Source organism: Pseudomonas spartinae (genome assembly GCF_965197125.1).
Taxonomy (GTDB): Bacteria; Pseudomonadota; Gammaproteobacteria; order Pseudomonadales; family Pseudomonadaceae; genus Aquipseudomonas; species Aquipseudomonas composti_A.
This window is the reverse complement of sequence record NZ_CBDAMB010000020.1, coordinates 1-48,134: the sequence shown is the minus strand read 5'-3', so window position 1 is coordinate 48,134 and position 48,134 is coordinate 1. Positions and strand designations below refer to the sequence as shown.

Genomic DNA, 48,134 nt, shown 5'->3' with positions numbered 1-48,134 from the left:
CCGGAAGTGCCCATACAATCAGAATCACCGATTGCGCCTGATTGAGCCTCCCACGGCCTCCTGGGACTAAGAAAATCACTCAGCAGTTGATCGCCATCGCTTGCTGCGTTTTTACACGGTCTGGGCCGACTCCAGCCAGTTCGCACTCAGTTTTCGCCGCCGCCCAGCCATTCGATCCAAAAAAATCTCAACAACACATTACAGCAATGACATCAGCACCAAGGAGGATCTTCCCATGTCATTGCAGTGTCCCCGCTGTCACTCCCCCAAAGTCGCTTCTTTCCATCACGCCATGAAAGCCGGCGCGACCATCGGCGCTGTCGGAGGCCTCGCACGTGGCGTTAGTGCTGCCCTGGCAGGCGGCAAGGCCGGCGCAGCGCTTGGCGTAATCGCCGGCCCTGTCGGTATAACACTCGGTTCTGTATCTGGCGCCATCCTCGGCGGGCTGGCCGGAGGCGTCGGTGGCTGTGCGCTCGGCGCACAGCTCGGCGAGTCGCTCGACCGTCACGTCCTGGCTCACAACCTCTGCCTGCTCTGCGGTCACCGCTTCAATCTGCCGGCCTGATCCGGCCACCGCTCTCCTCTTCCTTATCTCTAATTGATTGCCGGTGCTGCGCTCTGCGCGGCGCTTTATGCCGGCCTGCATCCAAAGGAAATTCGTCATGGCTCATCAAATCGAACAAATGGCCTACGTTGGCGCTACTCCGTGGCACGGCTTGGGCAACAACCTGCCGCAGAAGCAGCCCATCGAAGTCTGGCAACGCGAAGCAGGCATGGACTGGCAGATCCAGGAAAGCCCTGTGCACTTTAAGTCGGACGCCATAGGCCACTTGGGCGCGATTCATTCGTTCCCGGAACAGAAGGTGCTCTATCGCTCGGACACCAAGGCACCGCTGTCGGTGGTCTCGCAGCGTTATCACACCGTGCAGCCTCGCGAGGTTCTGGAGTTCTACCGGGACCTGACCGAGGTCTCCGGCTACGAGTTGGAAACAGCTGGCGTGCTCAAGGGTGGTCGCAAGTTCTGGGCGCTTGCACGCACCGGCCAGGGCGCTGCGCTCAAGGGCAACGACCAAGTGAATGGCTACCTGCTGTTGGCCACTTCCTGCGACGGCACCCTGGCCACCACGGCAACGCCCACCACCATTCGCGTGGTCTGCAACAACACCCTCACCATCGCCCTGGACGGCACCAGCCGTGCGATCAAGGTGCCGCACAGCACCCGCTTCGATGGTGAGCTGGTGAAGAAGCAGCTCGGCATCGCCGTCTCGCAATGGGACGACTTCATGTACCGCATGCGCCACCTGGCTGAACGCAAGGTGCAGTGGCATGAGGCACTGGGCTTCTTCATGAACGTGATGTGCGAGACAAGCCCAACCGGGGCACTACCGGAGCAACTGCCTAACGAGCGCGCTCTGCGCAAGGTGCAGGAGCTTTACGAAGGTCGTGGCCGTGGCAGCCAGCTGGACTCAGCACGCGGCACCGCCTGGGGCTTGCTCAATGCCGTGACCGAGTACGTCGATCACGAGCGCCGGGCACGCAGCACGGAATACCGTCTCGACTCCGCTTGGTTCGGCCAAGGCGCCCATATCAAGCAACGCGCCCTGGATACAGCCCTGCAATTGGTCGCCTGACCTTTTACCCACTCCAACCCATAACGCCCGACCCGCTTCGTTGCAGGTCGGGCGTTTCTATTTCTGCAAGGTGAACGCTATGAAAGCCACTTCATTGAATCGCAGCACCAGCAAATCCCGCCCCGCCCTGCGTCTGGTCAGCACCAAGGAGCTGCCGCGCGAAGACTGGCTGCAGATCCGCAAGCAAGGCATCGGCAGTTCGGATGCTGCCGCAGCCGTAGGACTCAACCCCTACAAGTCGCAGCTGGAACTCTGGATCGAGAAGACCGGTCGCGATGCTGGCATGCCCAAGGCTGATCCTCAGGATGAGGAAAGCCCGATGTACTGGGGCAACGTCCTGGAGCCCATCGTGGCCTGGCACTACAGCAAGCGTACGAAGAACAAGGTACGTCGCATCAATGCCGTGCTGCAGCATCCGGATCCGGAATTGCCCTGGATGCTGGCCAACATCGACCGCGAGGTGATCGGGGCCGACGATGTGCAGATTCTCGAGTGCAAGACAGCCGGCATAAACGGGGCACGCCTCTGGAAAGAGGGCGTGCCTGAGTATGTGCAGCTGCAGGTGATGCACCAGCTCGCCGTCACGGGCAAGCAGGCGGCGGATGTGGCGGTACTGCTGGGTGGCCAGATGCTGGAGATTCATCGCATCGAGCGAGATGAGCAGATGATCGCTCGGCTGATCGAGCTGGAGCGAAAGTTCTGGCAGTACGTGGAAACCGACACCCCACCGCCGGCCGATGGCACCGCCTCCGCTGAATCAGCCCTGCGTTGCCTCTACCCGGAGGACAACGGCCAGGTCATCGACCTCAGCCAGCATGCTGGTCTGTCAGCGGCTTACATCGAGCTGAAAGCCGTGCGTCAGTCGATTGCCGACAAGGAGAAGCGCGAGGCCGAGCTCAAGCAGATGCTGCAGCAGGCCATGGGAGATGCCAGTCGGGCGGAATTCTCCAGCGGCTACGTCAGCTGGCGCAAGGCCAAGGACAGCATCGGCTTCGATGTCGCACAGCTGCTCAAAGACAAGCCGCACCTGCAGGCCAAGTACCCACTGCTGAAGCCGGGTGCACGGCGCTTCCTGGTCGGCTGAAACCAACCTCATTCATCCCTTCCCTCCCCTTGGCCAGTCCATGCAGTTCGCGCTGCGTGGCTGGCCTTTTTTCATTTCCAGGAGAATTACCATGCTCAAAGGTCTGGCTATCACTCCACCGGTACTCGGGCGGATTTCCATCGGTAAGGTCATCGAGAAGAACGGCAAACGGCTGCCGGAGAAGGATGACCAATTCACCATCACCTCCCAGGTGCAGGGTAAGGACGGCTGGCTGCTGCACCCGCTCAATGACGAGCTACGTCAGGGCAAGGACGACAAGCTGCGTAGCATTCCGGTACGCCTGTTGTTTAACGAACCGGAGCTCAATTTCCGAGCAGACTACACGCTGTTCGACCGACAATCCGGACGCCCGGTCTGCGTCGGCAATGGCGAGACCTGCAAGCGGGTCACTCAGGACGGTATGCAGTCGTTGCCCTGCCCTTCGCCGGATGCCTGTCCGCTGGCCAAAGGCGGTGCCTGCAAGCCCTACGGCCGACTGAACGTGGTCATTGGCGATGAGGATCCGCTGGGCAGCTTCGTGTTCCGCACCACCGGCTTCAACAGCATCCGCACCCTCGCCGCTCGCCTGCATTACTTCCAGGCCATCTCGGGCAACCGCCTGGCCTGCCTGCCACTGGAACTACGTCTACGTGGTAAGTCGACTCGCCAGAGCCATGGCACGCCGATCTTCTACGCCGATCTGACGGTACGTGGTGGCATGGACATGTCTGAAGCACTGGTGTCCGCCAGTGAACTCGATTCGCGGCGGCAAGCTGCCGGCTTCAATCAAGCAGCGTTGGATGAGGCTGCACGACGCGGCTTCGGCAACGGAGCCTTCGAGGACAGCGAGGAGGATGCCAGCGCCATCGTGGAAGAGTTCTACCCCGAGGGTGAAGCTCCTGCTGCAGCAACAATTTCCCAACTCAACCCCACCAAACCCAGCCTGGCTGAAAAGCTCGATGCACAGGCTGCTCGTCACACCCCACCCACAGACCAAGACCAAGGAGGCCGCCATGCACCTGCACAAGCTGAAAGCCAGTGACACGGCCGGCACCTACTTAGTCGAGTCCCCGGTGACGGAAAACGACATCCTGCTGATGGCCAGGCAACTGGCCAGCCTGCGTCTGCGCAAGGGACGTGCCCTGACGTCGCCTAAGGAGGTGTTCAGTCACCTACAGGCGCTGCTGGCTGACTATGAGCACGAGGTGTTCGCCCTGCTCATGCTCGATAGCAGGCACCGGGTGATTGCGTTCGAGGAGCTGTTCAGGGGGACTCTTGATGGAGCCAGCGTGTATCCCAGGGAGGTCGTGAAGCTCGCCCTGGAGCACAACGCCGCCGCCCTGATCCTGGTGCACAACCACCCTTCGGGTGACCCAGAACCCAGCATGGCGGATCGAAACCTCACCACGAAACTGCAGGACGCGCTCAACCTGGTCGGAGTCAGAACGCTCGATCACGTTGTGGTAGGCCAGGAGGATTGTGTGTCGTTGGCTGAGCGCGGCTACCTGTAAGGAGATGCCAATGAAACTGCTGTTACGGACTGTTGCCTCGGCATTCATGTTTGCCGGGATCTTGGCCGGTTGTCTGGCGATATTGCTGCTGGTGATTCTGATGGTGCGCTTTCCACCATTGCTGATTGCCGTGGTGTTGGCGTGCTGGATCTACCGGAAGCAGAAAGTAAGAATGAACCCTTGAACGGTGAGCCAGCGTAGGTAGTCGAAAGACTGCCTGCAATGGCTCTCACTTTTTCTTTTGCCCTGGTAGCTAACGCTTACCTGCTGCCTTGTAAGCTGCACTTCGTTCACGCTTGCCCACTGCGACCACCATCACAACCACACGATCATCTTCGACCCGATAGACCAATCGATAGCCTGCTGTTCGGAGCTTGATCTTGTAGTGCCCAGGCAGATCCCTGAGGGCATCAGCCTGTACCTTTGGTGCTTCCAGCCGCTCACGCAGTTTTTTCTTTGCCTGCTCACGCACTGTATGACCCAGCTTCTCCCATTCCTTCAGCGCTGAGGGCAGGAACTCGAGCTTATAGGTCATCCAGGTTCACCGGCACACCCTTCTCACCGGAGCGTGCATTAACGACATCGATCAGATCCAGATCGTCCAGACGGTCCAGCATCTGCTCGTACAGCTCGGCTGGCACCATGTACCCCATCACGCGGTTATGATTGAGAACGGCGACCGGCATGCCACCAGCACCAGCCATAACACCGGTGGGGTTTTTCTTCAGCTCAGAAACGCTCACTGCAACGTCAGCCAAAACACTCTGCATACCATAGCTCCTTTTTTAGGTCTTTATTTTGGTCTTAAGGTGCATAGCATAGCAAGGCATCCCCATGGGCAATCTTCCAAATGGCACGAGGCGTCCAATTTTGAACCGCCGCCATCTTGGAGAACTGATTGCCCTGAAGCCTCCCATTCAGCTGTGAGCCCATGCGGCTTGCGCGGACTGCTCCCTACCCCCGACTGGTCTCGAAACTCCGCTGGCGATCCCCGTAGTGCTTGGTCGCTTTCTTACACAGGTAACTGGCTCGGCAGAACAGCTCAGGCAGCTCATCGAACTCGTCTCGACGAATTTCTCGATTGATAAAGTACTCAGGATTCTTTGGCCTATGGACCAGCCCCCTAACCTGATCAGCTGATAATCCAAGTACACTGGCCCAAGACTCTTCAATCCGTCTGAACATGTTAATCCGTTCAGAACCTATCCGGCCTAGCCTGTAATAGGCATCACGGTTCAAAAGAATCAGTAGGTGGTAATGGCGACGACCTCTCTGACCGATCTCTTTCGACCAGACGTATCGTACTTTGCAACCACGCGAGTAACCACGCTCAGCCACTCGCTCCTGGTGGTACTGAATCCTCTTCGTAAACGATTCGAAGAACTTGCTTATGACCTTGTTCGTATAGGCGTACTCGGGTAGCTCGATACCATTAGGCACATAAAGATCTACTCTGAAGGCAAGTACTCTAGGGTACTCAGCCATGGCTAAGTCGATGGTATGTTTGAGTTCATAAAGGTATTCCAGAGCAAAGGGGCCTACTTCTGCCTGGATAGGAAAACCTTCAAAGGTCTCCCCGTAGTGCAAATGAAGATTGGTATTATCGGGATGACGTAGTGGGGAGTGCTGGGTTGTAGCGATATCGTTGACCATGGTTATGACTCCAGTTAATTTGACTCATAACACATATGCCATTATTAAATATTTAATACACCCTCCACCCCTAACACCCGCACCATGCTAGATAAGTTTAATAGTTATCAATAAAATAATAATACTCCCGCCGCAAAATAAATAAGCAGAAAGCCCAGCAAACACGAAGGGCGCTATAGATAAAACAAAGCAATTACAGAGCCTTTAACAATCAATACAATTTCGGAATTAAATTATCCAAATTATCCAAAAATAATACGCTGATCCATGTAGTTAATTATAGAGTGATTATAGAATCCTCTTTGGCCTGAACTCTATCGCTTGCTCGATTGAAATCTCACCCGCTACAAAATCAGCTCGCCCTGTGAGACTAGACACTCTATTTGATCCAAATCAACGAAGTGCTGTTATCGTCAAAAGGAGCATTCATGGCTCGGGGGCAATCTGCTATCGTCGGCCTATTGCCCCGCCTGGTGAATTGCTGTGCGTCGGATTGGATTGATCCTGCTAATGATTGCTAGCCTCGTGCTGCCGACCTTCGGCGGTGTGGCTTTCAGCATGCCGGCACAACCTTGCCCGATGCAGAGCGCCGATCATCAGGGCCATGCAATGGTCGATGCTCCGTGCTGCGAGCAAATGGACACGTCTGATGGGGTGGCCAATAAGTCCCCCTGCAAATCCGGCCAGGAATGCAAGACCGGAGGACTTCTCCAGACCACCGTGATCAAGAGCATATCCCCTCTCCCCTCACGCCCCGAGATATTGCTGACCCAGTCGGTGATTAAGCGAGAGCCCGCAGGACTCTGGCGCCCTCCTCGTTTCGTCTAATGCCGTGATCATCCCGCGCCTTACAGTCAGGCGCATCGTCGCGACCACGTTTCGTAGCTGCGACCTCGATCAATCGCATTGGAGGCGAAAGCATGTCCGCTTTCCTTTTTCCACGCCGTGGCTATCTCGGCGTGTTGGCTGCCGCATTCTGGGCAGCTCCCTGGCTTGCCGCGCAGGCACAGCCCCTAACCTTCGAACGAGCCCAAACTCTGGCCGAACAGAGTGCCCCTGAGAACCTCGCGCGCCAGGCGCAGGTGGCATCGGCACAGCAGGCTGTAGGGCCCGCAGACGCCTTGCCCGATCCCAAGCTGATTATAGGCATCGACAACCTGCCGATCGAAGGCCCTGACCGTTACACACTTAATCGTGACTCCATGACCATGCGCCGCATTGGACTCATGCAGGAGGTACCAAACGGCGACAAGCGTCTGGCCCGTCGCCAACTGGCCGAAGCCTCCATGACGCGGGCCGAGGCCGAGCAGCGTGCCATGCAGTTGGAAATCAAGCGCCAGACGGCAGTGAGCTGGCTGGACGTGTACTACGCCGAACGCAGTGTTGGCCTCTTCGATCAACTGGACCGTCAGATCGAGATGCTCCGCTCGACCGTGCAATCGCTAATTGCCGGCGGTAGTGCTCAGCCTGGCGAGCTGTTGCAGGCCGACCAGGAAGCTTTGGCGTTACAAGATCGGCGAGATGAACTGAATCGCGATGTGGCAGTAGCTCGTGCCAAGCTGCGCCGCTGGATAGGCAACGAGGCTGACCAGCCTTTGCAAGGAGGTGTTCCCAATCTGAACCTGGTGGCACCGCACCTGCAGCAACGCATTGCCTCACACCCTGAGTTGCGCGCTGCCTCCGCCCGAGTCGGCGAGGCTAGCGCCGAGCTGAACGAGGCCATCGCCGAGAAGACCCCCGACTGGGGTGTTGAGTTTGCCTACAACAATCGCGACAACCAGTTCGGCGATATGGTGATGGTGCAATTCACGTTCGACCTGCCGTTGTTCGTAGGCACACGTCAGGGGCCCAAGATCAACGCCAGACAACAAAGCGTGTCGCAGATGGAAGCCGAGCAGGAAGCATTACTGCGCGCCCATCAGGCTGAGCTGGAAGGCGGTATTGCCGAGCTTGAGCAACTGCGCAGGACCTTGTCACGCACCGAAAAAACCTTGATCCCGCTTGCAAGCAAACGGGCCGATCTCGAACTGGCCGCCTACCAAGCCGGTAACAGCCAGCTCACATCCGTTATTACTGCCCAGCGCGACCTGATTGAGGCGCAGCTGCGGCAGATTGAACAGCAGCGCAAGTTGAGCCAGCTCTCCGCAAGCCTGTACTACGCCTATGTGGAGGGCCTGAAATGAAGATATCGACATTTGGTTTTGCGGTCGCCGTGCTGACCGTGGGCATTGGCGCGGCGGGCGGTGGCTACTGGCTGGCCCAGCGGCAAGCCAAACACGAGCTACTGCCTAGCTCCGCACCGACGGAAGAGCGCAAGGTGCTCTATTGGTACGACCCTATGCAGCCTGAGCAGCGCTTCGATAAACCGGGCAAGTCACCTTTCATGGATATGGAACTTGTCCCTAAATACGCAGGATCCGAGCAGGATCCGTCTGTCCTGAGCATCCCCGCTCAAGCCGTGCAGAACCTCGGAATGCGAACCTCGATGGTGATCCGAGGTGTACTGCCCTCGGATATCGAGGCGGTGGGTTCCCTGGCCTATAACCAGCGAGAAGTGGCGAACCTCCAGGCCCGCGCCGGCGGATTCGTCGAGCGGGTTTACGGTCGCGCCCCGGGCGATGTGCTGCCTGCCGGAGCCCCCCTGGTCGACCTGCTGATTCCCGAATGGTCCGCCGCGCAGTTGGAGTTCCTGGCGGTACTGCGTACCGCTGACACTCGCTTGATAAGTGCGGCCCAAGAGCGCCTGCGCCTGCTTGGCATGCCTCAAACGTTGATCGAGCAGGTCCGCCGCAGCGGCAAACCACGGGCGGTGCAAACCCTCACCACACCTATCAGCGGCGAGCTCCAAGCCTTGCAGGTACGCGCCGGGATGACCGTCGAAGCCGGGCAGGATCTGGCGTTGATTAACGGGCTATCCAGTGTCTGGCTCGATGCGGCGATACCCGAGGCCATGGCCGGAAGTATCCAGGTCGGGGACGAGATCCGCGCCAACCTGACGGCCTTTCCTGATCGACCGCTGCTGGGCCGCGTCATAGCCTTGCTGCCGAGTGCCGATCCGCAAACACGCACGCTCACGGTACGCAGCGAGCTACCCAACCCTGCCGGTAAGTTGCGCCCCGGCATGTTCGCCGCCGTACGCCTGAACAGTGCCGTCGAACAATCCACGCTTCTTGTGCCGAGTGAAGCCGTGATTCGCACCGGGAAGCGTGCGTTGGTGATGCTGGTAGAAGGCGATGGGCGCTACCGCCCCCTGGAAATAACCTTGGGCCGCGAGGCTGATGGGCGTCTGGAGGTGTTGTCCGGTCTTGAGGAGGGTCAGGCGGTCGTTACCTCCGGCCAGTTCCTCATCGATTCGGAGGCCAGCCTACAGGGTGTCATGGCCAGCCATGCCGAGCAGGACAATAAGAAGGAACTACATGAGGCCCATGGTGTGATTCGTGCTCTGGACGCGGAGTCAGTCACCCTGGAGCACGGGCCCTTCGAGAGCCTGAATATGCCAGGTATGACCATGGCTTTTCCATTGGTCAGCTCAGAAGTAGCTGTGGGACTTAAGCCAGGAGATCACGTACGTATCGGCGCCCGCCAGAAAAACTCCGGCCTGATGATCGAGCAGCTCAGCAAGGAAGGAGACCAGCCATGATCGCACGTCTGATCCACTGGTCTATCGGCAATCGCTTCCTGGTACTGCTGGCCACCCTGTTCATCACCGCCCTGGGCATCTGGTCACTGCGCAACACGCCGTTGGATGCACTGCCGGATCTGTCCGACACCCAGGTCATCATCCGCACCAGCTTCCCCGGCCAGGCACCGCAGATTGTCGAGAACCAGGTGACCTACCCGCTGGCCACCACCATGCTCTCGGTGCCGGGGGCGAAGACAGTGCGCGGCTACTCGTTCTTCGGCGACTCCTTCGTTTATGTGCTGTTCGAGGACGATACCGACCTCTACTGGGCGCGCTCGCGGGTGCTGGAGTACCTCAACCAGGCGCAGGAACGCCTGCCCGAGGGTGTTACCACCACCCTTGGGCCGGATGCCACCGGCGTGGGCTGGATCTATCAGTACGCCTTGGTCGACCGCAGCGGCCAGCATGATCTTGCCCAGCTGCGGGCACTGCAGGACTGGTTCCTTAAGTACGAACTCAAGAGCCTGCCCAACGTAGCCGAAGTGGCCACCCTCGGCGGCATGGTCAAGCAATACCAAGTGCTGCTCGATCCGCAGAAGCTGGTGGCTTATGGGGTAACTCAGCAGGAGGTCGAAGCGGCGCTGAAGAGCGCCAATCAGGAAACCGGCGGCGCCATCCTGGAGCTGGCAGAGCGCGAGTACATGGTGCGGGCGTCAGGCTATCTGGAGAGCTTGGAGGATTTCCGCAATGTGCCACTTCGGGCTTCGGCAGGCGGAATTCCGGTGCTTCTTGGGCAGGTGGCCACCATTCAACTGGGACCAGAGATGCGGCGTGGCATTGCCGAGTTGGATGGTCAGGGGGAAGTGGTAGGCGGCGTAGTCATCCTTCGCTCCGGCAAAAATGCCCGCGATACCATCGCCGCGGTGAAGACCAAGCTGGACAGCCTGAAGGGCAGCCTGCCGGCCGGCGTCGAGGTGGTCGCCACCTACGACCGTTCGCAACTGATCGACCGCGCCATCGACAACCTCAGCTATAAGCTACTGGAAGAGTTCGCGGTGGTTGCCCTGGTTTGCCTGATCTTCCTCTGGCACCTGCGCTCGTCGCTGGTCGCGATCATCACCCTGCCCCTGGGCATCCTGATGGCCTTCATTGTCATGCGCTACCAGGGCGTCAATGCAAACATCATGTCGCTTGGCGGGATCGCTATCGCCATCGGTGCCATGGTCGACGCAGCCGTGGTGATGATCGAGAACGCGCACAAGCACATCGAGGCCTGGAAGGCTCAACACCCCGGTGAGCCGCTCCAGGGTGAGGCGCACTGGCGGGTGATCGGCGAAGCCGCGGCCGAGGTCGGGCCGGCGCTCTTCTTCAGCCTGCTGATCATCACTCTGTCGTTCCTCCCGGTCTTCACCCTGGAGGCCCAGGAGGGGCGACTGTTCGGTCCACTGGCCTTTACCAAGACCTATGCCATGGCCGCCGCCGCTGGCCTCTCGATCACCTTGGTACCGGTGCTGATGGGCTACTGGATTCGTGGGCATATCCCCAGCGAACAGCAGAATCCGCTAAACCGTTGGCTGATCGGAGCATACCGGCCGGTGCTGGAGTGGGTGCTGGCTTGGCCCAAGGTGACCCTGGCGCTGGCTGTACTGGTCTTTTTGTCCAGTCTCTGGCCACTCAGCAGACTCGGAGGAGAGTTTCTACCGCCCATGGACGAGGGCGATCTGCTGTACATGCCTTCGGCTCTGCCCGGCTTGCCGGCCAGCAAAGCAACCCAGTTACTGCAGCAAACCAACCGCATGATCCTTACCGTACCCGAAGTGGCTCGTGTGTTCGGCAAGGCCGGGCGAGCGGAGACCGCCACCGATCCGGCACCACTGGAAATGTTCGAGACCACGGTGCAGTTCAAGCCGCGTGATCAATGGCGCGCGGGGATGACCCCCGAAAAGCTGATCGATGAACTGGACCGCGCGGTGAAAGTTCCGGGGCTATCCAATATCTGGGTGCCACCAATCCGCAACCGCATTGACATGCTAGCCACGGGGATCAAGAGCCCCATTGGGGTGAAGGTATCCGGAACCTCATTGGTCGATATCGAGCGTATTACGCGCGATATCGAGGCGGTGGCCAAAGAGGTGCCTGGGGTAAGTTCGGCATTGGCAGAACGCCTTACCGGGGGGCGCTATGTGGATATCGAGATCGATCGACTATCCGCTGCACGCTATGGCTTGAGCATCGCCGACGTGCAGGCGGTGGTATCGGGCGCAATCGGCGGCAGCAATATCGGCGAGACGGTCGAGGGGCTGGCCCGCTTCCCGATCAACCTGCGCTATCCCAAGGAGTGGCGGGACAGCCCGGAAGCGCTGCGGCGCCTGCCGATTCTCACCGCAAGCGGCCAGCAAATCACGTTGGGAACCGTCGCCCAAATCAGCCTGACAGAGGGGCCGCCGATGCTGCGTAGCGAAAACGGGCGTCTGTCCGGTTGGGTCTATGTCGATGTCCGTGGGCGCGACCTGGCATCGACCGTGCGCGAGCTGCAGCAACGCGTAGCTGAGCGGGTACAACTCGACGCGGGCATGACCGTCTCCTACTCCGGTCAGTTCGAATTCCTCGAGCGCGCCAATGCGCGGCTGGCCTGGGTGGTGCCGGCGACTCTGTTGATTATCTTCGTGCTGCTCTACCTGACTTTCAGCCGCTTCGGCGAGGCCCTGCTGATCATGGCCACCCTGCCCTTTGCCCTGTCGGGCGGCATCTGGCTGCTCTACTGGTTCGGCTTCAACCTGTCGGTGGCCACCGGCGTGGGCTTCATCGCCCTGGCCGGCGTCTCGGCAGAGTTCGGGGTAATCATGCTGCTGTACCTGAAGAATGCCTGGCATGCACGTATGGATGCAGGGCGCAGCGACGATCCGGCCCTACTGGAGGCAATTCGCGAAGGCGCGGTGCTGCGTGTGCGGCCCAAGGTGATGACGGTGGCCGTGATCATCGCCGGCCTGTTGCCCATTCTCTGGGGCGGCGGAGCGGGTTCAGAGGTCATGAAACGCATTGCCGCACCTATGGTTGGCGGCATGATCACAGCCCCGCTGCTGTCCATGCTGGTGTTGCCTGCCGCCTATTGGTTGATGCGTCGACGGGGTAAACGAAAGAGTTACTAACCACAGGAGCTATAGCTCTGAATGTTCAGGTGAGCCCCTCCGCCATATGACGAAGGGGCTTATCTGTCTTAAATCACGCGTTTAACGCTCAGGTAATCGCCCTTGGTCTTCAGCGTGATGGTCACGTCGCGGTTGCTGCGGTTGCGCCAGAACCAGCCGTGTGTACCGTCGAAGATGGCGGTGAATTCACCCTTGTCGCCCTTGATCTGCTTACCCTTGCTATAGCTGTGGTAGTAGCCCTTTGGGCCGTTGTAGGGTTCGCCATGGGTGTCGTGGTTGACCGGAACACCATTGGTCGTCCACTCGTAGCTGACCGTGGCCTTGTTCAGCATCTCCAGCTTGATTTCACTGGCCTCACCTGGCTTCAGGGTGACGGTTATCTCGTCAGACTTCAGGGCTGGCTGCGGCTCAGCTACTGGTTCGGCCACAGATGCTGCTGCAACAGGCTCTTGAACTACTGGCTGAACAGGTACAGGAGCTTGAGCTACGGGAGCCGCCGCTGGCTGAACCGATGCATCCGCTGCCGCTTCTTCGGCCAGGGTTATCTTCATTTCGCCCATCTGGGTCAGGCCGAGTACGCGACCAACGCCCGTCGGGTCGATGGCGTACTCCGAAGGCATCACCACGGTGACCAGTAAGGCAGCGGCAACACCCACGGCGATCACAGTGGAGCGCAGCAGTTGGCGGCTGGTCGGCAATTCGCTTTGGGTCGGGAGTTTGGTATTGAACATGCTGAGAATTCCTTACTGAGAGACGATCAGGCCGGTGAGCTGGTAACCCATCAAGAGGAAACCGGCGCTCATCATGGCGACGTTGGCGGTGTAGGCATGACGCCAGAAGCTGGCGGTACGTCGCCAGTAGCCCATGACAATCAAAATTGCGCCCAGGGCCAGGAGCTGACCGATTTCGACGCCGACGTTGAAGGCGATCAGGTTGGTGATCAGGCCATCTGCCGAGATCTCGTATTCCTGAATCTTGGTCGCCAGACCAAAACCATGCAGCAGGCCGAAAATCAGCGTGGCCGCTTTGGTGTTCGGCTGATGGCCGAACCAGCGCTGGAATGCGCCCAGGTTATCCAGCGCCTTGTACACCACCGAGAAACCGATGATGGCGTCGATCACATAGGAGCTGATGTTGATTTCCGCCAGTACGCCCAATAGCAGCGTCACGGTGTGACCCAGGGCGAACAGGGTGACGTAGAGCCCCACGTCCTTCAGGCGGTAGAGAAAGAAGATCACCCCGAAGAGGAACAGCAGGTGGTCGTAGCCGGTGATCATGTGCTTAGCGCCCATGTAGATGAACGGCAGCACCATCACCCCGGAGCTTTCCTGGATAAAGCCCTTGTCGCCCTCGGCGACAGCGTGGGCCAGTGCGTCAGGCATGCCGAGAAACAGCAATGCCGTGAACAGCAGCAACAGTAGTAACGAGCGATTCGGGCGCACGACAGATGCGTCCATTGCGCCCATAGATAGCGATTGCATGGTTGAGTCCTAAATTAAAGGGGTCTTGGGCCGCACAGCGGCCTGTGTCAGAGCACAAATGTGGCGCGCGGTGGCCGCTCGATCAGGAAGATCGGGCTTGGAGGAATGGAGTAGCGAGGGGCGGGTATCGGCTGCGCACGTTCTGGCAGCGTGCTGATGCTCAGCAGCGCAGTCAGGTGTGGTGTTTCATGCAAGTGGTCGGCTGTCAGCGGCGAGTGGCAGTGATCCCCGTACGCAGCACAGGCCTGCGTCTCATCACCATGCGCATGCGAATGAGCACTGTCATTTCCACTCAAGGAAGGCTGGCTCGATCCCATAAACAGCGCAGAGGTATGCCCGGCCCAAGCCAGCAATATGGCGAGAGCAAGGGCAAAAATCACCTTGGTGCTAATGGGATTGCTGAGCATGTTGTGGTTCTTTCGATGCCTAAGCGAGTGGCTTTTATGGAGAGGTAGCCGGTTTGACCATATCCCCCCCAGGGGGATAGCATGAGAGCGTAATTCATCGACGCACGAGACTCAAGGCATGAGCGATCACGAACACGGCCACCAGCACCAAAGTCATGGCGACATCATCAAAAGGTTGAAGCGTGCGGAGGGCCACCTGCGCAGCATCGTCACCATGATTGAAGACAGCCGGGCCTGCGTCGACATTGCTCAGCAGCTACATGCCGTGGAAAAAGCCGTCTGCCAGGCCAAGCGTGTGCTTATCCAAGACCATATCGACCACTGTCTGGAACATACAGTCGAAGCACTTGCGGTAGGCGAGCGCGCTTCACTCGAAGACTTCAAGCAAATCACCAAGTACCTCTAGGCCCCTCCCATGTCGAGTTTCGCCGAATTGCTGCAACAGGGGGGCTCGCAGGCCTGGCTGTACTTCCCCAGCGCCATTCTGCTGGGTGCTTTGCACGGCTTGGAGCCTGGGCACTCGAAGACCATGATGGCGGCGTTTATCGTGGCCATTCGTGGCACGGTGAAGCAGGCCATTCTGCTGGGACTGGCCGCAACGCTTTCGCACACCGCCGTAGTCTGGCTGGTGGCCATGGGCGGCATGTACCTAGGGCAGAATTTAGATGCCGAAACTACCGAGCCTTATTTCCAGCTCGCGTCCGCCGCCATCATTATCACCATCGCCCTGTGGATGCTCTGGCGCACCTGGCGTGGCGAGCAGATGTGGCGCTTCGAGGAGGGCAATGACCATCACCAACACGATGAAACCCATCGCATCGATACCGGGCATGGGTGTATCGAGCTGTCGATCTTTGAAGAAGGAGTTCCACCACGCTGGCGGCTGAAGTCCTTGAGTGGCCATACCTGGTCGGCTATTGAAGTGAGCCTGCTGGCTACCCGGCCCGATGGCCAGACCGAACAATTCTGGTTCGTAGACCGAGGAGGCTATCTGGAATCACTGGTCGAGATTCCTGAGCCCCATGACTTCACTGCACGGCTTAGCCTGGGCCATACCGGTCATTCCCACGACTATGACCTGGAGTTCCGCGAGCACAGCCACGGTCATGAGCATGCTGAGCAGGAGGAACTGGAACTGTCGCTGGAGGGCTATCAAGATGCCCATGAACGGGCGCACGCCAACGACATCCGCAAACGCTTCAGCAGCCTTAACGTCACCACCAGTCAGATCATCATGTTCGGCCTAACGGGAGGGCTGATTCCGTGTCCGGCCGCAATCACCGTGCTGCTGCTCTGCCTGCAAGTGAAGGAAGTTGCGCTGGGAGCCGTACTGGTGTTGTGCTTCAGCATTGGTTTGGCCATCACTCTGGTCACCGTTGGCGCTGCCGCCGCTATCGGCGCTCGCCAAGCCTCCAGTCGCTGGCCGTGGCTTGGCGCTGTAGCGCGTCGCGCCCCTTACCTGTCCAGCTTGCTGATCATCGGCGTGGGGATTTACGTCGGTTTCCACGGTTGGATCGGCCTGAACGCCTAGCCGATGTGGGAGTTATCCGGTTATTTCGGTCTGTTCCTCACAGCCTTCGGTGCCGCCACGCTGCTGCCCATGCAGTCGGAGGCGGTACTGGTCAGGTTGCTGCTGACTGACCGCTATACAGCATGGACACTACTGGCGGTGGCCACCACGGGCAATGTGCTGGGCTCGGTGCTGAACTGGCTGCTGGGTCGCTCCATCGAGCACTACCGGCACAAGCGCTGGTTTCCCGTCAGCGAAGGCAAGCTGGAAAGGGTCCAGCAGGCGTATCACCGCTTCGGTCGCTGGTCGCTGCTGCTCAGTTGGGTACCGATCATTGGTGATCCACTTACCGTGGTAGCCGGTGTCATGCGCGAACCGTTCTGGAGCTTCCTGTTAGTCGTGACGCTGGCCAAGGCCACTCGCTACCTGCTGCTGGCTGCGCTGACGCTTGGGTGGTTCGGGTGAGCCCGCATGCACGCGACGCCAACCTGGATCTGATCAAGTGGCTGGCGATGCTGACGATGCTGCTGGATCACTTGCGCTACGTTTGGCCTGAAGCCGAATGGCTGTTTATCGTCGGTCGTTTAGCGTTCCCGCTGTTCTGCCTGGGCATTGCAGCCAATGTGGCGCGCTCGCAATCGGGAGCACTGTACACCGATGACAACGTTCGTTATTTGGGCTGGATGGTTGCGTTTGCCGTGATCTCGGAGTTGCCCTATCGCCTGCTTTCCAGCGACAGTAGCACGCTCAATGTAATGCCCTCGCTGCTGCTGGGCCTGCTTATCGTCTGGGGCGCACACCATCGTGGCCGCGATGGCCTTATTCTGGCTCTGGCCGGAGTGAGCCTGGCAGTGCTGATTCAAGAACGCCTGATGTACGGGATTTTCGGTGCGCTGTTGCCGGCAGCATTGTTGCTGGCCATGCAACGCCCTGGTCTGGTTTGGCTATTGCCAGCCGCACTTTGCGTACTGGCCAACAGCCGTAACCGCTGGCTCGCGGAGTGGGAGTTGCAGCCCTATACGTTGCTGATCCTGGCCACAGCGTTCGCGGCGCCCTTAATTGGGCTATGGCTACTGCGCCGAACGCGCCATTTCAGGATCTGGCCGGTCAAGCGCTGGGGCTACTGGTTCTACCCTAGTCATCTAGTAGCACTGCACCTGATCCGCACGCTCAGCTAGTGTGGGTTTTCCTTCTTCAAAGCCTGCTTGCTCACTCCATATAATCAGCAAGGAACCATCGTTAACAGCCGCCGTGCACTGTGTAATTAGCCCTTTGGGCGCGTCACCTTTTAAAAGGTTATGCGATGCCTATGGTGCTTGTGCCGCCCACCTGAGAGTGATCTCATGCGGGACAATTCGTACGACGACCGTATTTTCAATGAGGCTAGGATCAAACCTCCCTCCCCCACTTAATGCCTACCGACATCAACGATGCCCAGCCGTACTATTACAACTCAAGCAGTACTTGCACTGAGCCTGGCATTACTGCTGGTCATGGTCTGGCATACATCTTCCTTGTTGACGGGTACAGAGCCGCAAGCGGGATTCAAAAGCGAATCCACGCACAGTAGTTTGTCCACAGATACAGCCCCCTCTTGCTCATGGTGTGAAGATCATCGGCACTCGCCGGTGACTGCTGACCATGTGCATGAAACCCCTTACCTCGGGCCGTTGCTTACCCTGCCTGCCCAAGCAGAAAACAACGCACTTGCGGCTATTTCGGATCAAGCTACGCCAGTTCGCCCTATCTACCTGATTGAGCGCCCTCCACGATCCAGACGCGTGATCTAGACAAAACCGCATTGCGGCCAAAGACCACTGCAATCCAGGATCAACTTATGCAATCGCTTTCTCCTCGCGGGTTCGTGGCTCTGTCCGTGCACCTACGCCGCCCGGCGCTCTTATCGCTGTTCGCCATCTCGTTGATGGTTATGGGCATGGCAGATGCACGGGCTCAAGACGTCACCACAAGCGGTATCGCGCCAAAGCTAGTTTCCGCGCCATCCACCTCAGTCGAGGGCAGGTATCAACCATGAAGGAAGCAGAGACAAACACTCGCGCTATCAACCCCTGGGGCCTGCTACTTATGGCCTGGGGTATTGCGCTTGTTTCAACTTTAGCCGCGCTGTTCATCGGCGAGGTCATGGGGAAAACACCCTGCGTTCTCTGCTGGTTCCAGCGCGCATTCATGTTCCCACTGGTCGTGATTCTGGCCGCTGGTTGCTACATCTCAGATTTCGGCGTCTGGCGCTATGCGTTGCCAGTTACCGTCGTGGGTTGGCTCATCGCGCTTTACCACAGCCTGCTCTACCTCGGGATCATCCCGGAGAGCATCAAGCCCTGTGGTGCAGGACCATCATGCTCCAGCGCTGACATGATGATTTTCGGCAGCATACCGCTGCCACTGCTTTCGCTGGGTGCATTCACCCTTATCGCTGTTCTTCTTGTTCTCATCCGCCGGAGGTCTTCCCTATGAGCAGACGTGCAATCGTCCTCGTCATCAGCATTCTTACTGCGCTCGGCTTCGCTGCTGCGGCATTCGTTTATGATCGATATTCGGCAAGCGAAGAAACTCCGCCAGCGGCCCCGGCAACCAGCTCCTTGGTGCGCTTCCATTCGCCAGTTATCGGTGCCGCTAATGCGCCAGTAACCATTGTTGAGTTCTTCGATCCGTCCTGCGAAGCCTGCCGTGCCTTCTTTCCACTGGTTAAGCAGATCCTGGCTGAGAACCCGAAAGATGTGCGCTTGGTGCTGCGTTACGTCCTCTTCCATGAAGGCTCTGAAACAGCGGCAAGAATCCTTGAAACTGCGCGTAAGCAGGGGGTCTATGAGCCGGTTCTGGAGGCAATCATCGCGGCTCAACCGCAATGGCACAGTGACCCTCAGGTGCTCAAAGCCTGGGAGGCTGCTGAAGCTGCAGGCTTAGATGTGGAAAAGGCCCGCGCAGAGATGATGGCTACCGATATCACCGAAACGCTTAAAACAGACGCCCAGGATGCCCAAGCTGCTGCCGTGCGCCAGACGCCCACGTTCTTTGTGAATGGCAAGCCGCTCCTGAGCTTTGGTGCACAGCCACTGATTGATCTGGTTAAAGCTGAAATCGAACAAAGCAAATAAGCGCTTGCAGTTTGTAAACAAACGAACCCGCACCACCGCCTGCAATGTCTCGTGCCGAGTACTGCAGGTGGTGGCGCATTGTTTAGTGGCGATGGCTTTTCCCAACGTGGGTATGGCCATCATCTGGAAGTGCACTGACTCCGCCAGTGGTGTTCAGCCGCTGAAGAATTCCACACTCGTCTACACCCCGCTCAGAGGCGCAACGGTGGCGTAACTCAACCAGCTGTTGTTGCAGTGCCAGCAGGCTGGTCACTCGCGCTTGCACATGCTCGATGTGCTCATCCACTAAGCTATTCACACCCTCACAGTTCCCCTCTGGCCGATCCATCAGCGCCAACAAGCTTCTGATCTCGTCCAGGGTCATGTCCAGTGTTCGGCAATTACGAATAAACGTAAGCCTCTCAAGATGCTCACTGCTGTAAAGACGATAATTGCCCTCGCTGCGAGCCGGTGTCGGCAACAGCCCTTCACGCTCGTAATAGCGAACCGTTTCAACCTGGCAATCGGCAAGCTTGGCCAGCTCTCCAATTTTCATGAAATACCCCTTCTACAAACTCTTGACCCTGTAGTGGCTTCAGGGTGTTCACTCTACAGCACTGACCAATAAGGATACCCCCATGGCTGGTTGCTGCAGTGATGAACAAAAACCTGAAGCGGTTTCAAAGGATGTCTGCTGTGACCCCAGCGGCGCGTTTAAGTGCTCGGCCACGGCAACTACAACGGTAAATGCCATGGTTGGCTCCAGGCTCAGCAGTTTCCGTATTGAACAAATGGACTGCCCTACCGAACAGTCGCTGATTCAGGACAAGCTGAGCAAGCTGGCAGGCATAGATAAGCTCGACTTCAACCTGATCAATCGGATTCTTGGGGTATGGCACAGCTTGCCTTCGACCGCGCCTATCGAAGCGGCGATCTCGTCCCTGGGAATGCAGGCAGAACCGCTATCTGCTGAAGGGCAAGCCCGCATCAAAATCGAACAGATGGACTGCCCAACTGAAGAAAAGCTCATCCGCGACAAGCTGACCTCGCTACCCGGCATCAGTGCATTGGAGTTCAACCTGCTTCAACGTGTACTGACGCTCAGCCACACAGCAGAAGCGCTGCCAGCAGCACTGGCAGCGATTCGCGAGCTTGGTTTCACGCCAGTGGTTGAGGGTTCAGCAACAGCAAGCGAAGAAGCACAAGGCACCCCGCACAAGAAAGCCTGGTGGCCCTTGGCGCTCTCGGGCGTGGCCGCCGTATCGGCGGAAGTGATCCACTTTGCCGAGCTTGCGCCAGAGTGGGTTGTGGCTGGCGTGGCGCTGCTCGCCATTCTGCTGTGCGGCCTAACGACCTATAAAAAGGGCTGGATCGCGCTGAAGAACCGCAACCTGAACATCAATGCGCTGATGAGTATCGCGGTGACCGGTGCGGTGCTGATTGGGCAATGGCCAGAAGCGGCCATGGTCATGTTCCTCTTTTCTGTCGCCGAGTTGATCGAAGCGAAGTCGCTGGATCGGGCTCGCAATGCCATCCGTGGCCTGATGGATCTGACCCCTGAGCGCGCCACGGTGCAGCAGGTCGATGGCACATGGCTGGACGTTGACGTTAAGACCATCGCCGTAGGCGCATTGGTCAGGGTTCGACCTGGCGAACGAATCGGTCTCGACGGCGAGGTTACTTCCGGCAACTCCACCATCAACCAAGCGCCCATCACGGGGGAAAGCCTGCCCGTAGAGAAAATCATTGGCGACCCGGTTTTTGCAGGAACCATCAACGAAGCCGGCTCCCTGGAGTACCGCGTCCTAGCCGCCGCTGCCAACACCACGCTGGCACGTATCATTCACGCGGTCGAAGAGGCGCAGGGGTCACGTGCGCCGACCCAGCGCTTTGTCGATCAATTCGCCAAGGTATACACCCCTGTCGTATTCCTATTCGCCCTAGCTATCGCCATTGTGCCGCCACTCTTCATGGCCGAGCCCTGGTACGACTGGATCTACCGTGCCTTGGTGCTGCTGGTGGTCGCCTGCCCTTGCGCCTTGGTCATCTCGACGCCCGTCACCATTGTCAGTGGCCTGGCAGCGGCGGCGCGTAAAGGCATTTTGGTCAAAGGCGGCGTCTATCTGGAAATCGGTGGCAAGCTTGGCTTCCTGGCACTCGACAAAACCGGAACCATTACTCATGGCAAGCCGGTACAGACCGATTACATGCCGTTGGTTGAACAGGATTCAGAACTCTACCGTACTCATGCTGCCAGCCTCGCCAGTCGCTCTGACCACCCGGTTTCGCAGGCAATAGCCACGCATGCCACTGAGAATGGCCTGACGTTTGCTGCCGTTGAGGGATTCGAAGCCCTACTGGGTCGAGGTGTTCGAGGCACCATCGAAGGCATAGATTTCCACCTGGGTAACCACCGCCTGGTGGAAGAGCTTGGCCTCTGCTCACCCGAGCTGGAAGCGACGCTGGAGCGTCTCGAACGCCAAGGTAAAACAGTGGTGGTGCTGTGCAATCCGCAGCGTGCCATTGCCCTGTTCGCCGTTGCCGATACCGTCAAGGGCTCCAGCCGCCAGGCAATTGAGGAGCTTCATGCGCTTGGCGTGAAGACCACAATGCTGACCGGCGATAACCCGCACACCGCAGATGCGATTGCACAGCAGGTAGGCATCGACGAGGCACGCGGCAACCTACTGCCAGTCGACAAATTGCAGGCCATTGAAGCATTGCAGGCGCGCGGCTACGTTGTAGGGATGGTCGGCGATGGCATCAACGATGCGCCGGCGCTGGCGAAGTCTGAAATCGGTTTCGCCATGGCCGCCGCCGGCACGGACACGGCCATCGAAACTGCGGATGTGGCCTTGATGGATGACGACCTGCGCAAGATCCCGGCCTTCATCCGCCTGTCTCAACAGACCGCCGTCATCCTCAAGCAGAACATCGTGCTGGCGTTAGGGATCAAGGCCCTGTTTCTCGCCATTACCCTAACGGGGCAGGCGACGATGTGGATGGCCGTCTTTGCCGACATGGGCGTCAGCCTGCTGGTGGTGTTCAACGGCCTGCGCCTGCTTAAAAAGTAGGATCGGAGGATTGAAGATGAAAGCAGCATTGCAACTCGCAATTGAACAAGCCTTTCAGCAGGCCCGGCAGGCCATGCAGGAACAGCGCAGCGCAGATGCCTTTCAATGGTTAGAGCGCGCGCACATCCTGACCCAACGCCAACCCGTGCTGCATGCTGGGTCACACTGGCTGATGCTTGTGCTCGGCTGGCAGACCGGCGATTACCGCGAGGTCGCGGGGCAACTACCACGTATTTTCGCGGCCCTGCTGTTCTCCAAAATCTGGGTGCCTATCGGCAATACAGGCCGCTCCAGGGTCAGTGCTTTCAAGCCCATGCCGGTTCCCGAAGAACCACAGACCTTGCTTGCCGATGACAAGTAAACTCAATCCGGTCGGTGATTGCGCCCATGCAAATTGATATCTCTACCCAGCTGCCATGCTCACTGGCAGAGGTGATCGCCCAGGTGCGCACGCCACGTCTGCTGCATCAGGTTGCATCACCGTTGCTGAGTTTCAGCCCGCTGACTCCCGTTGAGTTTCCTGGCACCTGGAGCGAGGGCACTTACTGGGTCAAGCTGAAGTTATTCGGCGTACTTCCCATTGGCCGTCAGGCGATTGTGATTACATACCCGCAGACGGAAAATGCTCAGATTTTCATGCTAAGAGACAACGGCTACAGCCCGCTGATCAGCAAGTGGGATCACCTCATTACGGCACAAGAGGTCAACGGCGGAACGCTTTACCGAGATAGCGTGACCATCAAGGCGGGCGTCCTCACTCCGTTCGTCTGGCTATTTGCGCGCCTGTTCTACGCCCACCGTCAGCGCCGCTGGGCAACCTTGGCGGCAAATGGCTTTAACTACGGAAACTCTCAGCCGCTGTAGTAATCGCACCTTGCTAGGTTCTTGGTCGCATCAACCAACTCTTCGTCTGGTAAGCGCTGAGCCCATGGCTATTCACACCCATGCGGTCACAGTTTCATGCACCATTACTGCCATGAGCTGGAATATACGCAGTGCGCCTGCCAGCTCCAGCTCGTCAGCGAAATGCTGGCTTACACGGCGGGAGTGAGCAGCATGCCCGAATCACGCAAGGTGATTCGGGTGGACGCTTACGAGCATCCAAACAAGATCAACCGGCGTCACCCCCAGCCGGCTTGTCACATCAGCCCTGCGCTATCGATCTATCTGAGTGCACCGTCCTATGAGCTGGCAGTCATGAACATTCGGCCTGATCAAGGCTGGAGCTCTCTCGACCTACCCGTCGGATTCTATTGAAAATCTGAATTCAAATGTCGCTTTAAGACAACTTTCATTGCCGCCTTGTGAAGATTACAGAATTGTAATTTTCCAATCATCTTCAAGTTATCTTCAGCTTGCAAGGATAGGGCTCAGCTCCCCAAAGGCGCAGAGCGCTTGAGGGTGCAATACCTATAAGAACGCCATGGCGAAAACTAGACTAATAACTGCCAATTATAAAGGAGCAATAAATGCTTAATAAAACCAAACTATCCCTTGCAGTATTTTCGGCGATTGTCAGTGCAGCTCCGCTCATGGCGGCCGCAGAAGAGCAAGCCGAAGGTTTTGTAGAAGGTAGCAGTTTCAATATTCTCAACCGTAACTTCTACATGAATCGTGACTTTCGTAAAGGTCAGTCGAGCAACACTGACAATGGTTATACTGAAGCTTGGGCACACGGGATCATTGGCCAGTTCGAGTCGGGCTTTACCCAAGGCACCGTAGGCTTTGGTATTGATGCCTTCGCCATGCTCGGCCTTAAACTGGATACCGGGGATGGTCGATATGGCCCAGGTGGTACTGTTAATCTGCTGCCGGTAAATAGTGATGGTGAAGCCGAAGATAACTACTCCAAAGTGGGTGGTGCAGTAAAAGCCCGGCTATTCGACACCGTTGTCAAAGTGGGTGATGTGTTCCCCATGACGCCGGTGGTTCACTACGGTGACTCCCGCCTGCTACCGGAAAGCTTTCGCGGCGTTACGGTTGAGAACACAAGCTTTGATGGTTTGACCCTTCAGGGTGGCCGCCTGCATGCCATGAGCCAGCCGCAGGTCAGCACCATGCGTGATGAGTTCGCAACCTTCTATGCGGGCTCTGTCGCGTCTCCATGGGTTGCCTATTTCGGCGGTGACTATTCGCTAAATGACAACCTGAGCTTTAGTCTCTATAGCAGCCAACTCAAGGATGCTTGGAAGCAGCACTATGCCGGTACGTCCTTCACCTACCCGCTGACCGACAGTGTTTCCTTGTTCGGTGGCTTGAACTACTACAAAGCTGTTGATGACGGCCAGCAGCTGTTGGGTGAGTTCGATAACGACATTTACAGCGGCAAAGTGGGTGTGCAGTTCGGTGCACACAGCGTTGCCCTGTCGCACCAGCGCAACAACGGCGACGATGATTTCGACTACCTGCGCCAGTCTGATTCCATCTTCCTCGACAACTCTATTCAGTACAGCGACTTCAACTCGCCGAAAGAGAAGTCCTGGATGCTGCGCTACGACCTAGATATGGCCAGCTATGGCGTTCCTGGACTGACCTTCATGACGCGCTATGCGCTGGGTACAGATGCGGACTATTCCGACGCCAACAGTGTGTATATGCGTCGTGATGCCGATGGCAACCCGCTGACTGACCAGAAGCGCTGGGAACGCAACATCGAAGCCAAGTACGTCGTCCAAACGGGCTCACTGAAAGAGATGTCCTTCCGTGTTCGCCAGATGACTACCCGCGCAACGGATTACGAGTCGGATCTGGACGAGGTTCGTCTGATCGTCGAGTACCCACTGAGCGTGCTCTAAAAATGGATGGGCGGGCGGGCTCTAAAAGCACTGCCCGCTCATGCATAACAAGATAGGCAGTTATTAGATTTCAAGAATGTAATGTTGGGCTCACGCTGCTGTTAGCTTCACCTCCGTAAAATTCACTCGAACTTGCAGAACTTGTCCATGAACCTCGACAAGCTAATAATTGAATTTTACGAGGCCTGCCTTATGAAGATGTTGAAAGCCCTAGTTATTGGATCAGTACTTCTTGTCGGCTCCACACAGTCTTATGCAGAAGATGGCTATGATCGCTCAATGAAAGCTCAGGCAAAATTTCGAGCAGATCAAAAACGAATTCACGGAACTGAGCCTGCTGCCAAACCGGCGGACGAACTAAAGGTTAAGACCAGCAACCAAGATCGGACCAATACCGATCTTAAAAAAGAAACCAACGCTGACTAACCGCTCACTTCCGAACGATGTTCACCTCTAGAAGCTCCCGAGCTCCTTTGGAAAGAGGTGTACCCTAAGCGCCCTTCGGGGCGCTTTTTTTATTTAATCTTTAATAATAAGAAAGATTCACTGGGAGTTTAAACCTCCAAGCTAGACAACTAACTCTTCTCTTCCGCAAGTCATTCATATCTGCAACAAGCCATCGCTGTCAGCGTGTAGCAAGAAGGGCAAAATGATACCGGTGAAGGCCTTTAGATTGATCTGCCTGATATCTGCAAAGGCACTCGGCTATCACCCCGATGCTAGAACACGGTGTCATTTGAATACCGCGCCCTTGCACCGTCAGCAGATACCCACTCAATAGCCAGACGCCGTGCCCATCTCAATCTTTCATGATTCAAGCCATCCAAGAGGATCGCCACGCTTTTCGCTTCCTCATGTAAGCTGACGTTTTTCATCCTTGAGGATGCTATGAGTAGGGATGCACTTGAACAAAACCAGATACCGATCTATTTCGTCGCGGTCATTGCAGCGGCAATCGGTGGGTTAATAGCTACTGCAGCGGCGCAGAGCCTGAACGCATTAGTGACCCCGACTATCGCCGTGCTGATGTACGCGATGTTTCTGCAAATTCCCTTTCTTGATCTCCGCAAAAGTCTTAGCAACAAACGCTTCATGTCAGCCTTGCTGATCGCCAATTTCGTACTGATTCCACTGCTGGTATGGGCACTCACCAGAGGGCTCGCAGAACACCCGGCAATCCTAATAGGCGCTCTTCTAGTTTTGCTCACCCCGTGTATCGACTACGTGGTGGTCTTTACTCACATTGGCAAAGGCGACTCGCGTGCGATTCTTGCAGCAACCCCCATCCTCTTGCTGTTGCAACTTGTGCTGTTGCCTGTGTATTTGGCTTTCATGCTAGGGGAGCAATCCCAAGTCGTTATCTCGATAGCGCCTTTCGCTGAAGCCTTTCTCGCACTGATTGTCGTGCCTTTATTGCTCGCGGTGGCTACAGCAGCCTTGGCTAAGCGCTCGCGGATCGTAGGTCGCTGGAACACCGTATGGGCATGGATGCCAGTCCCTGCGATGGCGGCAGTTCTCATTGCGGTGGTTGGGTCGCAAATCTCGCCGGTGGTACGTGATATCGACCAGCTTTTACCGGTGATCCCGGTGTATATCGGTTTCATGCTTCTGGCCCCCGTAGTGGGCGCACTCGCTTCAAGAGCTTATAAACTGCCCGCCTCGACGGCGAGAGCGGTTACTTTCAGTACCGCCACACGTAACTCGTTGGTGGTTCTTCCGCTGGCCCTGGCATTGCCTGAAGAAATACGAGGGCTTGCAGCCGCAGCGGTCATCACCCAGACGCTGGTTGAGTTGGTGGGTGAGCTTGTCTACATCCGGGCAGTGCCGATTCTCATTTGGCGTAAATAAAACCGCTGAGGACGTCACAGGCACAGTCACTGCCCACATTGAGCGGTATTTACGGTAAGCAAAAAGCCCCGCTCAAGAGCGGGGCTTTTCAGTTGCACACAAATAGCGCTGTGAACTTAGCGCAGACGATGGGCCAAGCGGTAGAGCAACGGCAAAACCAGCAGCGTCAGCGCGGTTGATGACAGGATTCCGCCAATCACCACCGTCGCCAGAGGGCGCTGAACTTCTGCGCCCGTACCGATGGCAGTGGCCATTGGAATAAAGCCCAGAGACGCCACCAAAGCTGTCATCAGCACCGGACGCAAACGAGTCAACGCGCCTTCACGAATAGCCTCGTCCAGCCCCATGCCGTTCTCACGCAAACTGCGAATGAAAGAAATCATTACCAGGCCGTTGAGCACCGCCACACCCGACAACGCAATGAAACCCACGCCGGCAGAGATCGAGAGCGGAATATCACGCAGCCACAAGGCCATGATCCCGCCGGTCAGCGCGAAGGGCACGCCGGTGAACACCAGCAGGCCATCTTTAACATTGCCGAACATCATGAAAAGTAGCGTGAACACCAGCAGCAACGAGACCGGTACGACAATCTGCAGGCGTTTGGACGCCGACTGAAGCTGCTCGAAGGTGCCGCCCCAGGTCGTCCAGTAACCTGTCGGGATGCTTACCGCTTGGGCGATTTTGCTCTCGGCCTCGGCGACAAAAGAGCCGATATCGCGACCACGAACGTTAGCGGTGACCACCACGCGGCGCTTGCCACTTTCACGGCTGATCTGGTTCGGCCCCGGTGCGGAAACCACGCTCGCCACATCAGCCAAGCGCACAAACCCTGGACCATCCAGCCCATCGCCACTGCTCAAGCGAATGGGCAGCTGTTGAATTTTATCGACATCATTGCGCCATTCGTCAGCAAGACGAACCTGGATATCGAAACGACGATCACCTTCAAACAGCGCTCCAGCTTCACGGCCGCCGATGGCTGTGGAGATAGCGTCTTGGATTTCCGAGACATTCAAACCAAATCGTGCGGCTTTCTCACGGTCGATTTGCACGCTGAGCATCGGCAGTCCTGTGGTCTGTTCGACCTTCACATCGGCTGAACCCGGAATGCCCTCCAGCACCTCAGCAATTTGCTCGGCGGTCTCGTTCATCACATCCATGTCGTCGCCAAACACTTTTACCGCGACGTCACTGCGTACGCCGGAGATCAGCTCGTTGAAGCGCATCTGTATAGGCTGGGTAAACTCGTAGTTGTTGCCGGAAACCTGCTCGACCGCCTCCTGCATCGCTGCAACCAGATCGGCTTTGCTGCGATCAGGATCAGGCCATTGGTCACGGGGCTTGAGCATGACAAAGTTATCCGCCACGTTCGGCGGCATTGGATCGGTTGCAACTTCAGCGGTTCCAAGCTTGGCGAATACCGTATCAACCTCGGCAAAGGATTTGATCCGTTGTTCGAGTTGCACCTGCATTTCAATTGCCTGCGAGAGGCTGGTACCTGGGATGCGCATGGCATGCAGAGCGATATCGCCTTCATCCAGACTTGGTACGAACTCGCTACCCATCCGCGAAGCAGCCAAGCCCGACAACACCATCATGACTGCCGCAATAGTCAACACCAACGGTTTGCTGACCATGACCCAATCCAGCAACGGCGCATAGCCTTGTTTGACCCAGGTCATCAGCCGGTTTTCTTTTTCACTGACGTTGCCATTGAGGAAGAGTGCAACAGCTGCCGGGACGAACGTCACCGAGAGGATCATGGCCCCGAACAGGGCTGCCACCACCGTGAACGCCATCGGGTGGAACATCTTGCCTTCCACGCCGGTCAGCGCAAATATCGGCAGGTACACCACCATAATGATCAGTTGGCCAAACAGCAGTGGACGACGCGCCTCCTTCGAAGCCGCGAACACCTCATGGAAGCGCTCGTTACGGGTCAGCGTTCGGCCTGCTGCGGCCTGGGCGTGAGCCAAGCGACGCACGCAGTTCTCTACGATCACCACGGCACCATCGATGATGATGCCGAAATCGAGTGCGCCAAGGCTCATCAGGTTCGCGCTGACCTTGTTGCTGACCATGCCCGTAAAGGTGAACAGCATCGACAGCGGAATCACCATTGCTGTGATGAGCGCTGCACGGATGTTACCCAGGAACAGGAACAGGATAGCGATAACCAGCAGAGCGCCTTCGATCAGGTTCTTCTTCACCGTATTGATGGCTTTATCGACCAATACGGTGCGGTCATAGACCGTCTTCGCTATGACTCCTTTCGGCAGGTTGCGATTGATCTCCTTTATGCGCTGGTCGACAGCCTGCGATACATAGCGGCTGTTCTCACCAATCAACATAAAGGCGGTGCCGAGCACCACCTCCTGACCGTTTTCGGTGGCAGCACCGGTACGCAGTTCTTTACCCAGCCCAACTTCAGCCACATCACCGATACGGACAGGAACACCATCGGTGTTCTTGATGATGATGTTGGCGATGTCAGCGATATTGCCAACCTGCCCAGGGGCGCGGATCAGGAACTGCTCGCCGCTGCGTTCAATGTAGCCCGCACCAACGTTGGCATTATTGCTCTCCAACGCAACCACAATGTCCTGCAGGCTGAGGCCATGTGCGACCAGGCGCTCCGGTATGGGTGAAACCTGGAACTCCTTGGCATAGCCACCAATGGTGTTGATCTCAGTAACACCTTTGACGGTTCGCAGTTGCGGTTTTACGACCCAGTCCTGAATCTCACGCAGATCCATCGGTGTATAGGCGCTGCCATCCGGCTTCTTCGCGCCGTCTTCTGCTTCGATGGTCCACATGTAGATCTCGCCCAGGCCTGAGGCGATGGGCCCCATGCTCGGCGACAGATCACTGGGAAGGTTGCCACGCGCTTCCTGTATCCGTTCATTCACCAGCTGACGTGCGAAGTAGATGTCCGTACCGTCTTCAAAGATGACGGTGACCTGCGACAACCCGTAACGTGAGATGGAGCGCGTTTCCTGCAAGTTGGGGAGGCCAGCCATGACCGTTTCAATTGGGAAGGTCACACGTTGTTCGGTCTCCAACGGCGAATAGCCCTTGGCCTCGGTATTAATCTGCACCTGCACGTTGGTGATATCGGGAACCGCATCAATCGGCAGTTTCTGGTAGCTGTAAACACCCAACGCCGCCATGCCTAGCACAGCCAGCAAGACTAGCCAGCGCTGGTCGATGGCGAAGCGAATTAATCGTTCGTACATGTCAATTTCCCCTAAAGCGCAGCATCACCGCGCTCTCCAGTACGGATGCGCAATGCGTCGGTCAAAGGGGCCACGGCGACGATTCCATCACCGGGTACACCTGTGTGGGCGGCCTTCTCGATGGCATGGACGATCTCATCGGCAACCTCATCGGAGCAGAACGCCACCAGCACGAGATGCTGATGGGAGTCAGGATTCCATTCGTCTGCGATATATCCATGATCCTTGCCGTGACCACGCGGATGGCCATGGGCAGGCAGGATGGTGAATCCAGGTAGATGAGGCAGTGCGTGCAGCGCTTGCTCGACGGCTTCAAGCCGGATCGGACGAAAAATAGCTGTAACTTGTTTCATAGCTCGACTCCGAATTAGTGGTCATGGCTCGCGCCGGCTTTGCCAAGCTCAGCTTTGATCAGGAAGCTGTTCTTCAGCGCGTATCGATCGCCCGCCTTCAGACCCGAGATAACCTCAACGAAGCGGCCGTCGGATTTGCCCAGCTTAAGAGGCCGAGCTTCTAGCTGGTTATCGAAGCGGCCGAACACCACCTGCCAATCGCGAACGGTCTGGATCGCTTCGACCGCTACTGCAACGGGAACGTCGTTCTCCTCGGCAATCACCTCGACCGTCACTGGCAAACCAGGCCGCCATAGCCGATCTGGGTTAGCTAGCACGATGCGAGCAGTCGCCGAGCGGGTTTGCGCCCCAACCAGAGCGCTGACATAGGAAATGGAGCCCTTTGCCGTGGCGGCGAATGCGCTGGAGCTCACGACAGCGTTTTGCCCTTCGGCGATTACGCCCAAGTCTTTCGCCGCGACGGTTGAGTCCACCCATACGGTCGACAAATCCGAGACGGTAAAGACTGCGGAATCCTCTTTGAGTACTTCACCAACAGAGATGCTTTTGCTGGTTATCACGCCATCGATAGGGGCACGAATCTCGAATTCGGTGAGATTCTGGCCTTTGGCCGGGGCACCGCCCAGCGAAGCGATTTGTTGCTGGACGCGCTGCACTGCGATAGCAGCTTCCTGCATGGCAACTTGCGCCTGCAGGAAGTCCTGCTCGGCGGAAATCTTCTCTTCCCACAATTGCTTTTCACGTGCATAAGTCGTGCGGGCAAGCGCAGAGCGTTGCTGGGCGGCCAGCAACTCGCCACGCAGTTCGGCCAGCGCCTGGCTGGAGATTTTGGCCAATACCTGACCCTTGCTGACCGTATCGCCAGCACTAACCGCCACCGAGTCGACCCGGCCGGCAAGTTGCGGGGTCACCTGAACCGTGCGGTCACCGTTGTAACGAACCTCGCCGAGCACTTGCAGCGTGGAGGCGATTTTCGCGGGACCAGCAGTGGCGAGCGTGACGCCGCCCTGCTCAAGCTGCGCATCCGTCATGGTCACGCGGCCCTCAACCTGCTCGTAACCGAACGAATAGCTCTTGCCACTGTGCTTGGCGCTGATGGAAACCTGGAATGAATGCGGCTCTACAACCGCGGCATCGCCACGTAGGTAGTTATTCTCTTTGCTGAAATTGATGATTTGCGCAGGTTGGCCAAGACGCAACAAGGTCACTTGCACCGTGCTTTCAGCAGGATTTAGAAGCTTGCCGTCCAGGTAGGTATAGAGCCTGAACTGAGGCTCTACGCCCTCCTCAAAAATCGTCACTTCAAGCGCATAATCACCCTCGGTGAAAAGCTTGCCGCCATGCTCGCCCTTGGTGGGTTCTACAGTTTCATGGTGCTCTTTATCTGCATGCTCATCGGCCTCTTCATGCTCGTCGGCCGAAGCCTCCCCGTGGTGCTCGGGATCTGCGTGAGCCGATACATCCTCATGACTCTCATCATGGCCATGGCCTTCCTCCCCGGACTTACCAGGGCTACCACTTAGAATCAGACCCGCCACGGCTAAACCGATGACGACAACAGCCACAATCATCAGCCACTGCTTTCTGGGAGTTGTTGATGCCATTGGTAACTCCAAATTATCAAAAGTATTGAATTTGACTCATGCCCAGGCGGCGACTAAACGCGCTCAATAAACATGCAGCCGCCAGGAAAGCAGGCGAGGCTTCATGTCGCATGACGCGACCGTCTAAGGCGTTATGTAGGTGCGCAGAGATGCTTATTTTTTGAATTCGATGTTGAGTTGGGAGCCGTAAATCTTCTCCAAGCTCACCCAGGCCGAGATAGCTTCATCCAGGGTATTCAGGTACTGGGAGCGCATGCTTACGAGGGTGCGCTGAGCATCGAGTACATCGATAAAGGCAAACTTGCCCATCTCGAATCCACGTACTGCGCCCTCTACTGCTTGCTGCGCGGTCGGCAGCAGTGTGCCGCTGATCGAGTCGACTTCACTTCTAGCGCTTTCCCACTGCTCAAATGCCTGCTGGGCTTCCGCGCGCAGGCGGAGTTCTGCGGCATTGCGCAAATCGCGCGCCTGGTCAGCTCCTTGAGCAGCGGCCAGCACATTGCCTTGGTTGCGGTTGAACAACGGAATAGGCATCGACAAGCCGAGCAAATTGACGCGCTCGCCAAGCCCTTCGTCGTATTGGCTGCCAACGCTGACGGTGAGGTCTGGAATGCGCTGCGACTTTTCGAGTTCCAAGGAAGACTCGGCACGCTGGATGTGCGTGCTGGCCAGCCGTAGGTCCGCTGTATCTGTTATGCGTGCAAGCATCTCAGCCTGCGACGGCAGGTACGGCAGGCGCTCAAGATCACCCTCGACATGCGCGAAGTTCGGTGTCTCGGCACCCGTTATGAGCGCCAGTTGCTTGTAGGCATTGCTTTGATTGAGGCGTGCGCGATTCAGCTCCAGTTGAATTTCAGAAAGCTGCACCTGAGCACGCGAGATTTCGATTGGCGAAGCCTTGCCGGCCTTTACGCGCCCTTCGACCACCTGAAGTCCGCGACGGGCAAGGTCTAACGACTGAGTGGAAAGCTGCAGTCCTTCCTGGGCACGCAGCGCTGAGTAAAAGGCCTGGATGACCTCAGCGCGCAAGATGTTTTTCTTACGCTCCAGATCAATCGCCACCGCGTCCTGATCACGCTCAGACACATCAATACGCGCGCTACGCTTGCCGCCCAGCTCAATTGGCTGAGATACCTGAATGCTGGTAACGCGCGACTCACTGCGCGTGTCCTCAACGCTCCAGGACAACTCAGGATTCGGGATCAGCCCAGCTTGAGTACGAGCACCTTCGGCAATACCTGTATTCCATTGTGCTGCAGCGAACTCCTGGTTCTCAGTGAGCGCTTGCGCCAACGCCTCATCAATCGTTATTGACTGCCTTGCTGATTCGGCAGCAGTTGTTGGAACTGGAGCAATTAACAATGCAGCCAGTAGCCCTGAAAATACACAGAATTTACCTATTCTAACTCCATGTCCGGCCATTGTTTTTACATGCACTTAAAGTCCTCCACAGAACTAGCTCTGCTGGAATATAATGAAGGCCTTTATATTTATTAATCCCGAGGAATATCGAGGATTATCGCTTGGGAAAATAAGTAGAAAGCCGATTCCCGGCAGAATGTAGTGCTCCATGCCTATCAGCAAGGTGACTGGAAAATTACAAATACGTTATCCAGCACTTTTCCAGGTAGGCCTGTATTAGTATTGGCAGCGCTCAAGAGAGCAGGCGATTTAGCGCCCAGCAACAACTAGAAACATACACAGTTAAATAGAGGTTGCCTGGTGTGTAGCGCCACCGGGCAGCCCTGCCGGTCCAAAGCTGGGTGTTTTGGATAAGGGCAAGTACTGCGACACGTTGTCGCTTAACACCTTGGAGCCATGCGAAATAGGCATTACAGCTTGACCCTAAAGCCGCTTCAGGCTTTAGCCTTGGAGCAACCTGAAAAGCCGTAGGTCATATCCGTGACCGCCGATGAAAGAATTAAAACCACTCCGCAGCCACAACAAAAGAATATCTAAAAAATACTGGCTGCACATTTTAAGGTGAATTTTTATGCGAATCCTTATTGTCGAGGACGAGCCCAAGACTGCCGAATACTTACACCAAGGTTTAAGCGAAAGTGGCTATGTAGTTGATAAGGCAGCCACTGGCGTGGACGGTCTCCACCTTGTTAGGCAACACGCTTACGACTTGGTAGTGCTTGATGTAAACCTGCCTGAAATTGATGGCTGGGGCGTGCTTGAGCATATACGCAGTAACAGCAGTACACGCGTGATAATGCTGACTGCACGCGGGCGCTTAGTGGATAAAATTAAAGGCCTGGATTTGGGGGCAGATGATTATTTAGTCAAACCGTTCGAGTTCCCTGAATTACTTGCGCGAATTCGTACATTGCTACGGCGAAGCGAGCAAATTCCAGTACCGGAAGTGCTGCGGGTAGCCGACCTTGAGCTTGATCCGGCGAGGCACCGCGCGTTCCGTGGCGAGCAGCGTATCGATCTGACCACCAAAGAGTTTGCGTTGCTGCACCTACTGATGCGCCGCTCTGGGGAAGTGCTATCGCGCACCCAGATCATTTCGCTGGTCTGGGATATGAATTTTGACTGCGATACCAACGTCGTCGAAGTCTCCATCCGCAGGCTGCGCGCCAAAATTGATGACCCGTTCGATAACAAACTGATCCACACCCTTAGGGGTGTTGGGTACGTGCTTGAGGAGCGAGCATGAGGCCGGCCAGTCTATCCATGCGCCTTGGCCTGTCGGTCAGCGTGATGGGGGCGGCACTGGTTGTTCTGCTAGCGGCACTCGCCTACTTCGCACTGACTCATGAGTTGGACTCTTTGGCCAAGAAGAGTCTTGACGGCAAACTGGAGCAGATTCAGCACAGTCTCGCTGAAGACATGAGCGCCCATGCAATTTCCCAGCAGCCTCACGCACTGTTGGATCTGGTCATGGGACATGACAACCTGCACCTGACGATCTACGGGAAAAAGTCAGGCACCAAATTACTCCTGAATCTGGGTGAGAAATCCAGGGAGCCCATTCTTGCCAACATACCAGCAGGCGATACCCCTAGTTACCAAAGCTGGTCGGATACTGAGGGAAACAACTTCCTGACCGCATCCAAGGTGATGCTGCTCAACGACGGCGACCACGTCAGGGTCTTACTCTCAATTGATCGATCTGCCGACGAAGCACTGCTCAGTGCCTACCTCAAGTCAACACTGATCGCACTCCCTCTTCTGCTCGCGCTGATTGGCATGGGCGCATGGTGGATCGTGCAGCGAGGCCTTTCTCCGCTCCGGCAATTTCGCCAGGTTGCATCGCTGATCTCCACACAGGATCTGACCCACCGAATTTCCGTGGATAAGCTTCCACAAGAACTCAGCGCGCTGGCCCACGGCATCAACTTCATGCTGCATCGACTTGATGGCGGCGTTCAGCAGCTATCGCAATTCTCTGATGACTTGGCCCATGAGTTGCGTTCGCCCATCACCAACCTGATGGGCAAAGCCCAGGTAACTCTCTCCAGAGAGCGTCCGCCAGAGGAATACAAAGCCGTACTGGAGTGCTGTACAGAAGAGCTTGAGCGCGTCGCCCGGATTGTTTCCGACATGCTGTTTCTCGCTCAAGTCAGCCACCCGGCGTCCCTGGTTCCCTTCGAGAAGATTGCCCTAGAAGATGAGGCAAGACGCGTTGTGGATCTGTTCAGCATCTCCGCGGAAGAGAAGCAGATCAGCCTGAGCATTGTCGGAGCAGGCCTAACCTTCGGTGATCGGCTGATGGTGCAGCGCGCGATTTCAAACCTGTTGTCCAATGCGATTCGACATAGCCCCATCGGCGCAAACATTTCGTTGCTGATCGAAAAGCACAGCGAAACCGTATCGTTCTCGGTGGAAAACCCCGGGATTGGCATTCCCGCACAACACATCCCTCATTTGTTCGAACGCTTCTACCGTGTCGATACCAGCCGCTCTCGTGCCGAAGGTGGAACAGGGCTTGGCCTGGCAATTGTTCGCTCGATCATGAGCCTGCATCAGGGCACGGTCGAGGTCAGCAGCCTGCCAGGCAGCTTCACCGTGTTCCGTTTGATCTTCCCCAAAGTCCGCAATGGTTCCTCGACCTAGACCCTGCAGGCGTACAGGCATAACGACCAGCCGAAGATTGGCTGCAGAGGAACCCGCCCCTATTCGGAGAGCACGGCATACAGCGACGGCTCCCCGATATGCCAACCCCCTGAGCATGGAGAAACAACAATGAAGAAGACGCTCTTGGCAGTCGCGGTGAGTACTGGGGTACTCAGTCTTAGCCAGCCAGCCTCCGCTGAATTTTTTGCAGACAGCAAAGCCGGTCTGGAAGCGCGTAACTTCTATTTCAATCGCGACTTCCGCCAAGACTCAGCCAGCCAATCAAAGCAGGAGGAATGGGCCCAGGGCTTCCTGCTGCGCTACGAATCCGGGTTCACCGAAGGGACAGTCGGCGTGGGCATCGACGCCATCGGCATGCTTGGCCTCAAGCTGGACTCCAGCGCCGATCGCTCAGGCTCGGGCCTGCTCAAGCGCGATAAAGAAGCACCTCGTGCCGCGCAGGATGAATATGGCGAGATGGGTTTAACCGCGAAGCTACGTGCTTCGAACAGCGTGCTGAAATTAGGCACGCTGCAACCCAAGCTGCCAACCGTCCAAGCGAACGACTCGCGCCTACAGCCACAGACCTTTCAGGGCGGACATCTCAACTCGCTGGAGATTGACGGGCTTACCTTTGATGCAGGCCAGCTCAAGCAAGTAAGCCAGCGCGACTCCTCCGATAGCGAAGACCTCAGCATTACCAGCGGCTCTGCCCGCGCTATCAGTGGCGGTGGAACCCAGACGAGCGATGAGTTCAGCTTTGCCGGGGCGACCTACAAATGGAATAGCAACCTGGCCACCGCCTACAACTACGGCAATCTGGACGAGTTCTACAAGCAGCATATTTTCACTGTCCTGCATACCTTGCCGCTAGGTGACAAACAGTCGCTAAAAACTGATCTTCGCTACGCCCGCTCCACCGACGAAGGCAACAGCAACGTCGACAACAAAGCATTTGGGGCGATGTTTACCTATGCCTTTGGTGGCCACGCCCTCGGCGTTGGCTACCAGAGTATGAGTGGAGACACTGGTTATGCCTACATCAACGGCACCGATCCGTTCCTGGTCAACTATGTGCAGATCGGCGACTTCGCGAACAAGGACGAAACCTCATGGCAGGCCCGCTATGACTTCAACTTTGCCAGCGTTGGCATCCCTGGTTTGACGTTCATGACCCGTTATCTGACCGGCGACGATATTGATCTAGGCGCAGGCAACGCCAATGGTAAGGAGTGGGAGCGCAATACTGACATCGCCTATGTCTTCCAGGACGGCGCGCTGAAGAATCTGGGCGTGAAATGGCGCAACGCCACACTGCGCTCTAGCAATTTCGGCAACGACGTTGATGAGAACCGTCTGATCGTCAGCTACACACTTCCGCTGTTGTAATCATCAAACCTCAGCGCGGAACTAGTAGACGAGTGCCGCGCTGAGAACCGCCCGCGCTGATAAAGTGATACTGCCGGAAGTTCAATTCCAAACATAAAGCTCCTCCCTCCATCAGATTACAAATAAGTAATCCTGCTGCGATCCTGGCGTTAGGTTCGTCTCGTTAAGCTCAAAGTACATGCATTTTGCTTGGCACGAGCTTTGATCGCCCCCCATGTTCGACCCTCTCACCATCGACCACCAACTAGCACAGATTTTCTTGACCAGCGCGCGCTGCGCCTGCTTTAGGCAGGCTGCACGCAGCCTAAACTTACATATCGTGCCGATGCGCAAAAAACTCAGGAAGCTGGAGGCAACTGTAGGTACCCCGCTATTCCTTTATAAAGGACGCGAGCTCAGCCTGAGCGCAACAGGACGTGAATTACAACAACTACTGATCCAGAAATTCGGTGACCTGCATCCAGAGGACGTCAGTGTCCAGCGAGCTCTGGTACGTCTTGCGGTGCCGACGGCACTGCTCACCGACCTGCTGGCCCGTGATTTGATCTCCTGGCTGCGTAATGACGCGGCCGTGAGACTAGAAATCATCCCACAGGAGGGCGAGCCCGAGAGGCTGGCAGAGGTCATGATTTGGATCACCGATCCCGGCACGCCAAGACCGACTCCAAGCTTTGCAATGACAACACCATTGATGCTTGCACGAATTCCCTATCGTGCCCATATGGCCAAACGTTATGCAGGTAAACGCCTACCGAGCTCTGTAGTCGACCTCAAAGATTTCATGCTGGTACAGCTCGCGGGAAACGCAACGGTTGACAGTTTCGAACCATGGAATCAGCTGATCCGTCAGCGGCAAAGCGCGGTCATTCAAGTGCATTCACAAGAGTGGGTCGTTGACTTGCTGCGTAACTCCTCCTGCATTGGCCTGCTACCTGGCTACATCTCCCATGTAGACCGTAACCTGCTGCCCCTTGACGAGTTATTCGAGACTGCCTTGGAACGGGTGGTCTGGATTTCAACGTCCCCGCTGGCAGCAGAGCAATCAGAAGTGCAGACACTGGTATCGCTCATCTACAAAGCCTTTGAAGATCGCCACAACTGGTTCACTCAGTAGCCCTGAGTAGTCCACAAGCAGCTAATTCACCAAATAGTCATCTCGCTGAAACAAACAAAAGTTTCCGCTCCTGCATTGAAACCCTCGCCCTGTAAGGCTTTCATTCGCCCCCTCGATCATTGAAATAAAAATGTCATCGAAAGTATGTGCAAGTGTAATACGCCTATCCGAGCCTGCCCCTCGTCTACCACACATGCTTTCGACGAGGATAATTACATGCTCATTGCTACCCCCAACTCTCAATGGCTTAACCGAGTCACGTGCGGGCTCCTGCTGAGCGCTGGAGGACTCGGTCTCAGTCAATCAGCGGCAGCTGATTTTTTGGCAGATAGCAAAGCTGGTCTGGAAGCGCGCAACTTCTATTTCAATCGTGATTTCCGCCAAGACTCAGCTAGCCAGTCAAAGCAGGAGGAATGGGCCCAGGGCTTCCTGCTGCGCTACGAATCCGGCTTCACTGAAGGGACAGTCGGCGTGGGTATCGACGCCATCGGCATGCTGGGTCTCAAGCTGGACTCCAGCGCTGATCGTTCAGGCACGGGCCTTCTAAAACGCAACAAAGAAGCACCTCGTGCAGCGCAGGATGAATATGGTGAGATGGGCTTAACCGCGAAGCTGCGCGCTTCAAACAGCGTGCTGAAACTGGGCACGCTGCAACCTCGACTGCCAACCGTCCAAGCAAACGATTCGCGCCTGCTGCCACAGACCTTTCAAGGCGGGCACCTGAATTCGCTGGAGATTGCCGGCCTGACCTTCGATGCCGGCCAGCTCAAACAAGTAAGCCAGCGCGACTCATCCGATAGCGAAGACCTCAGCATTACCAGCGGCGCAGCCCGCGCTATCAGCGGCGGCGGAACCCAGAATAGCGATGAATTCAACTTCGCCGGAGCAACCTACAAGTGGAACAGCAACCTAGCCACCGGCTACAACTACGGCAATCTAGACGGTTTCTACAAGCAGCATATTTTCACGGTCCTGCACACCTTGCCGCTAGGTGACAAGCAATCGCTGAAAACTGATCTGCGCTACGCTCGCTCCACCGACGAGGGCAACAGCAACGTCGACAACAAGGCATTCGGGGCGATGTTCACCTATGCATTTAGCGGTCACGCACTCGGTGTTGGTTACCAGAGCATGAGCGGAGACACCGGCTACGCCTACATCAACGGCACCGATCCGTTCCTGGTCAACTATGTGCAAATCGGTGACTTCGCCAACAAAGACGAAACCTCATGGCAGGCCCGCTATGACTTCAACTTTGCCAGCGTTGGCATCCCTGGCTTGACGTTCATGACCCGTTACCTGACCGGCGACAATATTGATCTAGGCGCAGGCGGTGCCGATGGTAAGGAGTGGGAGCGCAATACTGACATCGCCTATGTCTTTCAGGACGGTGCGCTGAAAAACCTGGGCGTTAAATGGCGCAACGCCACACTACGTTCAACCAACTTCGGCAACGACGTTGATGAGAACCGCCTGATCGTGAGCTACACCCTTCCACTGCTGTAATTAGCAATAATCCGTGCGTTGCACTGTTTGTGCAGCGCACGCATTTAGCGAAATGCACAGACGGCGACTATGGGGAGCCGCCAAGAGTGCATTACTACCGCTAACGATCGCCTCACCAAAGCTGACTTTCCAATGACCCACTCACTGATACCTGGGTAGAAATTGTTATCTTCGGTAGCCGACGCCTGTAATTGCTCTGACGAGTGCCAAACATAACTGACGTATCAAAACCTTTACTCTCAAAGAGTTTAGATCCATTACAGGAATGTAATTCTCGCTTCACGTTTGTGACAGGGTCTTGCGTTTATATTTTAATCACCACCTTGAAGGAGTGATTAAACATGAAAAACCTCAAAGTCATTGCTGCACTTTCCGCTATGGTTGTTTCCTCTGCAGCTCTGGCAGAAGGCGGCGCTGATCGTGTCTATGGTCGGATGATTCAGGCCAATGAGCAGGCCATGCAAGAGTATGCTGCCGCTAACGGAAAGAATCCGCCTGAAGTTATTCATTACCGCTACGGCATGAAACTCGATATCGCCAGGGTCGTGGCCACTACCCCGACGGACTCTAGCTGCGGTGTGATGCCGGCCCAGATGACCTACGAGGACTCCAATGGCGATCTGAATATTCTTGAATACCGGGCAGCCGGGACAGGTTGCCGTAATCAAAACTAGATAAATGACATCGCGCTGACTGAAATGTAATTTCCAAGTCACCCTGACGTTATTTGGCATGTGGAAATATGACCAATGCGTGCCTGGCTATGCCCGGCGCGCTTGGCACATATATGCGACCACACAATGACAACTGCCAATAACATCAGGAGCATTTATGAATAACAGAACCCTGTTAGGACTTTCTCTGCTCACTCTGAGCGTCAGTACCGGGCAAGCTGCAATGGCCGCCGGCGAGAAAGGCGAGGGATTTATCGAAGGCAGCAGCCTGACCATTCTCAATCGAAACCTCTACTTCAACCGCGATTTCCGTAAAGGCCAGTCCAGCAGCTCGGGTAATGGCTATTCGGAAGAGTGGGCGCATGGCGTGATAGGCAGATTCGAGTCTGGTTTCACCGAGGGCACCATAGGCTTTGGTGTCGATGCCTTTGCCATGCTAGGGCTCAAGCTTGACACCGGCGACGGCCGTTCTGGAGCAGGCGGCTCAGTCGACGTGATGCCTTACAATAGCCTCGGGCAGGCTGAGGACAACTACTCCAAACTGGGGGGCGCGGTGAAAACTCGGTTCATGGATACCGAGATCAAGGTAGGCGACGTCTTTCCCGTCAGCCCGGTCGTCCAATACGGTGATGCACGGCTTTTACCGGAGAGTTTCCGAGGTGTCACCGTGGTCAACAGCAGCGTGGAAGGACTGTCGCTTCAGGGCGGTCGCCTCCACTCGATGAGCCAACCCAATACCAGCAGCATGCGCGACGGCTTCGCTACCTTCTACGCGGGCGAAGTGGACTCGCCATGGATCGCCTATTTCGGTGGTGATTACACGCTTAATGACAACGTCGGCTTTAGTCTCTACACCAGCCGCCTCAAGGATGCCTGGAATCAATATTACGCGGGCACCACGCTGAGCTACCCGCTTGCGGACGATGTCGCCTTGATCGGCGGGCTGAACTACTACAAGGCGGTCGATGAAGGGAGGCAGCTCCTCGGGAGCTTCGATAACAACATCTGGAGCGGCAAGGTCGGCATCCAATTCGGCGCTCATACAGTGCTGGTGGGTCTCCAGCGCAACAATGGCGATGATGACTTCGACTACTTGCGCCAATCGGACTCCATCTACCTCGACAACTCCATCCAGTACAGCGACTTCAACTCGCCGAAGGAGAAGTCATGGCAAGTGCGCTATGACCTGGATATGGAGCCTTTCGGTGTGCCTGGATTGAGCTTCATGACTCGATATGCCCAGGGCTGGGATGCCGACTACAGCAACGCCAACGAAGTCTATATGCGCCGTGATGACAACGGCGATCCGTTGACCAACCAGAAGCGCTGGGAGCGGGACATCGAGGCCAAGTACGTTGTGCAGTCAGGGTCGTTGAAGGACATGTCCTTTCGCATTCGACAAGCCACGACTCGCGCCACCGACTTCGAGTCGGATTTGGATGAGTTCCGCCTGATTGTCGAGTACCCGCTGGAAGTTCTCTAACCCTGGCAAGCGAGCGGGTTGATTGCCCGCTCGCTCCTTGGTCCTGCTGTCCCCTCGTAGTGCTCCTTTGGTTTGGAGACAGCCCTTGGCGCCCTAGGGCGCCTTTTTTACTTAGGTTAAAGGACGTATGAAAATGAGTCGGCCACTACACACAAGCGGCCGTGCTGGCAGGCAGTACTACTGGGCGGGATATTCTGCAACGACCTGATCAGAACCCGTCTTGGTCAAGCCAATGACCTGGTAGGCATGCTGTACGCCATCGACTTCCATGCCGGGGGAGCCCGCCGGCATCCCGGGAACAGCGATGCCCAGCAGATCATCGCGCTTGGTGAGTTCGATGACCTGAGCCGCCGGCACATGACCTTCGACGAACTTGCCGTCAATCACCGCGGTGTGGCAAGACGCTAACCGTGGCGCGACGCCCAGTCTTTGCTTCACTGCTGTCATGTTGCTTTCAACATGGTCGACGACTTTGAAGCCATTCGCTTCGAGGTGTGAAATCCACTTCTTGCAACATCCGCAATTGGCATCACGATGGACATCAATCGTCAGGGCATCAGCTGCTTGAACCGCAGACGTGACGGAGAGAGCGGCCAGTAAGGCCAGATATTTAGCTTTCATGTACGTGCTCTTTGCCATCGGCGTGGGTGTGGGTCTTGCGCGAGGCGTTCGGAGCCTGCTCGGCGTGATGATCACCTCCGTTGGACGACGCCTCATCCCCAGCATGGTGGTCATCGCCACTCATATCCGAATGGTGACCTGCCTTAGGTGCGGAGCCACCCTCGCTATCCGTAGCCGCGGCATCGTGATGACCAGGCTCTCCAGCATCACCTGATCCATGATGGTCATCGCCACCGCCACTATTGTCATGATGGCCAGGCTTGTTGTCGCCGTGCTGTCCTTCATGGTTATGCATCTGCGTTTCCCCACCACCGTGCTGATGGCCGCCACTGGATGCGACGAGTGTTTGGTATTGCTTGGCATCCATCGTCGGCAGTTGGTTGAGGAAGGCAACCATGCCCCAGATGTACTCGTCTCCCATGCTCTTGCCCCACGCAGGCATACCCGTTGCCTTGATGCCATGCTTGATCACCCAGAACGCTGCTGACGGATTGCCATCGACACCGATCTTGGCGAGGTTGGGGGGCGCAGGATAAAGCGATTGGCTTAGCTCGGTCTCCGCCACACCTGGCGCCAAATGACAGCCGATACACATGGAGTTGTAGTTGCCCGCACCGGCGCGAATAAGAGCTTGATCATCCAGGTTGGGAACCTCGATGTCCCGCGAACGGACTTCGATAGAGCGGTCACGGGCCATCGTGAGAAACGCATGCACTGCAGGAAAATGGGGATCGTCGGCCCCCACGTTGACCACGCCAAAGTAGGCGCCGGCCAGGACAGCTGTGCTACCGACCACGCCGGCCGCCACCAAAGTTTTAATTGTTCTTTTCATGTCAGGTTCTCAAAACCACATCCGGATACCGGCGACAAAACGCGCCTCGTCTACATCACCGCCCTCGTCGCGCACCATGTCTGCCGTGTTGCCATAGGAGCGGCTCCAGGAAACCCCGATATAGGGGGCAAACTGCCTGACAATCTCGTAACGCAGACGCAAGCCGAGCTCGGTATTTGCCAACCCAGACCCCACACCTCGCTCAGGATCGTTCTTGCCGTAGAAGTTCATTTCGGCAGTTGGCTGGAGAATCAGCCGGTTGGTCAGCAGAATGTCGTACTCGCCCTCCAGTCGGGCAGCAGTTTGGCCATTCTCGCCGACGAAGGCCGTGGCTTCGGCCTCAAAGGCGTAAAGCGCCATGCCCTGGATACCGAAGGCGGCCCAAGTCTGCGGCGACTCCGGTTTGAAGTCCTGGCGAACGCCCGCGACGACATCCCACCAAGGGCCGATCGAGCGGCCGTACAGCAGCTGTAATTCAGCATCCTCGGTCACGCCGTTGGTACGCTCGCCTTCGGAGCGGAACCAGACCCGGTTGATATCACCGCCTACCCAGCCCGACGCATCCCAGGCCAGGGTGCTGCCCTCATCTGCGTCCTGGTATTCGAGCTGATCGAGCAGGAAAAAACTGTTGATGGCGCTGTCGTGAACCTTGTGGCCAGGTAATGGCGGGAAAGCCGCTTGGCGATCAGCATCCGTCAGAACGGGAATCGGCGTACGGCTGGTGGTTCTCGGGGCTTCAGCGGAGCCATGGTTCATCTTTGAATGATCCATGCCCTCCATCTGTCCTTGCATGGCGCCATGCCCCATCTTGCTGTGATCCATAGCCTGGGCCTTCTCTTGGCTCTGGCCGTGGCCCATCTGGCTATGATCCATGCTGCCCGAAGCACCCTGCATGGCACCATGGTCCATCTTGCTGTGATCCATGCCCTCCATCGGCGCTTTGGCGGAACCGTGGCCCATCTGGCTGTGGTCCATCGACATGGAGCCGTGCCCCATTGCCGAATGATCCATTTCTTCCGCAGCCTGGGTAACGCCGCCGCTGAGTGCACTCAGCGACACGGCCAGCGCTATGAGGGACGGGCGTGAAAACCTAGTGGTCATGGTTCGAACCTGCTTCGGCTTCGGTGCCGCCATGCTTATCCATCATCTTCTCGTGCCCCATATCGTCATGGTTCATACCCTCATGATCCATGGCGCCATGATCCATCTGATGGCCAGCGGCCTTGCCTTTCGATTGATCTGCAGGCTTGTCACTGGCGTCGGGCGCAGCCGACTCGGCAGCATGTTGTTCGTGCTCGCTGTGCCCCTCACCTGCCAATGACGTCGGCGCGTGCAGAACAGCCAAAAGACTGAACATCGCTGCGCTGCCAAACAGGGCATTACGCTTCATAAAAGTACTCATCAGAAATCTCCTTTACTCATCCACACGGACTTCACGGAACATGCCCATTTCCATGTGGAGCAACAGGTGGCAGTGATAGGCCCAACGTCCCAACGCATCGGCGGTCACCCGATAGCTGCGCTTGGAGCCTGGCGGCATGTCGATGGTGTGTTTACGCACCAGGAAATTGCCGTTCGCATCCTCCAGATCACTCCACATGCCATGAAGATGGATCGGGTGAGTCATCATGGTGTCGTTGACCAGCGTGATGCGAACACGCTCGCCGTACTTGAGGCGCAGAGGCTCGGCGTCAGAGAACTTGATTCCATCGAAGGACCAGGAGAATTTCTCCATATGCCCGGTGAGGTGCAGCTCGATGGTGCGACTTGGCTCACGCCCGTCCGGATCAGGGAAGGTGCTGCGCAGGTCAGAGTACGTCAGGACGCGCCGGCCGTTATCACGCAGGCCGATACCTGGGTCGTCCAGCTTGTGCGTCGGCGTCATGGTCTGCATGTCGACCAAAGGATTGTTGGTCTCTGAGGCCGGGTGTGCCTGCATGTTGCCAGCCATGCCAGCCATGCCAGCCATGCCAGCCATGCCCGAATGATCCATTCCAGCCATCTGGCTGTGATCCATGCCGGCCATGCCACCCTGCATGCTCCCATGATCCATGCCCGCCATACTGCCGTGGTCCATTCCGGCCATGTTCCCGTGATCCATACCGCCCATGCTGCCGTGATCCATACCCATGTCGCCCATGGCAATCAGCGGACGCGGGTCGGGGCTGGGTACTGGTGCACTCAACCCCTCCTGTACAGCAAGGGTGCCGCGCGCATAGCCAGTGCGGTCCATGGATTGGGCAAACACGGTATAGGCCTGTTCGCTGTCTGGTTCGATGATCACGTCGTAGGTCTCGGCCACGGCGATACGGAACTCGTCGACGCTGACCGGTTTGACGTGCAGACCATCGGCCGCAACCACAGTCATCTTCAGGCCTGGGATGCGCACATCGAAATAGGTCATAGCCGAGGCATTAATGAACCGCAGGCGGATCTTTTCGCCTGGTTTGAATATGCCGGTCCAGTTGCCATCAGGTGCCTGGCCATTCATCAGGTAGGTGTAGGTGTAGCCACTGACGTCAGCGAGATCCGTCGGGCTCATCTTCATCTCGGCCCACATCTTGCGATCGGCTACGGCGGCGGACCAACCCATCTCGCTTACGTCATCGATGAAGTCACCAACGGTGCGTTTGTGCTGGTTGTAGTAGTCCGACTGTTTCTTGAGCTTGGCCAGTACCCGCGTTGGATTTTCATCCGTCCAGTCGCTCAGCAACACGACGTAATCACGGTCGTAACTGAAGGGCTCGGGCTCCTTGGCATCGATGACCAGCGCGCCGTATACGCCGACCTGCTCCTGCAGCCCCGAGTGACTGTGATACCAGTAGGTACCGTTCTGGTTGACCTTGAACTTGTACTCATACATGCCGTCAGGGGCGATGCCATGGAAGCTCAGGCCAGGAACACCATCCATGTTCGCCGGCAGGATGATGCCGTGCCAATGGATGGAGGTGTCCTCCTTGAGGCGGTTGCGCACGCGCAATGTGACGGTATCGCCTTCGCGCCAACGAAGAATCGGCCCAGGGAGCGAGCCGTTGATGGTCATGGCCGTGCGCGCTGCGCCGGTGATGTTCACCGGGGTTTCACCGATGAATAGGTCGAATTCGTTACCAGTCAGTACGTTGGGCTGGCCGGGGCTGTTCACCGCCCAGACCGGCGTGCGCCACATGCCCATGCCGCCGAGAATACCGGCGGCGGCGAGGCCTTTGACGAAAGTACGTCTTGTGGTTTTGCTTTGCATGCCGTTATGTCCAATCCGTCAGATGAGCCGGTGATATGCATCCGGTCTCGGGTTCATTGACTGCTCCAGTGTCGGGAGATTTGATCTTCAAGCCTTGCGTGCTGCGCAAGTTCCCCCTGACACCAAGCAGTATGAAACTGCCATATCTCAACCATCCGGGTGATTACATTTCTGTAAGGTTGAGGGGGCTCAGCAGCTGGCGTGTTCCGCCTGTTTGGCTTGGCTGCCGGCGACAGGAGCTTCATCGTTCTGCTGCTTGGCCAACTGATAGGCTTCCAGCGAGACCTGGCGGGCTTGTTCCATGCGTGCAAACGTGCGATCAGCACCGCCTTCGGCCATCGCCAGGCTGGAAACACTCAGGGCAGCAACTACAAACAGGGTTTTGATCGATTTCATTTCGTTAATCCTCAGAAGTTTAGAAGCCCCTGTAACTAGTGGGGACGAGCGTTAAGCTCGCTGCTACGTTAACCACGACGCCCTGTCAGCAACCTGATCCGAACATTACAGTTCTGTCAGTTTGCTATTTCTTTCTTGTAGGCCCTCCTGAAGGCTCGGTACTGTCTTCCTGCCCGCGCAGCCTTGCGGATTCCATGGGCCTGATCGGTAGCAATGCCTGAGCTAACTCGTTCATTCGCACCGACGGATCGCGACCATCAAACAATCAAGAGAGATAGCCACTATGTCGAACAAATCCAACGTAGCTACCGGTGCCGCCTTGGCTCTGGTGGCCGCCAGCCTGTTCTCCACCCTGCCCGTCCAGGCTGCTCAGGAAACCAAAGCAGCAGAAGTGAAGTGCTTCGGGATCAATGGTTGCAAAGGGCAGAACGACTGCATGACCGCGAAAAACGACTGCAAAGGCCAAGGCGAATGCAAAGGCCAAGGGTTCAAGTTGATGACCCAGACCAAATGTGACGAAGCCGGTGGCAAAACCAGCGAATAAGGCGGTTCAGGGGAGTGCATGCCACTCCCCTGCTGGAGTCTCGAATGAGTAAGCGCAAAACTCTGGGTTTCGGTCTTGGCCTTCGTAACGAGTATTACCGGCAGATCCTGGAGGAACGGCCTGCGGTCGACTGGTTCGAGATCATTTCCGAGAATTACCTGGTGGAGGGCGGCAAGGCTCTCTACTTCCTTGATGCGATCGGCGAGCACTACC

General features: G+C 56.9%; 47 protein-coding genes. 30 read left to right on the top strand and 17 right to left on the bottom strand.

Annotated elements, in window-relative coordinates; translation table 11 throughout:
• Positions 1 to 292: 292 nt before the first annotated feature.
• From ACN8M7_RS25470 to ACN8M7_RS25445, 6 genes are all read left to right on the top strand, one after another.
• Positions 293 to 565: a hypothetical protein gene (locus tag ACN8M7_RS25470; RefSeq protein WP_178091859.1), complete on the top strand. Its 273-nt coding sequence runs from the start codon at positions 293 to 295 to the stop codon at positions 563 to 565.
• Between the two features lie 97 nt (positions 566 to 662).
• A complete protein-coding gene (locus tag ACN8M7_RS25465; RefSeq protein ID WP_282340396.1) occupies positions 663 to 1,631 on the top strand; it encodes a DUF932 domain-containing protein in 969 nt (322 codons plus the stop codon).
• 79 nt (positions 1,632 to 1,710) lie between these two features.
• The gene (locus tag ACN8M7_RS25460; RefSeq protein ID WP_282340394.1) at positions 1,711 to 2,715 is read left to right on the top strand and encodes a YqaJ viral recombinase family nuclease; all 1,005 of its coding nucleotides are present in this window, start codon (positions 1,711 to 1,713) and stop codon (positions 2,713 to 2,715) included.
• A 91-nt stretch (positions 2,716 to 2,806) separates the two neighbouring features.
• Positions 2,807 to 3,757 carry a recombination directionality factor gene (locus ACN8M7_RS25455; RefSeq protein WP_034019468.1) on the top strand — a complete coding sequence of 317 codons (951 nt, stop codon included), beginning with the start codon at positions 2,807 to 2,809 and terminating at the stop codon, positions 3,755 to 3,757.
• Positions 3,729 to 4,226, top strand: coding sequence for a RadC family protein (gene radC / locus ACN8M7_RS25450; protein WP_034019467.1), 498 nt, complete (start codon positions 3,729 to 3,731; stop codon positions 4,224 to 4,226). The genes ACN8M7_RS25455 and radC overlap by 29 nt, the downstream gene beginning before the upstream one ends.
• 10 nt (positions 4,227 to 4,236) lie before the next feature.
• Positions 4,237 to 4,410 carry a hypothetical protein gene (locus ACN8M7_RS25445; RefSeq protein ID WP_165362587.1) on the top strand — a complete coding sequence of 58 codons (174 nt, stop codon included), beginning with the start codon at positions 4,237 to 4,239 and terminating at the stop codon, positions 4,408 to 4,410.
• Positions 4,411 to 4,479: 69 nt separating this feature from the next.
• Here the strand turns inward: ACN8M7_RS25445 and ACN8M7_RS25440 are convergent, their stop codons facing one another.
• From ACN8M7_RS25440 to ACN8M7_RS25430, 3 genes are all read right to left on the bottom strand, one after another.
• A complete protein-coding gene (locus ACN8M7_RS25440; RefSeq protein WP_125861722.1) occupies positions 4,480 to 4,761 on the bottom strand; it encodes a type II toxin-antitoxin system RelE family toxin in 282 nt (93 codons plus the stop codon).
• A complete protein-coding gene (locus ACN8M7_RS25435; protein ID WP_033942931.1) occupies positions 4,751 to 4,996 on the bottom strand; it encodes a type II toxin-antitoxin system Phd/YefM family antitoxin in 246 nt (81 codons plus the stop codon). The genes ACN8M7_RS25440 and ACN8M7_RS25435 overlap by 11 nt, the downstream gene beginning before the upstream one ends.
• Before the next feature lie 184 nt (positions 4,997 to 5,180).
• Complete coding sequence (locus tag ACN8M7_RS25430; RefSeq protein ID WP_490262580.1) at positions 5,181 to 5,879, bottom strand: inovirus Gp2 family protein; 699 nt, start codon at positions 5,877 to 5,879, stop codon at positions 5,181 to 5,183.
• A gap of 920 nt (positions 5,880 to 6,799) precedes the next feature.
• On the opposite strand from ACN8M7_RS25430, the gene ACN8M7_RS25425 reads away from it, so the two are divergent.
• The 3 genes from ACN8M7_RS25425 to ACN8M7_RS25415 are packed head-to-tail and all read left to right on the top strand — an operon-like array spanning position 6,800 to position 12,650.
• Positions 6,800 to 8,062, top strand: a complete 1,263-nt coding sequence (locus ACN8M7_RS25425) for a TolC family protein (protein ID WP_084342320.1) — start codon at positions 6,800 to 6,802, stop codon at positions 8,060 to 8,062.
• Positions 8,059 to 9,519: an efflux RND transporter periplasmic adaptor subunit gene (locus ACN8M7_RS25420; protein WP_282340378.1), complete on the top strand. Its 1,461-nt coding sequence runs from the start codon at positions 8,059 to 8,061 to the stop codon at positions 9,517 to 9,519. The genes ACN8M7_RS25425 and ACN8M7_RS25420 overlap by 4 nt, the downstream gene beginning before the upstream one ends.
• Positions 9,516 to 12,650, top strand: coding sequence for an efflux RND transporter permease subunit (locus ACN8M7_RS25415; protein ID WP_490262579.1), 3,135 nt, complete (start codon positions 9,516 to 9,518; stop codon positions 12,648 to 12,650). The genes ACN8M7_RS25420 and ACN8M7_RS25415 overlap by 4 nt, the downstream gene beginning before the upstream one ends.
• Before the next feature lie 68 nt (positions 12,651 to 12,718).
• Here ACN8M7_RS25415 and ACN8M7_RS25410 read toward each other — a convergent pair whose 3' ends face one another.
• From ACN8M7_RS25410 to ACN8M7_RS25400, 3 genes are read right to left on the bottom strand one after another with little or no spacing between them, the layout of a single operon-like run.
• Entirely contained in the window at positions 12,719 to 13,381 is a 663-nt protein-coding gene (locus tag ACN8M7_RS25410) for a transmembrane anchor protein (protein ID WP_137821410.1), read from the bottom strand.
• A 12-nt stretch (positions 13,382 to 13,393) separates the two neighbouring features.
• Positions 13,394 to 14,131, bottom strand: a complete 738-nt coding sequence (locus tag ACN8M7_RS25405; protein ID WP_137821411.1) for a HupE/UreJ family protein — start codon at positions 14,129 to 14,131, stop codon at positions 13,394 to 13,396.
• Positions 14,132 to 14,178: 47 nt separating this feature from the next.
• A complete protein-coding gene (locus tag ACN8M7_RS25400; protein WP_282340372.1) occupies positions 14,179 to 14,538 on the bottom strand; it encodes a hypothetical protein in 360 nt (119 codons plus the stop codon).
• Between the two features lie 118 nt (positions 14,539 to 14,656).
• Between ACN8M7_RS25400 and mreA the strand changes: the two genes are divergently transcribed.
• The 6 genes from mreA to ACN8M7_RS25370 all read left to right on the top strand — a co-directional run bounded on the left by mreA (position 14,657) and on the right by ACN8M7_RS25370 (position 19,164).
• A complete protein-coding gene (gene mreA / locus ACN8M7_RS25395; RefSeq protein ID WP_042924893.1) occupies positions 14,657 to 14,944 on the top strand; it encodes a metal-sensing transcriptional repressor MreA in 288 nt (95 codons plus the stop codon).
• A 9-nt stretch (positions 14,945 to 14,953) separates the two neighbouring features.
• Positions 14,954 to 16,069, top strand: a complete 1,116-nt coding sequence (locus ACN8M7_RS25390) for a nickel/cobalt efflux transporter (RefSeq protein WP_282340361.1) — start codon at positions 14,954 to 14,956, stop codon at positions 16,067 to 16,069.
• 3 nt (positions 16,070 to 16,072) lie between these two features.
• Positions 16,073 to 16,513 (top strand): YqaA family protein, encoded by a 441-nt coding sequence (locus ACN8M7_RS25385; RefSeq protein WP_137821414.1) that lies wholly within the window; start codon positions 16,073 to 16,075, stop codon positions 16,511 to 16,513.
• Complete coding sequence (locus ACN8M7_RS25380; RefSeq protein WP_447591277.1) at positions 16,501 to 17,226, top strand: TraX family protein; 726 nt, start codon at positions 16,501 to 16,503, stop codon at positions 17,224 to 17,226. Before ACN8M7_RS25385 ends, ACN8M7_RS25380 begins: the two co-directional genes overlap by 13 nt.
• A gap of 853 nt (positions 17,227 to 18,079) precedes the next feature.
• Positions 18,080 to 18,523 carry a disulfide bond formation protein B gene (locus ACN8M7_RS25375; RefSeq protein ID WP_137821415.1) on the top strand — a complete coding sequence of 148 codons (444 nt, stop codon included), beginning with the start codon at positions 18,080 to 18,082 and terminating at the stop codon, positions 18,521 to 18,523.
• Positions 18,520 to 19,164, top strand: a complete 645-nt coding sequence (locus tag ACN8M7_RS25370; protein ID WP_137821416.1) for a DsbA family protein — start codon at positions 18,520 to 18,522, stop codon at positions 19,162 to 19,164. The genes ACN8M7_RS25375 and ACN8M7_RS25370 overlap by 4 nt, the downstream gene beginning before the upstream one ends.
• Positions 19,165 to 19,246: 82 nt before the next feature.
• On the opposite strand, the gene cadR is transcribed toward ACN8M7_RS25370, so the two are convergent.
• Entirely contained in the window at positions 19,247 to 19,699 is a 453-nt protein-coding gene (cadR, locus tag ACN8M7_RS25365) for a Cd(II)/Pb(II)-responsive transcriptional regulator (RefSeq protein ID WP_017675702.1), read from the bottom strand.
• Between the two features lie 235 nt (positions 19,700 to 19,934).
• Here cadR and ACN8M7_RS25360 point away from each other — a divergent pair, with 235 nt between their 5' ends.
• The 6 genes from ACN8M7_RS25360 to ACN8M7_RS25335 all read left to right on the top strand — a co-directional run bounded on the left by ACN8M7_RS25360 (position 19,935) and on the right by ACN8M7_RS25335 (position 26,860).
• Positions 19,935 to 22,217, top strand: coding sequence for a heavy metal translocating P-type ATPase (locus ACN8M7_RS25360; protein ID WP_137821438.1), 2,283 nt, complete (start codon positions 19,935 to 19,937; stop codon positions 22,215 to 22,217).
• A 16-nt stretch (positions 22,218 to 22,233) separates the two neighbouring features.
• On the top strand, positions 22,234 to 22,578 hold the full coding sequence (locus tag ACN8M7_RS25355; RefSeq protein ID WP_017675704.1) for a DUF3703 domain-containing protein: 345 nt from the start codon (positions 22,234 to 22,236) through the stop codon (positions 22,576 to 22,578).
• 26 nt (positions 22,579 to 22,604) lie between these two features.
• Positions 22,605 to 23,081, top strand: a complete 477-nt coding sequence (locus tag ACN8M7_RS25350) for a hypothetical protein (protein WP_017675705.1) — start codon at positions 22,605 to 22,607, stop codon at positions 23,079 to 23,081.
• A 605-nt stretch (positions 23,082 to 23,686) separates the two neighbouring features.
• On the top strand, positions 23,687 to 25,012 hold the full coding sequence (locus tag ACN8M7_RS25345; RefSeq protein ID WP_026088463.1) for an OprD family porin: 1,326 nt from the start codon (positions 23,687 to 23,689) through the stop codon (positions 25,010 to 25,012).
• 147 nt (positions 25,013 to 25,159) lie between these two features.
• The gene (locus ACN8M7_RS25340) at positions 25,160 to 25,438 is read left to right on the top strand and encodes a hypothetical protein (RefSeq protein ID WP_224490798.1); all 279 of its coding nucleotides are present in this window, start codon (positions 25,160 to 25,162) and stop codon (positions 25,436 to 25,438) included.
• A gap of 462 nt (positions 25,439 to 25,900) precedes the next feature.
• A complete protein-coding gene (locus ACN8M7_RS25335) occupies positions 25,901 to 26,860 on the top strand; it encodes an arsenic resistance protein (RefSeq protein ID WP_490262578.1) in 960 nt (319 codons plus the stop codon).
• Between the two features lie 116 nt (positions 26,861 to 26,976).
• Here ACN8M7_RS25335 and ACN8M7_RS25330 read toward each other — a convergent pair whose 3' ends face one another.
• The 4 genes from ACN8M7_RS25330 to ACN8M7_RS25315 all read right to left on the bottom strand — a co-directional run bounded on the left by ACN8M7_RS25330 (position 26,977) and on the right by ACN8M7_RS25315 (position 33,478).
• The gene (locus tag ACN8M7_RS25330) at positions 26,977 to 30,099 is read right to left on the bottom strand and encodes an efflux RND transporter permease subunit (protein ID WP_490262577.1); all 3,123 of its coding nucleotides are present in this window, start codon (positions 30,097 to 30,099) and stop codon (positions 26,977 to 26,979) included.
• Positions 30,100 to 30,110: 11 nt separating this feature from the next.
• A complete protein-coding gene (locus ACN8M7_RS25325) occupies positions 30,111 to 30,452 on the bottom strand; it encodes a P-II family nitrogen regulator (RefSeq protein ID WP_296235851.1) in 342 nt (113 codons plus the stop codon).
• A 14-nt stretch (positions 30,453 to 30,466) separates the two neighbouring features.
• A complete protein-coding gene (locus tag ACN8M7_RS25320; protein ID WP_296235850.1) occupies positions 30,467 to 32,056 on the bottom strand; it encodes an efflux RND transporter periplasmic adaptor subunit in 1,590 nt (529 codons plus the stop codon).
• Between the two features lie 153 nt (positions 32,057 to 32,209).
• The gene (locus ACN8M7_RS25315; RefSeq protein WP_417702955.1) at positions 32,210 to 33,478 is read right to left on the bottom strand and encodes a TolC family protein; all 1,269 of its coding nucleotides are present in this window, start codon (positions 33,476 to 33,478) and stop codon (positions 32,210 to 32,212) included.
• 571 nt (positions 33,479 to 34,049) lie between these two features.
• Here ACN8M7_RS25315 and ACN8M7_RS25310 point away from each other — a divergent pair.
• From ACN8M7_RS25310 to ACN8M7_RS25280, 7 genes are all read left to right on the top strand, one after another.
• Positions 34,050 to 34,724, top strand: a complete 675-nt coding sequence (locus tag ACN8M7_RS25310; protein ID WP_017675714.1) for a heavy metal response regulator transcription factor — start codon at positions 34,050 to 34,052, stop codon at positions 34,722 to 34,724.
• A complete protein-coding gene (locus ACN8M7_RS25305; RefSeq protein WP_463227861.1) occupies positions 34,721 to 36,124 on the top strand; it encodes a heavy metal sensor histidine kinase in 1,404 nt (467 codons plus the stop codon). Before ACN8M7_RS25310 ends, ACN8M7_RS25305 begins: the two co-directional genes overlap by 4 nt.
• A gap of 129 nt (positions 36,125 to 36,253) precedes the next feature.
• Positions 36,254 to 37,513 (top strand): OprD family porin, encoded by a 1,260-nt coding sequence (locus tag ACN8M7_RS25300; protein WP_490262576.1) that lies wholly within the window; start codon positions 36,254 to 36,256, stop codon positions 37,511 to 37,513.
• Positions 37,514 to 37,727: 214 nt separating this feature from the next.
• A complete protein-coding gene (locus tag ACN8M7_RS25295) occupies positions 37,728 to 38,627 on the top strand; it encodes a LysR family transcriptional regulator (protein ID WP_490262575.1) in 900 nt (299 codons plus the stop codon).
• A 216-nt stretch (positions 38,628 to 38,843) separates the two neighbouring features.
• Positions 38,844 to 40,133, top strand: coding sequence for an OprD family porin (locus ACN8M7_RS25290; RefSeq protein ID WP_490262574.1), 1,290 nt, complete (start codon positions 38,844 to 38,846; stop codon positions 40,131 to 40,133).
• 341 nt (positions 40,134 to 40,474) lie between these two features.
• Positions 40,475 to 40,807, top strand: coding sequence for a DUF2790 domain-containing protein (locus ACN8M7_RS25285; protein ID WP_017675718.1), 333 nt, complete (start codon positions 40,475 to 40,477; stop codon positions 40,805 to 40,807).
• Between the two features lie 157 nt (positions 40,808 to 40,964).
• Positions 40,965 to 42,290 carry an OprD family porin gene (locus ACN8M7_RS25280; RefSeq protein ID WP_024616830.1) on the top strand — a complete coding sequence of 442 codons (1,326 nt, stop codon included), beginning with the start codon at positions 40,965 to 40,967 and terminating at the stop codon, positions 42,288 to 42,290.
• A gap of 177 nt (positions 42,291 to 42,467) precedes the next feature.
• On the opposite strand, the gene ACN8M7_RS25275 is transcribed toward ACN8M7_RS25280, so the two are convergent.
• The 6 genes from ACN8M7_RS25275 to ACN8M7_RS25250 all read right to left on the bottom strand — a co-directional run bounded on the left by ACN8M7_RS25275 (position 42,468) and on the right by ACN8M7_RS25250 (position 47,377).
• Entirely contained in the window at positions 42,468 to 42,911 is a 444-nt protein-coding gene (locus ACN8M7_RS25275; RefSeq protein ID WP_003246746.1) for a DUF411 domain-containing protein, read from the bottom strand.
• Complete coding sequence (locus tag ACN8M7_RS25270; protein ID WP_490262573.1) at positions 42,901 to 43,743, bottom strand: c-type cytochrome; 843 nt, start codon at positions 43,741 to 43,743, stop codon at positions 42,901 to 42,903. Before ACN8M7_RS25270 ends, ACN8M7_RS25275 begins: the two co-directional genes overlap by 11 nt.
• A 9-nt stretch (positions 43,744 to 43,752) precedes the next feature.
• On the bottom strand, positions 43,753 to 44,844 hold the full coding sequence (locus ACN8M7_RS25265; protein ID WP_003246748.1) for a copper resistance protein B: 1,092 nt from the start codon (positions 44,842 to 44,844) through the stop codon (positions 43,753 to 43,755).
• Positions 44,834 to 45,145 carry a hypothetical protein gene (locus tag ACN8M7_RS25260; RefSeq protein ID WP_003246749.1) on the bottom strand — a complete coding sequence of 104 codons (312 nt, stop codon included), beginning with the start codon at positions 45,143 to 45,145 and terminating at the stop codon, positions 44,834 to 44,836. The genes ACN8M7_RS25265 and ACN8M7_RS25260 overlap by 11 nt, the downstream gene beginning before the upstream one ends.
• Positions 45,146 to 45,157: 12 nt before the next feature.
• The gene (locus ACN8M7_RS25255; RefSeq protein WP_017675722.1) at positions 45,158 to 46,981 is read right to left on the bottom strand and encodes a copper resistance system multicopper oxidase; all 1,824 of its coding nucleotides are present in this window, start codon (positions 46,979 to 46,981) and stop codon (positions 45,158 to 45,160) included.
• Positions 46,982 to 47,170: 189 nt separating this feature from the next.
• Complete coding sequence (locus ACN8M7_RS25250; RefSeq protein ID WP_004374659.1) at positions 47,171 to 47,377, bottom strand: co-regulatory protein PtrA N-terminal domain-containing protein; 207 nt, start codon at positions 47,375 to 47,377, stop codon at positions 47,171 to 47,173.
• A 283-nt stretch (positions 47,378 to 47,660) separates the two neighbouring features.
• Between ACN8M7_RS25250 and bufA2 the strand changes: the two genes are divergently transcribed.
• Positions 47,661 to 47,921, top strand: a complete 261-nt coding sequence (gene bufA2, locus ACN8M7_RS25245) for a BufA2 family periplasmic bufferin-type metallophore (RefSeq protein WP_003460126.1) — start codon at positions 47,661 to 47,663, stop codon at positions 47,919 to 47,921.
• A gap of 44 nt (positions 47,922 to 47,965) precedes the next feature.
• Positions 47,966 to 48,134, top strand: a 169-nt coding sequence (locus tag ACN8M7_RS25240; RefSeq protein ID WP_490262581.1) for a multinuclear nonheme iron-dependent oxidase, incomplete at its 3' end; no start/stop codon positions are given.

Bases quoted from the DNA above. Each gene is read 5' to 3' on its own strand.
- ACN8M7_RS25470 (WP_178091859.1), top strand. From the start codon at position 293: ATGAAAGCCGGCGCGACCATCGGCGCTGTCGGAGGCCTCGCACGTGGC.
- ACN8M7_RS25465 (WP_282340396.1), top strand. From the start codon at position 663: ATGGCTCATCAAATCGAACAAATGGCCTACGTTGGCGCTACTCCGTGG.
- ACN8M7_RS25460 (WP_282340394.1), top strand. From the start codon at position 1,711: ATGAAAGCCACTTCATTGAATCGCAGCACCAGCAAATCCCGCCCCGCC.
- ACN8M7_RS25455 (WP_034019468.1), top strand. From the start codon at position 2,807: ATGCTCAAAGGTCTGGCTATCACTCCACCGGTACTCGGGCGGATTTCC.
- radC (WP_034019467.1), top strand. From the start codon at position 3,729: ATGCACCTGCACAAGCTGAAAGCCAGTGACACGGCCGGCACCTACTTA.
- ACN8M7_RS25445 (WP_165362587.1), top strand. From the start codon at position 4,237: ATGAAACTGCTGTTACGGACTGTTGCCTCGGCATTCATGTTTGCCGGG.
- ACN8M7_RS25440 (WP_125861722.1), bottom strand. From the start codon at position 4,761: ATGACCTATAAGCTCGAGTTCCTGCCCTCAGCGCTGAAGGAATGGGAG.
- ACN8M7_RS25435 (WP_033942931.1), bottom strand. From the start codon at position 4,996: ATGCAGAGTGTTTTGGCTGACGTTGCAGTGAGCGTTTCTGAGCTGAAG.
- ACN8M7_RS25430 (WP_490262580.1), bottom strand. From the start codon at position 5,879: ATGGTCAACGATATCGCTACAACCCAGCACTCCCCACTACGTCATCCC.
- ACN8M7_RS25425 (WP_084342320.1), top strand. From the start codon at position 6,800: ATGTCCGCTTTCCTTTTTCCACGCCGTGGCTATCTCGGCGTGTTGGCT.
- ACN8M7_RS25420 (WP_282340378.1), top strand. From the start codon at position 8,059: ATGAAGATATCGACATTTGGTTTTGCGGTCGCCGTGCTGACCGTGGGC.
- ACN8M7_RS25415 (WP_490262579.1), top strand. From the start codon at position 9,516: ATGATCGCACGTCTGATCCACTGGTCTATCGGCAATCGCTTCCTGGTA.
- ACN8M7_RS25410 (WP_137821410.1), bottom strand. From the start codon at position 13,381: ATGTTCAATACCAAACTCCCGACCCAAAGCGAATTGCCGACCAGCCGC.
- ACN8M7_RS25405 (WP_137821411.1), bottom strand. From the start codon at position 14,131: ATGCAATCGCTATCTATGGGCGCAATGGACGCATCTGTCGTGCGCCCG.
- ACN8M7_RS25400 (WP_282340372.1), bottom strand. From the start codon at position 14,538: ATGCTCAGCAATCCCATTAGCACCAAGGTGATTTTTGCCCTTGCTCTC.
- mreA (WP_042924893.1), top strand. From the start codon at position 14,657: ATGAGCGATCACGAACACGGCCACCAGCACCAAAGTCATGGCGACATC.
- ACN8M7_RS25390 (WP_282340361.1), top strand. From the start codon at position 14,954: ATGTCGAGTTTCGCCGAATTGCTGCAACAGGGGGGCTCGCAGGCCTGG.
- ACN8M7_RS25385 (WP_137821414.1), top strand. From the start codon at position 16,073: ATGTGGGAGTTATCCGGTTATTTCGGTCTGTTCCTCACAGCCTTCGGT.
- ACN8M7_RS25375 (WP_137821415.1), top strand. From the start codon at position 18,080: ATGAAGGAAGCAGAGACAAACACTCGCGCTATCAACCCCTGGGGCCTG.
- ACN8M7_RS25370 (WP_137821416.1), top strand. From the start codon at position 18,520: ATGAGCAGACGTGCAATCGTCCTCGTCATCAGCATTCTTACTGCGCTC.
- cadR (WP_017675702.1), bottom strand. From the start codon at position 19,699: ATGAAAATTGGAGAGCTGGCCAAGCTTGCCGATTGCCAGGTTGAAACG.
- ACN8M7_RS25360 (WP_137821438.1), top strand. From the start codon at position 19,935: ATGGACTGCCCTACCGAACAGTCGCTGATTCAGGACAAGCTGAGCAAG.
- ACN8M7_RS25355 (WP_017675704.1), top strand. From the start codon at position 22,234: ATGAAAGCAGCATTGCAACTCGCAATTGAACAAGCCTTTCAGCAGGCC.
- ACN8M7_RS25350 (WP_017675705.1), top strand. From the start codon at position 22,605: ATGCAAATTGATATCTCTACCCAGCTGCCATGCTCACTGGCAGAGGTG.
- ACN8M7_RS25345 (WP_026088463.1), top strand. From the start codon at position 23,687: ATGCTTAATAAAACCAAACTATCCCTTGCAGTATTTTCGGCGATTGTC.
- ACN8M7_RS25340 (WP_224490798.1), top strand. From the start codon at position 25,160: ATGAACCTCGACAAGCTAATAATTGAATTTTACGAGGCCTGCCTTATG.
- ACN8M7_RS25335 (WP_490262578.1), top strand. From the start codon at position 25,901: ATGAGTAGGGATGCACTTGAACAAAACCAGATACCGATCTATTTCGTC.
- ACN8M7_RS25330 (WP_490262577.1), bottom strand. From the start codon at position 30,099: ATGTACGAACGATTAATTCGCTTCGCCATCGACCAGCGCTGGCTAGTC.
- ACN8M7_RS25325 (WP_296235851.1), bottom strand. From the start codon at position 30,452: ATGAAACAAGTTACAGCTATTTTTCGTCCGATCCGGCTTGAAGCCGTC.
- ACN8M7_RS25320 (WP_296235850.1), bottom strand. From the start codon at position 32,056: ATGGCATCAACAACTCCCAGAAAGCAGTGGCTGATGATTGTGGCTGTT.
- ACN8M7_RS25315 (WP_417702955.1), bottom strand. From the start codon at position 33,478: ATGGCCGGACATGGAGTTAGAATAGGTAAATTCTGTGTATTTTCAGGG.
- ACN8M7_RS25310 (WP_017675714.1), top strand. From the start codon at position 34,050: ATGCGAATCCTTATTGTCGAGGACGAGCCCAAGACTGCCGAATACTTA.
- ACN8M7_RS25305 (WP_463227861.1), top strand. From the start codon at position 34,721: ATGAGGCCGGCCAGTCTATCCATGCGCCTTGGCCTGTCGGTCAGCGTG.
- ACN8M7_RS25300 (WP_490262576.1), top strand. From the start codon at position 36,254: ATGAAGAAGACGCTCTTGGCAGTCGCGGTGAGTACTGGGGTACTCAGT.
- ACN8M7_RS25295 (WP_490262575.1), top strand. From the start codon at position 37,728: ATGTTCGACCCTCTCACCATCGACCACCAACTAGCACAGATTTTCTTG.
- ACN8M7_RS25290 (WP_490262574.1), top strand. From the start codon at position 38,844: ATGCTCATTGCTACCCCCAACTCTCAATGGCTTAACCGAGTCACGTGC.
- ACN8M7_RS25285 (WP_017675718.1), top strand. From the start codon at position 40,475: ATGAAAAACCTCAAAGTCATTGCTGCACTTTCCGCTATGGTTGTTTCC.
- ACN8M7_RS25280 (WP_024616830.1), top strand. From the start codon at position 40,965: ATGAATAACAGAACCCTGTTAGGACTTTCTCTGCTCACTCTGAGCGTC.
- ACN8M7_RS25275 (WP_003246746.1), bottom strand. From the start codon at position 42,911: ATGAAAGCTAAATATCTGGCCTTACTGGCCGCTCTCTCCGTCACGTCT.
- ACN8M7_RS25270 (WP_490262573.1), bottom strand. From the start codon at position 43,743: ATGAAAAGAACAATTAAAACTTTGGTGGCGGCCGGCGTGGTCGGTAGC.
- ACN8M7_RS25265 (WP_003246748.1), bottom strand. From the start codon at position 44,844: ATGACCACTAGGTTTTCACGCCCGTCCCTCATAGCGCTGGCCGTGTCG.
- ACN8M7_RS25260 (WP_003246749.1), bottom strand. From the start codon at position 45,145: ATGAGTACTTTTATGAAGCGTAATGCCCTGTTTGGCAGCGCAGCGATG.
- ACN8M7_RS25255 (WP_017675722.1), bottom strand. From the start codon at position 46,981: ATGCAAAGCAAAACCACAAGACGTACTTTCGTCAAAGGCCTCGCCGCC.
- ACN8M7_RS25250 (WP_004374659.1), bottom strand. From the start codon at position 47,377: ATGAAATCGATCAAAACCCTGTTTGTAGTTGCTGCCCTGAGTGTTTCC.
- bufA2 (WP_003460126.1), top strand. From the start codon at position 47,661: ATGTCGAACAAATCCAACGTAGCTACCGGTGCCGCCTTGGCTCTGGTG.